Source organism: Salmonella sp. SAL4457 (assembly GCF_046548235.1).
Taxonomy (GTDB): domain Bacteria; phylum Pseudomonadota; class Gammaproteobacteria; order Enterobacterales; family Enterobacteriaceae; genus Salmonella; species Salmonella enterica.
This window is the reverse complement of the sequence record NZ_JBGDZO010000003.1, coordinates 459028-514563: the sequence shown is the minus strand read 5'-3', so window position 1 is coordinate 514563 and position 55536 is coordinate 459028. Positions and strand designations below refer to the sequence as shown.

Below are 55536 nucleotides of genomic sequence, written 5' to 3'. Positions count from 1 at the left end.
TCGCGCTGATGGTCTTGTTTACGGCGGGGAATTTGCTGGCATGGCAGGCACCGGGCTATATGACATTAATCGTCGCCCGTCTGCTGACGGGCCTGGCGCACGGCGTGTTCTTCTCGATTGGATCTACCATCGCGACAAGTCTGGTGCCAAAAGAGAAAGCGGCTTCTGCGATCGCTATTATGTTTGGTGGTTTAACGGTAGCGCTGGTCACGGGCGTTCCGCTGGGCACATTTATCGGTCAGCATTTTGGCTGGCGTGAGACCTTCCTTGCGGTATCACTGTTAGGCGTGATTGCGCTGATGAGCAGTCAACTGCTGATCCCTGCCAATATTCCCGGTCGGGCGGCCGCCAGCATTCGTGACCAGGTGAAAGTACTGACTCATCCTCGTCTGTTGCTGATTTACGCCGTTACGGCGCTGGGCTACGGCGGGGTATTCACGGCATTCACCTTCCTGGCGCCAATGATGCAGGATCTGGCGGGATTCTCCCCGGCAGCGGTAAGCTGGATCTTACTGGGGTATGGCGTATCAGTGGCTATCGGCAATATCTGGGGCGGTAAACTGGCAGATAAGCATGGTGCCGTGCCGGCGTTGAAATTCATTTTCGCCGTGCTGTTTGTTCTGCTGATGGTCTTCCAGGTGACGGCCTCCACGCAGTATGCCGCGCTGGCTACCATTCTGGTGATGGGGGTCTTTGCCTTCGGTAACGTACCGGGGTTGCAGGTCTACGTGGTACAGAAAGCGGAACAATTCACGCCTAATGCAGTAGATGTGGCGTCAGGTCTGAACATTGCGGCGTTTAACATTGGTATTGCGCTGGGTTCCGTGATTGGCGGACAAACGGTGGCGCATTACGGTTTGGCGCAGACGCCGTGGATTGGCGCCCTCATTGTTCTGGTGGCTTTCCTGCTGGTGGGCGTCAGCGGACGTCTTGATAAACCTGTACGCATTGCTCTGGAGTAAATTATTGATGTAAGCGCCTACTTACAAAACAAACTGCAATTGTTCGTTGAAAGTGAGTGCTAAAATCCCTATAACAGAAGAACCAGTCCGGTTGAGGACTGGTTGACGTTACAGAGGTTTGAAAGTCAAAAGTGCGAAAAAACACCTATGCGATGCGCTATGTTGCCGGACAGCCCGCCGAGCGGATTTTGCCGCCAGGGTCGTTTGCGAGCATTGGCCAGGCATTGCCCGCCGGGGAACCGCTAAGCAGTGAAGAGCGGATCCGTATCCTCGTGTGGAATATATTCAAGCAGCAGCGAGCCGAATGGTTATCGGTGCTGAAGAACTACGGCAAAGATGCGCATCTGGTCCTGTTGCAGGAGGCACAGACGACGCCTGAACTGGTACAGTTTGCCACCGCTAACTATCTTGCCGCCGACCAGGTTCCCGCTTTTGTATTACCTCAGCATCCGTCTGGCGTCATGACGCTTTCTGCCGCCCATCCTGTTTACTGCTGCCCTTTACGGGAAAGAGAACCAATTTTACGTTTGGCGAAATCAGCCCTGGTGACGGTATATCCCTTGCCGGATACCCGTTTATTAATGGTAGTAAATGTTCATGCGGTAAATTTTAGTCTGGGCGTGGACGTATACAGTAAGCAGTTACTTCCGATCGGCGACCAGATTGCGCACCATAGCGGCCCTGTCATTATGGCGGGTGATTTTAATGCCTGGAGCCGCCCACGTATGAATGCGTTGTACCGCTTTGCACGTGAGATGTCGCTGCGCCAGGTGCGTTTCACTGACGATCAGCGCCGTCGTGCGTTTGGACGACCGCTGGATTTTGTTTTTTATCGTGGTTTAAACGTGAATGAAGCCTCCGTACTGGTGACGCGCGCTTCCGATCACAATCCGCTACTCGTTGAATTCAGTCCCGGCAAACCTGAGCAATAAAGGTGCGTCAGGTCTGCCGTGGGGCAGGCCTCTTCGGGTGCTGCCCTTTACTTTTCTCATAACAGAAGGGCACTACCATGACAACGCATTCCCACCATGACAATGTTGAAAAGCAGTTTGGTTCACAGGCGAACGCCTATTTACATAGCGCCGTTCACGCATCGGGTCGTGACTTAGCGCGGCTGGCGCAAAGGCTGTCTGATTTTTCCCACGCGAACGTACTGGATATGGGATGTGGAGCTGGACACGCGAGTTTTGTCGCTGCGCAACATGCCTACTCGGTCGTGGCATACGATTTATCCGCCAGCATGCTTGAGGTTGTCGCTGGAGCGGCGGAAGAAAGACATTTAAGTAATATTACTCTCCGGCAAGGCTATGCCGAAAAACTGCCCTTTGAAGATGCATCGTTTGAGGTGGTGATTAGCCGCTATTCCGCGCATCACTGGCACGACGTTGGTCAGGCATTGCGTGAGGTTTATCGTGTATTAAAACCCGGCGGCGTGCTGATTATCATGGATGTCATGTCGCCTGGACATCCTGTACGCGATATCTGGCTGCAAACGGTGGAGGCGTTACGCGACACGTCGCATGTCCGTAATTATTCCAGTGGTGAATGGCTGGCGATGGTCAATAATGCGATGCTGGTAACGAATACCGTGATAACCGATCGTTTATCGCTGGAGTTTCGCTCATGGGTAACGCGGATGCGTACGCCAGCGCCGTTGGTTGAGGCGATTCGATTATATCAGGCGAGTGCCCCGGTAGAGGTGAAGCGTTATTTTGAGTTGCAGGATGACGGTTCGTTTAGCAGCGATACTATCATGCTGGAAGCGCATAAAGCGGTATAGCAATTTAAAAGGCGCCGGGGGAAGCGGCGCCTTTTGGCTTTTTCGTCGGACAATATCAGGAGTCTGGCGTGCTATTGTCCTTCACAAACAACGTAAGCTGATCGCCCGGTTGTAGATTATCCGTATCATGGTTCCAGCGCATCACATCTTTGATATTCACCCCGTGACGTCTGGCGATACTGGAAAGCGAATCGCCTTTACGGACACGATAGGTAATGCTATCGCTATTGTTTGCCAGTCGTTGCGCGCTGCTGCCAGCGCCCACGGTCAGGCTTTGCCCGATTTTCAGGCGTGAACCACGCAGGTTGTTCCACTGCTGCAAGTCCTTCGTGCTTACGCCAAGCTGCGAAGCAATACCGGAAAGCGTATCGCCAGAGCGCACCTTATAGCTACGGCTATTCAACGGCGTATTGTCGGCGATCAGTTGGGACTGAACGGCGTCAATCTCACCGGAAGCCAGCGACTCACGCAACTGCTCGGCATGCTTTTTGGGCACCATAACATATTGCGGACCGCTTACGCCTAAGGTAGACCCTTTTACACCGGCATTAAACGTCTTCAGCTTGCTGATAGACATGCCCGCCATATCCGCAACCTGGGCCATTTCAACTGGACTGTTTAAACGAACTCGTGCCAGCGCTCGGCTTTCATCTGTTGTTGGCAGACGTACGCCGTAGCGTTTGCTGTTTTTGAGAATTTCACTCAATGCCAGCATCTTAGGTACGTAGAGTTTTGTTTCTCTGGGCAAAGAAAGCGACCAGAAATCCGTCGGTTTTCCACGCGCTTTGTTTGCTTTAATTGCCCGCATAACACGGCCTTCGCCGCTGTTATACGCTGCAACGGTTAACAGCCAGTCGCCGTCAAACATTTTGTTCAGACGCTGCATCATGTCTAACGCGGCGGTCGTAGAGGCTACAACATCGCGACGCGCGTCATAATTACGGGTCTGCTTTAAACCATAATTGCGCCCTGTGCTCGGTATGATCTGCCAGATGCCTGCGGCATTGGCGCCAGACGTTGCGTGAGGATCAAAAGCGCTCTCCACTATGGGTAGTAGTACCAGCTCCATAGGCATGTTACGTTTCTTAACCTGCCCCGCTATCCAGTACATATACGGCTCTGCCCGTAAAGTTACATCGTGGAGATAGCTCTTATTGCGTAAATACTTCTGTTTCTGTTCGCGAATCCGGCTGTTTTCCGGAATTCCCATCTTTAGCTCGTCGCCAATGAAAGCCCACAAGTCCTGATCTGGCGCGATAGACGTTCCGTCGTCCATCCATCGTGCCTGACTCGTAAACTTTCCTGCTTCCCCTTGACCAGCTGCAGAAAGGCTCTGTGCGTGCTGTTGGACGTTGCCAGTGTTCTGAGACGTCTGGCACCCCACAAGCAGGACAGAGGCGAGTAATATCGCTTTTGCCTTCATGTGTGTGTCAATAGTTGCTTAAAAGACGACCGATCATAACGGCGAAGTTAGCGAATGACAAGTAAGAATTATCAGAACGTGTCTTTCTTTGACCTTAACCATGCAAAACGCGCTTCTGGTTGTTGCAATATTGTTTCTTTGTTTATTTCGTTAATTAAATCAATATCTTCAGTTCTTAAAAAAAGATTAATCTTACGTTCATTTTTAAGAATAACGGGTAATGTCATTTGTTTTTTTACACGTAACTCTTTAACTTTACGATAATATTCATTTATGAACGAATCGTGCGGAAGTATGCTCAATGCGAACTTAATGTTAGCTAAAGTGTATTCGTGAGCGCAGCAAATGAGCGTGTCGTCAGGCAGAGAATTAATTTTCATAAGTGACTGATACATCTGTGATGGCGTGCCTTCAAACAGTCGACCACAGCCGCCAGAAAACAGCGTGTCGCCGCAGAATAAGTAAGGGTGGCTAAAGTAACAGACGTGTCCTAACGTGTGACCCGGCGTGGCAAAAAGAGTAAATTTCTCGCCTAAAACGCGAATAGTATCGCCATCGCCAACAAGATGGGTTGCTCCCTTGTCTTGCGTTTCCGCCGGTCCATAAACCGTCATTTGCGGGAAGTGTTGCAACAGCTCTTTGACTCCGCCAACATGGTCGTGATGGTGATGCGTCAGAAAAATCGCCTCCGGCATCCACTTATGTTCAGCAATGGCCTTTAAGACGGGTGCCGCTTCGCCGGGATCAACAATCACACAGCGGCCTTCATCATTGGTCAGCACCCAGATGTAATTGTCCTGAAACGCGGGAATACTGTTAAGATTCATATATTACCTCTCAAATAATTAGCGGAAGGTTGCGATGAAACCGGCAAGGCTCTCTCAAACTGTCGTTGCGCCCGGATGTTGGGGTGAGTTGCCCTGGGGCAATTACTACCGTGAGGCGCTGGAACAGCAGCTAAATCCGTGGTTTGCAAAAATGTATGGTTTCCATTTGCTTAAAATCGGTAATTTAAGCGCAGAAATCAATTCCGAAGCGTGCGCGGTCTCCCATCAGGTGAATGTTTCGTCGCAGGGGTCGCCGATGCAGGTTCTGGCCGATCCGCTACACCTTCCTTTTGCAGATAAATCCGTCGATGTTTGTCTGCTGGCGCATACTTTGCCGTGGTGTACCGACCCGCACCGTTTATTGCGGGAAGCCGACCGCGTATTGATTGATGACGGTTGGCTGGTCATCAGTGGATTTAACCCGCTGAGTTTGATGGGGTTACGTAAACTGGTACCCGTTTTACGTAAAACACCGCCCTATAATAGTCGGATGTTTACCCTTATGCGGCAACTGGACTGGCTGTCTTTACTCAATTTTGAAGTGCTACATTATAGCCGTTTTCATGTCTTACCCTGGAAAAAGCAGGGGGGGCGGCTTTTAAATACGCATATCCCGGCGCTGGGCTGTTTACAGCTTATTGTGGCCCGTAAGCGGACCATCCCGCTTACGCTTAATCCGCTGCGACATAATAAAAGTAAAACCCCTATCCGCCAGACCGTTGGCGCCACCCGGCAATATCGCAAACCGGATGGCTAAGCCTCCGCCTGGTAGCCACTATCTTCCTGCGTGGGGTTCATTGCCGCGGCGCGCGCCAGTTCATCACAACGCTCGTTTTCGGGATGGCCTGCATGGCCTTTGACCCATACCCATTTGATCTGATGCTGACCTAACGCAGCATCGAGACGTTTCCAGAGATCGACATTTTTTACGGGTTTCTTTTCCGCAGTTTTCCAGCCGCGTTTCTTCCAGTTATGAATCCATTGGGTAATTCCTTGCCGCACATATTGGCTGTCGGTGCTCAATGTCACTTCGCAATGTTCTTTTAACGCTTCAAGCGCGACGATCGCCGCCATCAGTTCCATACGGTTATTGGTGGTCAGCGTGTAACCTTCACTAAACGTTTTTTCATGACCACGATAGCGTAAGATAGCGCCATAACCACCAGGCCCTGGATTCCCCAGGCAAGAGCCATCGGTGAAAATTTCTACCTGTTTAAGCATCTCTGGTAGACTTCCTGTAATTGAAATCGATAACAAAACGCAAGTCTGACATAAATGACCGATATGAGCACTGCAATTACACGACAGATTGTCCTCGATACCGAAACCACCGGTATGAACCAGATAGGCGCGCACTATGAAGGTCACAAGATTATTGAGATCGGTGCGGTTGAGGTGATAAACCGTCGTCTGACCGGCAACAATTTTCATGTTTACCTGAAGCCCGATCGCCTTGTCGATCCAGAGGCTTTTGGCGTACACGGTATTGCCGATGAGTTTCTGCTGGATAAGCCGGTTTTTGCTGATGTGGTCGATGAGTTTCTTGATTATATCCGCGGCGCGGAGCTGGTCATCCATAACGCATCGTTCGATATCGGCTTTATGGATTATGAGTTTGGTCTGCTTAAACGCGATATTCCTAAAACCAATACTTTCTGCAAAGTTACCGACAGCCTGGCGTTGGCGCGGAAAATGTTCCCCGGCAAGCGTAACAGCCTTGATGCACTGTGTTCGCGTTATGAGATAGATAATAGCAAACGTACTTTGCACGGCGCATTGCTCGATGCCCAGATCCTTGCTGAAGTGTATCTGGCGATGACGGGCGGACAAACGTCCATGACGTTTGCGATGGAAGGAGAGACGCAACGGCAGCAAGGTGAAGCGACCATTCAGCGAATCGTTCGCCAGGCCAGCCGGTTACGGGTCGTTTTTGCCTCTGAGGAAGAGCTGGCTGCGCATGAATCGCGGCTTGATCTGGTGCAGAAAAAGGGCGGAAGTTGCCTTTGGCGGGCGTAATTTATTCCTTTTTAGGCTATAAAAATCATCCTTCGGGCGATTTTTGCAGCAACTGATTCAAAAGGTGAGAAAAAGCGTTGACGGGCGACACCGCAAACCGTAATATTCGCCTCGTTCCCAGCGGGAACATCACGGAGCGGTAGTTCAGTTGGTTAGAATACCTGCCTGTCACGCAGGGGGTCGCGGGTTCGAGTCCCGTCCGTTCCGCCACTATTCGAGGCCATGCTATTGATTAGCATGGCCTTTTTCTTTTCCTGTTTTTTCTGGTGTGCCATTCAGTATGCCATCAGCGTCCGGCTTGCATCGGTGTAAATCAGCCTGTACCGGACATCAGCGTGTCGATTGAGCCTCATCCTGCCGCCACTCTCCCCGGGTAGTGTCTGGCGATGATGTCGTTCAGTTTATCCACCAGTTCCGGTCGTTTGAAAGTAATATGGGCAGTTCCCTTCTGAAAATATTTGATTTTAAACATCTCGTCCTCGTAACTGTTACTCCCTCTGTTATCGTGAATGTGATCGCCTAGGCGTCGGGTCACATCAGCACGGTTATCAGGAGCGGGTTTCCCATCCAGCAGCATAAGCATACGTTCCAGGTCAGCGAGCCGATCACGCTGCCAGCCCCAGTTCAGTCCAAATCCCCATCTGTCGCATTTTACCAGACCGTTCACGATAATTTTTTTCCCGAATTTACACGGCGAATTTGACTTAAAATCCCAGCTAAGGCTTTTGAACACATTAATCACACCGCGTTCAAACACCTCGTCTTTGCTCTGGTGCAGTTGCTCAAAGGTACTGAGTATATTCGCTTCACTGATGGCTGGAATATCATCACCTTCAAGGTTTCTGTACCACTGGTCACGGGCCTGAGCGTCCATCAGACTCAGCATTCCGGACTTCTTCATCAGGTCCCGCCATATGCTGCGATCGAGATTACGGGTAATAGCTTTCATTGCCGCTTCTGGTTTCTCCATCAGCCAGCAGCCGCAGCGAAAATCCTGCTTCATGCCCCAGTCCAGGGCGGCTTTACCGCCGATGCTTCTGGTCAGCGCCGATATTTCTGCAATCCGCTCAGTCACGGTTCTGATCTGTTCAAGTGCAGCGTTGCGTCCGGTGACGATACGTTCAATGCTGGTGGAGCAAATCATATCGGTATGGTCAGTTAAGACTTCGGGGTCGGCATTAGTGTGTTCTGACATTATTTTCTTTCCTTTATATAAGCACAAAACGCCGGTCTGTGAGGACCGGCGCTTATGCGAGTGTCAGTAAGGTGGTGTTACTGCGGAGAAAGTAAAAGCCGGAGGTAGTGTATCATCCGGACCTCGTTCAGGGCCTGTTCAACAGAGGGCAGGAGTGCTGCTGAACCGGTGAGAGTATCGTCGTTATCGAAGATGATCTCTGTACCACAGTCGATATTGTCCTGCAGCCAGCAGATCAGGATCTGCAGCCCTTCTTCAGTGGTTAATGGCATGTGTTTACCTCAGTGGGGAAGTGGGTTACCAGTCGAAGGTGGCAAAGCCTGGCAGGAGTTCGCCGAAAGCATCCAGGTGGAGAATACCAGCGGCGTAACGGCGTATCAGCGTCACCACTAACCGTCGACAGGCTTTCGACAGCCCCAGCCGTTTAAGCCGCAGAACCGGAAATGACCATGCCTCCAGGTGGAGTAAGGAGCCGGAGCCGGTATACAAAATCCACTCCGACTCGCCAAAGTCTTCATACTGGTGTGAAAGGGTAAACAGCAGAGCATTGTCTTTCTCCGTGATATGTGCGGTGCTGCACTGAATGCCGTTAACGCGGGCGACGGGCGGAAGCGGATCTTCAACAATCAGCTTTCCGGGCTCGTCAGCAACGCGAAGTGAATATCCGTTATCACAGACCACATCGATCAGGCTGGCGAGTTCAATACCGTCGATATCCACGACGATCCGGCCCCCATTAAGGGCCCGGACGTTGATTGTATCGGCTTCCACGGTCATGGACAGCTTCATCGTGCCACCCCGCTGTATCTGCCGGTGGTGATGTCGGTAACGGCCCGGTAGCCACGACGTTTCATCAGGCCACAGGCTTTTCTGGCGCGGAGAATATCGATACGGGTAATGAACGGAGACTGCACTGCAATACTGAATCCCGGGCAGTCGGTCCGGACCAGGTCATATTTTTCAACAATACCGTTCAGCGCATCGCACAGGGAGATGCCGGCGTTGATATGCTGCTCAATGACGCCGTCGTTAGCAAACGGGGTGTCGTTCAGCATCAGACCGTAGTGTTGTTGCAGCAGATGCGACAGCAGGGTCTGCCAGATGCCGACAGGCGTGGGGTGTGACGAAGTCGCCCCGGGCGGGAGTGAGGGTAAAATCTGCATAATGTGTTCTCTGTTGGTGGAAGGTAAGAAATGAACCGGAAGGGAGTGACGAAAAAGTTTAACCGAAGCGCTGGCCGGTTTCGGTGAAGGTGTAACCGCCGGCGATAAGCGCCTCATCCACGGCCTCCGGTGAGGTCAGCCAGTCGTATTGCGTTTCAAGTTGCTGATATAACCAGCGGGCCAGATCGCGTAACGCGTCACCCAGGACACCGTCTGCGTCATCGGTGGCTTCCTGACCGGTGGGGGAGTCCCGCTCAACAGTAATGTGCATACTGTATTCATGGTAATAGCGCCCCTGATGCTGAATATCAGCCTGAAGCTGCCAGAGGTTACGCTGCTGGATTGCCTGCAGCTCATCAGCAATACGGTGAAGCGCTTCGTCCTGAGGCGCATGCTTTCTGATGTGTTGTGCGGCACCGGGCTGATAGTGGTACAGCCCCTCAAAGCAGGCTCCGTCCCCCTGACAGCAGAAACCGGAAAACCAGATACAGGCTTTTTCGTAGGATCTGCCGCCGGTGGTGGTGAAGATACGTGTTTTGAGTCTCACGCCCAGGATGTTGCAAATCAGGGTGAAATCCTCATAAACAGCGTCGTACCACTCATACTCCAGCCCCCCTTCGCAGTACCAGGCGCGGGCCTTCTTGCGGGCTGACTCTGAGAGTTCATCAGACAGATACACCGTGGTGGAAATGACCCGGCTCATCGTGCCATACCTCCGGTTTCAGGCGGTTCTCCGGGGTAAATGGCGAGATAAATGTAGCCGCACGACCCGAGTGAGTCGGCCTCGCATACCAGTCCCTTTGCGTACAGGGTGACGCAGTGCTGATGGCGGGGATTAAGCTCACCGGAAAGTAACATCAGCTCCAGTTGTTTCAGCAGTACCGGAAAGGCCTGGTCCAGGTGACGTAAATCCGCGTCGCTGAACTGTCCGGTAATGCCGGCGCGGTCAGCCAGGTAATGCAGGCGGTTGCCCTCCTGAACCAGCCGTGCGCCAAAACATGGTGACACATTGCGGCGGAGTCCCCACCAGGGAGACGTGAGGTCATGTACGGTGGTTGTGGTCTTCGTCATTTAAGGGTTCCTCTGACAAGGGGGATTCATCAGATTTCGGGTAAATCATCAGGCTGACAGCGCCCTGTGGACCGGGTTCTGATTCACAGGTCAGCCCGTTGTGGTGAAAGACATGCGGCGTCTGTGCCTCCGGTGAGCCGGGGGACGCCATCGTGACCATCTGCTGTAATATCAGCGGGAAGGCCTGCTCCAGCCAGCGGGCCTCCTCCTCCGTGAATGCCGCCCTGATATCGTCCCTGCTGGTCTGTAAACGGAACAGACAGCCGTCCTGCAGCAGACGGCCCCGGATGCAGGGGACTGAATGATTATCCGGTTGTTTGCGGTCGGGGTTATCTGACATCGGTTTTCCTCCGTGGGTTAATTCAGGGTGACGCACATCAGGCGGGTGTACGGGCCGTGGCGGTCCCGGCGTCGTTCAGCGTACACGGCCAGTACGCCACTGATATCCTGTACGTCCCGGTCGTACCAGTGACAGACGCTGCCGGACCACGGATATTTCCCGGTACAGAAGCGAAACAGACGGGACTGCGGGTGCCGGCGGTATATCGCCATTGCCCGGCGTTTGCTGATAATTTTCATACGGCAGTCCCGCCTGAGCTGGTGTTTTTCAGCAGGGCATCAACAATATCATTCCAGCACCACTCCTCATCCTCCGGGACAGGTAGCGTTATCTGTCTGAACGGTATCTTCAGGAGCCCGGCGAGGCGTGCTGCAATATCCGTGAGAGGTTTGTCGCCCTGCGCGATATCAGCACACTCCAGGAAGAGACCGTGTACATAAACCGCTTCATCCCCGTTCTCCAGACGAAGAACGGTCACGCCACTGAAAATATCAGCGGGTATAACCTGCGTTTCATCGTTTCTCATGGTGTCATTACCTTTTTAAAGCCAGCCGCGTTCAGCGAACGAGACAATCTCCATGCCGCCAACCACCAGGTGATCCAGCAGACGGATATCCACCAGGTCCAGGGCCTGTCTGAGCCGCTCTGTTATCTGACGGTCCGCCAGGCTGGGATCGGCAAGCCCCGACGGATGACAATGCGCCACAATGACAGCGGCGGCGTTATGTTTCAGACCGGATTTCACCACTTCGCGGGGATGGACCTGAGTATGGTTGATAGTGCCGCTGAAGAGCGTTTCGTGAGCAATAAGGCGATGCTGGTTATCGAGGAAGAGCGCAACAAATTCTTCCCGCTCTGGCGCGGAGAGTTGCAGGCGTAGCCAGTCCCGGACAGCATGGCTGGAGGTAAATGCCGCCCCGGGTTCGCGTAACTGGCTCTCCAGCAGGGTTAAGGCTTCCCGGATGATTTGTTGTGCGGATGCCGGTAATGTGGCGGCAAACAGCGGTAACTGTTGTCTCATGTCGGTATCCTCAGTCGGTGATATGCATGATGGCGCTGCATTCAGGATGGTTAAGGGTATGATCCCGCAGGTGGAGGTAATGCGCGGTCATCAGGTCGCTGCCGGTACGGCAGGCATGGTGGCTGTACTCCAGCAGGCAGGCGGTGATCCCGACCGCCTCAGGGCTCATGTCCGCGCTGTTGCCGTTCATGGCGTTGAACAGTGACCAGGTGTCGTCCCCGTCATCCGCCTCCGGGGCCATAAATGCGCCACCGTTGCTCAGCGTGTAAAACTGCCAGATACCGCCGCTGTAGTCCGCGCACAGGCGGTCCGTCCAGGCGAAGATACGGGGCTCCAGTAATATCCACTGCGGAACGCCCCGGAAGTGGCGGGGCCAGAAGTCAGGGCGGTCCTCATCCGGTACGGGCGTGGCGGTGATGAGGGTTTCATCAGGCGCAGGGATAAGTTCAGGGTTAATTGCTGTGGTCATTATGGTTTCCTTAACAGACTGAAATATAACCGGTTCGGGGATATCCGGAACCGGCTGAACTGAAGGGGATCTACGGGGACGTCACCACCAGGCGTGGAAACACAGGCGGTGGGTGCTGAAATCAAACGACGCCAGCTGTTGCTGTACAAACTGTTTCAGGTTTTCCACGTCAGACCAGTAACTGTCGTCGTACTCCTGCGAGCCGAAGAAGAACCCTTCGGTGGTCGGGAACAGGTCGTGGCAGTTTTCCGGCGTGAGGCGGTCAAGAGTGGCCCGGAGTTTTTCCAGGTCCTGGCGGGTCAGGGGGACATCAGTACAGTTCTCCACCTCCCCGGCGTTGGCATCAATCCAGTTGAGCAGAGCGTTGAACTTGCGGTAATACCCGACGGCCTCGTCCTGCTCCCGGCGGGTGGTGTCTGCCGTGGTTTCGGCCGGACGTTTAATGAAATATAAATCGAGTCCCATGGGGAACCTCCTGATTACGCTGAGATAAATGAAAAGGCCATGCACGGGAAGAGCATGGCCCGGGGTGTCTGTCGGTGAATAAGCGGAGTGGGGTGACTTTCGGATGTTGTTACTGGCAATATCGGGGGGCAGGAGAACAAGCTTTTCGTCTTATTTGCCGGGGTGAGTATTCTGGTTCAGGTGGAATGCCGGGCAGGACTGTGCATAGCCGTCAGCGCCAGACCGTGCGGGCCAGGTACCATCAGTAATGAACAGCCGACACAGGCTGAGCTCACCGGGCCGGTAACAGAGGTGAGAACACCAGGCACAGAGGTCGTCGTCGGATATGGAACGGCAGCCTGGCTGGTTCGCCAGGGATACCGGATATATTCTGGCCTGACGGGCATCAGCAGGAACATGGCGCATCAACTCAGCGCCTGCTGCATCTGTTCCGCCATCACCCACAGGGCACGGTTTAGCCTGATGTCCCCGTCAATGCCGTTAACGGCTCGGGTATGGCTGCGTTTGCCCTTCGCAGTACGTCCCGGAAGCCCGCCTTTCAGCAGGTTCTCCTGGATACGCTGGTACGTTGTCCACAGGTCATCACTGCGGTCTTCATAACGTCGGGGTGTCAGTATCTGCGTTGCCGTCACCGGCTGATGCTCTTCACCAAAACGGTACGTCAGGGCAGCATTCGCCAGTGCATGCTGTGCCAGTGGCGGTAATAAAAGTGACTGCATGGCGTCGCGCTTCTCTTCCATCCGGTCAAAGACGCTGAGTACGTCGTAGGCTCCCTCAATGACCTTGTTAACGACATCGCCCCGGTGCGGAACTCTGATTTCGCCAAAGGACTGCCCGCAGACGAGCGAATTCGTGCATACGCTGCGGAAAATTCCCGGCAATAACTGAAAACTGGACTCACCACTGTGCGAATTCAGGATGATGATTTCCGGCACCTGCTGACCGTGTATCTGACCGGTGCGACGCAGGCGGAGCATGTGCTTCGTATATTCCCGACGAGCAGGGTCACGAACCCGTGACTGACAAGCGAAGAACGGCTGGAACCCTTCCCGTTGAAGGTTTTCCAGGATGGTGATGGTCGGTATGCAGGTGTAGCGTTCACTGCGGGACGCATGTTTGTCCTCACCAAAAACGCTGGGGACCACCTGTATTAATTCTTCACGGGTTAAGGGACGGTCGCGGCGTATCTGGTTAATCCGTCCAAAGCGGCTGGCTAAGCGCATTGTTAATTTCCTTCGTGGGTTGATTTAACTGCATAAACAAAAAGCCATGCTCCTGTGGGAACATGGCCTGTTGGCGTGGTTGCTGGTGGGGTGAGCAGCGGTGAGTCAGTGTCGGGGTATTCCGTGGCTGAGCAGATAGCGGTTCAGCCAGTACCAGGCACGGGCTTCAAAATTCCATGCCCACCAGAGCAACTGATTATAACTGTCGCGTATGACCAGCCGGAAATGTGTGCCCTGGTCATCTTCAATAAACACATTGCGGTAAGCTGTTGTGACGGCAATCGCCTGCGTGCGTGAGAAAGGGCCTTCGCCTTCAGGCAATAAAAGTGATGTACAGTCTGGCATATCTGTTACTTTATAGTAAAAAGCGCCTGTCATCATGGCAGGCGCTGTATTAATTACTAATATTAATAAATTAATAACACACAGATCAGGCGCATGATTTATTCCTTAGATTTTAATTTGGTCAAGTCCGACAACTTCGTGAATTGTGTTGTCGTAAAGTTTAACGCCCAGTTTACCGTTTTTCAGCGTAACGAAACTGGCTTTGATATCGCCTTCACAACTTTGATTGTCGTTGTATTTGATGGTCTGAGCTTTGCCGGTGTAAAAGTTAATCACGCCGTAGAAACCATCCCAACACGCCGTACCGCCCATAGCGTGTACCAGACCGTATTGCATGTCTTTGGATGTACCCAGGTATTTACATCTTCCATCAGTGGTATCGGTCCCCTGACACCAGAACTCCGTACCGTCAGTGACGTCAGTAAGGTTGTGCGGTAAAGGTACAGCCGTGTTTGCAGATACATTACCGGTAAAGAAACTGATAACTGCAACCATTAAAATGGTGATAATATTTTTCATGATAAATACTCCAGTGTTTCTGATGTTAAATAAAAATATAAGCCCCCTGTTTCCGCAACACTTATAACTCCCCCCCGAGAGGCCGAAATTAAAGTCCGGCCTGTTTATTAAACACATGCCCGAAGTATGCACTTCAACGGGGGAATATTTTATATTGTGACTTTGACTGTCCTCTGAATCAAATAAGACACAGCTGCTCCAAGGCGATTTACATCATTTACTTGTTAATTACACTAATGACCTGATTATTTAGTAAACTCTGTGATAAAGAATATCAGGCAGTTAATAACACCAGTATTAACATAACCAACCAGACCCAGAAATAAGCCGGTTTCTGACCGAGGGCTTTAGCCCTGCGCCACAGATAAAACGGAACCAGCCAGGCCAGCCAGCCAAAGGCAGCGGTATCAACGCCGGATTTACGGAGCCGTCGTTCATCCAGATACCCCAGCGCAATATTCAGTATCAGTGTGATAAACCAGTATTGCCCCTCCGTCACGGCGGCATACGCCTCTTCAAATTCCATTCCGCTCAGCCCGGCCGTCCACATCTCCAGGGCATACCCAATCAGGGGCGCAAAGGCCAGCGTCCAGACCACGCTTCCGGGGATACGATTGCCGGGCAGCGCGGGGGGAACCGCACATTGTTTCAGGACATCTGCCAGCGGCGTGGCTGACAGCGGCTGCCATTCCGTCATGCCCTGTTGCCATACCAGCGTTGAGGCATTCAGCTCCCCGCGCTGAATACGTTCGGTTATGTCGGCTTCGGTCACATTGTCGTGACGCACGCCATTTTTCTCATAATGCCTGTTCATTCTTTTCCTTTATTTTTAATGTGTTAAATGAATATGGGAGGCTTCTCCCTGAGGCAGGGAGTTCACTCTTCAATGTATTCGAAAGAACCGACTGGCTTGCCGTTGTAGTACATCACGACGTCGGCCAGTGATTTCCTGTTCTGTGGGTTGACAAAACCTGCACTGAATGCCTTGCTGCAGTACTGCTCCAGGGACATTTTCGCCGTCGGAATCAACTCCATGGCGTCACCATTAGAACGGTCAACCACCCCCCAGATACCGTTGGGGCATTTCCAGTCGGTGGGGACCATTCTGACAATGGCAACGCGCCCGTTTTCCGATTGCGAAACCACTTCACACATCTTTCTCTCCAGTTTGTACTGGTTACACCAGAAGGGTTTGTTATGCTGCATATCGCGGGTGTAGGCTGGAATGCCGCCTTTGATGGCACCCTGAAAACCGCCATCAGCATGGGCCGGTGTCAGCAAATACAGACTCAGGACTGCAGCAGAGATAACACCTTTCAGCTTCTTCATGGATGGTTCTCCTGGTTATCCGGCAGATAGAGTTTCCCCATTTCCTTGCCATCGTGCGAATACACCACCGATTTTTCACCCGTATAGCTGTCAGTCTCGATCCGGAAGCTCAGAGTAATATTGCCCGCGAGACACAGGGCGGCTATCAGCGGCTGCACCGTTTTCTGCTGCATATCAGCAATGTAGTAATAATTACCGGACTCACAGCCTTCCGGCGACTGGCGGGTTTTCATTACCGTGTATAGCGGTGTGCCGAAGGCATCCTTTTTTACCCATTCCTGCACGACATCGGATTTGTGAGACACCACGTCGCTGAACGGCGGCGGAGTCAGGTCCTTAAACCGGGCAATCGCCTTCACGCCAGCATCTTCCTTGCTGTCGCAGCCGGATGCCAGCAGAGTGCCGATAACCACCAGAAAGGTCGTCAGACGCGTATTGAATATATTCATGGTAAAACTCCCTGTTATGGTTGTTTTTCAGCGGGTTCAGCAGTTGCCTGTACGACGACATAATTCTGCCAGGCTCTGCTGCGCCACCCATTGCTGCAGTTTCCTGTCGGCTTCAGAGCTTCTGGCCGCCAGGGCCGCCTGTTGTTTTTTGTTGACGCAATTTTCCGGGAAGGCGGCCAGCACCTGATTGCTGTGAGGTTCTTCGGCCAGCTCCAGTTGATATTGCGTATCGATAATGGTGAAATAACAGCCTTTCCCCTGGTCTTCGCCCTGGTACACCGAAGTCAGGTCAGAGGTGTAGCCGCTGGCCGGTTTCAGATTTAGCCTGCGTACCGTGTGCGTTTTCTTGTCGGCAAGGTAATAGGCACCGCCGCCACGAATACGCAGCAGAAACTGTTTCGTCCAGGGATAATTGCCTATTACATCAGCCTGATAAAGGGCGTTATGCAGTGTGTTGTTATCCGTACCGTCGGCCGATTTCCAGCCGTCGGCCTGCATGTACTGCCAGGACCTGACGGAGCCCATGATGTCATCTGCGAGGACCGGAGGCACAGAGGTAATGCAGAGGCTGGCGGCCAGCGCCGCCGTGGTGAATAATTTCATACCTGTTCCTTATGGGTAAGTTGCCCGTAACTGTCGTCAGCGAGCAGTGAATGTAAAATATGAAAATGAGGTAACGCCTGTAAAAAGTCCGGGCGGGACAGAATGCGGGTGAAATGTCCGTCTGGTGTGAAGGTTTCCGGGTGAAACGTCACGGAGTGAACGGTGTGCAGCGCAAAAACGGTTATCCGGCCGAGATGTTCTCCCGCCAGAAACCACTCACCGGTGCTGAAAATCAGCCGATATGGGGCAAGGCTGTCACAACGACTCCCGTCAGTAAGCAGGGTTACCTTCTGGTGTTCTGATACCGCCCTGACCAGTCGTGTGAAGATGCCCGGTCGGGAAAGTGGTATGGTTGCCCCCTGATGCCAGATAAGGCATGGCGAGGAATCCTGGCTACTCAGCAACGAACTGACCAGATGGTGGTCCATATCAGGAAACAATGTGCCAGTGCCTGACTGACGGGCGAACTGCATTGCTGCCTCCTCCCGAATCTCCTGACGGCCCCCGGTCAGCAGACGGCAGCAGCCATCCTGATACTCGATGTCGAGGTAAATCAGACGCTCGCGGAAATCACGATGCAGGGTGCGAACCGACACGCCAAACTCAGCGGCCAGTTTGCGCATATTCAGCGTTTCACCCGCGAGCAGACGGCTGATAATCAGCGATAGCCGGACAGACAAGCGGTCATAACGACGCTCAGCCTGAGACATGCATTATCTCCGTGTTTAATAACTGGTTAATTAAGATGGTATTACTGTAAAGGATGGGACTGACGGGTTGTGTCCGTCATACGTAGCGAAACGCCTGGTGCAAGAAGACTGTGTGGATGCAACGTCGGCAGTGGTGACGCGCTTACGACTGGTGGTATCTTTTGCTGGTCAGGACAGGTTATGTCTGCCTGGAAATAATCATCTACCAGGCGGTGAATAAACAGAGTCATTCACTACAGTCCTGATGACCTTTTACTCATTCAGAAGAAAATCCAGTCCCATACCGCGCGGGCCACGGACACCACCGCATCACGCACGGTACGTATCACAGTCTTCAGCGGCGCAGGCAGAAACGACGATGATTCTGCCGTATCGAACACCCGCCCCACGGCCTCACCGAAGCTATCACGGGCCTGTGACCTGACCGGCCCGGTGCAGAGCCTCCCGTGCAGTTGTGTCGCCACCGGGCTGGTGGCATGGTCCGGCAGACAGCGCATCATGGTTGCCACCATCGCTTCCACGCCCCAACCGGTCAACGCTGACACCATGCAGACCGGATGACGGGGAGTGAATATCGTGGTAATGGCGGCCTGTTTCGCCTTCAGGTTAGTCTGCTGCTGTGGCGAGGGGGTACTGGTGCGGATATCCCATTCGTGGCAGGGTTCGATTTTGTCAGCCTGGTTCAGCACAAACAGCACCTGCTGCTGGTAAGGTTGCATCACCCCATGCCAGAACTGCTCGTCTACTGACAGCGCCCGGTCGTCGGCTTTAATGACCCACAGCACCAGGTCCAGCTCCGGCAGCATACGCCGGTACAGGGCACGGTATTCCTGGTCCCGCAGCCCGTTTTCTCCCACACCCGGTAAATCAACAATCATCAGACTGTGACGACCGCTGCGCAACCGGAAGCGCAGCACGTCACGGGTACAGGCGTTCACATCACTGATGGGGGAGACCTCACCCCGGAAGAGTTCATTACAGAGCGAAGACTTACCCGCACCGCTCTTGCCCATGATGCCAATCACCGGCTCGTAGTGGGTGAGGTTCTGAATACGTTCAAGAATAAGCTGACGAAGCGTATCGGGAAGCGCCGACAGCGGTTGTTCCAGGGCCTGAAGGCCGTGAGGTTTAGTCATACAGGGTTCTCAGCGTGAAAAAATAAAAATCCCCGCACTCCGGTTAAAGAGGCGGGGGATTCACTTTGATGATATCTATCTGAAATTATTTGGGATTGTCTGATGATACTGATCGAGGGAATCGAGCTGCAAACATGCTGGTAATAACCTGTACTTTCCTGTTTTAGGATCGCTGAAGTCGTTGATTAGTGTTAATATTACCGCCAATTTTTCAGCGTTCTGATTCCGACAAAAAAATCAATATTTGAAGAATTTCTTGCGAAGACCCGATCACTTGTATGTGGGACTTGTGTGGGTCTAGGACGCTCACAATTTGGTGTAGCAAAAAATCGCTATGATTGGGTGATAGTCGACGAAGCTGCTCGTGCGACACCTGGCGAATTGGCTATAGCAATTCAGTCGGGTCGCAGGGTGTTACTGGTCGGCGATCATCGTCAATTGCCACCTTTGTATCCTGAACCAGTGGTGCGAAAAATATCGATAGAACTAAATTACTCTGATCGCGCGGTACTAACACGTAGTGATTTTGAACGTGCTTTCGAATCAGATTATGGTAAACAAGTCGGAGCAACATTACGTACTCAATATAGAATGGCCCACCAATAGGTGAAATGGTTTCAGCTTGTTTTTATCCCAAACCGTTAGAACCTGGACGTGGAAATCCAGAACCTTGGTTTAATCAATTACCTAAAAGATTAAGTTCTATTATTACTTGGGTTGATACTTCCGATGCTGGGGGAGAATCTTATGAAAGAGCAAAACATCCTGGATTTGACAATCCTTATGAAGCTAGAGAAATTATTGATACGCTGCGTTCAATATGTACAGCAGAATCATTCATCAAATATTTAATTGATGAAACTTCAGATGAGGAAAAACCAATTGGTGTAATTTGCATGTATGCAAATCAAGAACGCCTATTGCAACGTTTACTTAGCGAACAAGATTGGGCTACTGGTTATAGACATCTTATTAAAATTGATACAGTTGATAGTTATCAAGGTAAGGAAAATCGGATCATTATCGTTGCAACGACGCGCAATAATAATCAGTGTATTCAAGGGTTCCTTAGCAGCTCGGAGCGAATAAATGTGGCGATTTCGCGTGCAATGGATAGATTAGTAATCATTGGGGCTGCTCGTATGTGGCGTGAGAGGCATCAAACTTCAGCGTTAGGCCGTGTATTAAACCACATTGAAACACATCGTGATGGGAATAACTTCAATTTGGTTCAGGCATTAGCCATTGAGGAGGGACAGAAATGATTACATTGGAAGAAAAAAACTAAGAGAAATATTAGCTGTTGATGAAATTACTTTTGCAATTCCTGCACAAAGTTTCGCTATCGAATGCTCAATAAGTGCTGAGGAGGCATTGCCCGTTGTTACTGAGTTCGCGCTTCGCATCGCTTATGTTTGTGGTACATTGAGTCCTGTACAAATTCAGGATTTTTTTGGATTCACAAAAAAAGAAACTGATGCAATAATTCAGACATTACTTAACGAACGCCTCATTAAATGGAATGAAGATGAGCTGTTAGAGCTAACTTCTTATGCATTAACTCGTTTTCAAGATAGCTCAGATCATCTACCTCGGTTCTTTAAAATCCAAGAATGGAGTTCTGAAGTTATTTTTGATCTAATAAGTTTTAGTCCAGCAGGACGCCCCAACAGATTGAAACGTGTAAATTCATTAGTGGAGTTAGCAGCACGAAATATTGAGAGGCAATCTAAAACAATTCAATATGCAGAGCAAGCCTTTCAAGAGCACTTTCATAGTATTTGTAAGAAGAATAAAGCAGAGATCTATAAGATTAGTGCGGTAGATGCTGGCGAGCATTTTAGCATTCCACTGCCGTGTATGTTTTATCTGGATTTGGATGGCCAAGTTAATATTCGACGTGATATAGATAATGAAGCTTTTAATAATAGACTTGAAATATCAGAGGCTATTACTGATGCACTTTCAAAACAAGAACGTCCGCAAAACAATAGTTTTATGGATTTTATTCATTATTTTGATTATTCGTTATTTGAACGTTATGTTTCGAATGATGCTTTTGATTTGCGTCGATATGTTCAAGATGTTCATTTAACACGTATTGTTTGTTATGATAATAGACGTGTCACCCCATTACTTGGAGCATTTTATCTACAACATAACGCCGATTTAATTATCACTAGGCTTGGAGATGAGATACTAAAACAGGAGGAAATGTTAGTTAATAAGGAGGTTAGTTTAAAATCTGGTGAGGATGGTGAAAAAATAGATACCCTCCCTGTTTCAGAAAAAACTATCGTTCAAAGCGGGTTGTGGCTTGCCCCCCAACTATCCCTTTGGGCTAGAACTCGCGGGGCAAGAGAGTTTGTTCAGAAGATTGACCGTCTGTTGGATTCTAGGAATAAAAAAAAGAGCAATCCTGTTGGTACTTATGTAATGATCTCTGGTCGGAATAATGCAGCTAAAGATCGTGCATTTAAATATAGAGATCAGTTTCAATATTTATTTAATCTAGATATATGTCTTATGGATGGGAAATTAGAGTTGTTACTTATACCTGGTTTAATTGTATGTGTTCTTTTTCATTTCCATTTGGAACATCAGCCGGTTAGCATCCCAATAGGGTTTATCTCGTCTGAGGTGGAACATTTGAAAATAGCAAGTTCATTGATATCTGAATCAACGAGATCAAAACAAATATTTACATCTATGTATGATAGTGAAAACGTTCCTGTTGCCTATCAAGGATTACAAAATTTGCTTGGCATAATATCTACGGAATAACTGTATTATTGGGTTAGCAATTATTTGGATTCATATTAGTTATATTTGGTTCTTATTAGAGATTGATGTCTGAGTTTACAGGGCCTATTCTTAATGGATAAGCCCTTTTTAATAAAAAGACATACATCCAGGCCAAGTATCGTCTCTGCTAGACGTTACCTATTACCAGTTAGTGCGATTATTGAGCACCTCGATCACCCATAAGCCTTGATTCACCTGCTTTTTCTGATCAGTAAAATGTTACTTTCAATGTAAGCCCCCGGCTACAGTGGCTACACGTAGCCACTGTAGCCGGGGGGATATGTAAAAATATGCAATTATTTTCCACCCCCCTGTGTTTTCCCAGTCTGTATTTTTCTTTCTTCCTCCAGAATCGTCAGGGCTCCATATATCAAATCCCACAATTTTTTATCAACTGAAAGAATCATATTCCTTATTTCCTCCCCAGGGCAGCGAAGATATTTTATCAGACTCTCGATGTCCCGTACGCACGCCAAAAGAGGACAGTTAACCAGTATGCCTATAAGGCTATCATTCAGTTCACCTCGGGTCAGAATTTTATTATTTTTCAGGATGCAGGATAAATCTTGACTGGAAGTAATTTTTTCAGAAAAGATAATGTTGAGTATCTTACCCAGGATAGTGTCAACTTTATCCAGAAGCCCGTAAACAGACTCAGGATAAATGCCTTCCAGCTCAAGGTCATTCCAGTCACTTATTCTCCTGACCATGTTATTATACATCCTTACCGAACGGATGATGGTCAGATTGTTGGCATCTGATAAAATGGATTCAGAAAGGAGAGTACTTTTTATAACAGAGTCGTCACTGTGGGTTTCTGTATAAGCCTGACTGACGGGGATATAGTCAGTGTAAATCCCCTGATTTTCCAGGATGGATGTTACAGATAATGAGAAAACACCATTTTTAACGTTTTTCCTCTCAAATTTTATACGTAATGCAATATGGATAACTAAAAAAGCGGATGCCAGATATCCTGCAGGTAAATCGTCCAGAGAAATAGTTTTGACTTTCTCAAATGCTTCCTCTGTTTCGCCTTTACTGATTAAATCTATAACCTTCCAGAGTTCAATATACGGTTGAATAAACTGTTTATGGGGTTCTTTTTTTAATTTTACAGCGATGTCAGTTAACTGTACTTCGGAGATAATGGTTTTATCATTGAAGTTGAAAATGATGTTTTTTAATGCGCTGATACTCTGTAAACATTCCTCGTTTATATTCAGGGAGAACGGTTTTATTACTCTCTCATGATAATAATCCGCAATTGAGTTAATCATGGTATCATGATGGATAAAATCATGGGGTTCTGGCTCATACAGTAGTCTGCATAACATTGCTGATATATTCCCGGGTTTTATTCCATTGTCTACATAGTTTCTGTAGTACCGTGATATGATGTTAATGACAGGGAGTTTTCGTTCGACATTAAGGAGTACGGTCAGGGAGTAATGGGCTTTTTTTATATTATCAAGACTGACTCTGACGCTGTTAAGCGTATCATCGTCAACAATACCAGAATACGCCTTAATGCAGTCTATAATTGATGCTTCCAGCGTGCTTTTTTTCTGTGTATTACCTGGGCGGATATTTTCAATTACTTTGAAAAGAGGCGCCAGGTTTTCTGAATCTGTATGAGAGAACTTTTGTTTTCTTGCTAAACTTTTCAGATACTTCTGGACAGCAGATAAACCCCCTTTCTTTTTATCCTGCCAGCATGGGCAATAATCTTTCAGCAAGAACTGGTGTATATGGTGATAAAAACAGTTTTTGTTTTCGTCTTTGTACGTTTTATATATGTCAAGTGCGATTAATCTGGGGATTATATGCAGAGCATATCGCTTTTTTATTTGTTCCCGGCTCAGTTCAGTAAAGACGGGGCGAGCCATCAGGGCATTATAAAGTTGCTCGTATTTGTAAAAAATCTCCCTTCGTTGAGTTGTGCTGAACACCTGTTCTGCATCAAGAACCCCGATGATTTCATCATAGTGTTTCTGTTCCTGATGTCTTTCATCCTCACGATTACCGAAAAAGCGCTGATGGCTGGAAAAGGTCGCAGCCCCCCGTATAGCAGCCCGCCTGTTCCCTTTACTGAATAAGCCAAAAGACCGATAAACATCGTACATCAGACTGGCAAAAGTGTGCATTGTCACTCCCTGCGGTTGGTTTTGTTTTTTTTACGGGGACAGTATTTCAGCTCCTGTGGAAAATTGCGACCACAGCCAGAGACATCCAACAGGAGAATCGAAAATGTCATCTGTTTACACCAGACAATCAGAGCCACAACAGCGCATTCTGCGCATGAGAGAACTGACGAAGATAGTCGGTCTGTCCCGGTCAACTATCTATGAAAAGCTAAATCCCGAATCCAGGTATTACGACGAAACGTTTCCAAAAACCGTGAGACTTGGTGCTGCTTCCGTTGGATGGCGTTCCACTTCCGTTGATGAGTGGATCGCCTCCAGAAGCGTTTAATTTTTTCTCAAAAGAGACTATGCAATGAAGCTTACCCATAAAAAAACTCAAAATCATCATGTTAATCTGAACACCAGAGCAATTTTGACGTTTTTTCAACAAATCATATCTTTCATATATGGCAAAACCAGCGCGGCGGTTGAGCTTATCTTTGCAACCCTCCAGGGGAGCATGGCTCTGGCCTGCCAGGATATGTATGATGTTGAAATTGATGATGATATTATCGTTCCTGTATCGCATTTTCACATAATACTGGCAAGGTCCGGAAGCAAAAAAACGACAGTATACAGGCTCATTATGGCGCAAATTCATCAGACTGAACGTGAGCTGGCAGAGGTGTTTTCAGTCAGACTGAAGGAGTATGAACGGCAACACGTGCTATGGGATGAAGAATGTAAGAGCCTTAAGAAATCGTTTCAGAAAGCTGTACGCCAGAAAGAGGGAGTGGAGACAGCCAGAAATGAACTGGATGAATGTCTCAGAAATGAACCGGTTAAGCCTGTAAGGGTGCATCTGACGGTAACGGATCCCACGCCGGAAGCCCTTCTGAAAGAGCTGGGGCAATACTCCAGTCTGGGTATCACCTCTGACGAGGGAAGTGCTCTGTATGAAAGCATCATGCGCCGTAAGATCGCAATTCATAATACGCTATGGTGTGGTGATGATTATCGGATCAGTCGTGCGTCAACGGGTATCACAGATATTAAAGATCCCCGGCTTGGTATGCTGTTGATGACACAGCCGGAGCCACATGACTGCACACTGAAATCACTGGGTAACGCAATACGAGCTACGGGAATTTATGCGCGTACGTTAACCATGGATCTTACGTTACTCACCAGACAGATTGATATTGATGAGCTGGTTTCTGGCGATGAGTCCGATCTGGAAAAGTTTTATGCCATTCAGAAAAAACATTTACTTGCCGGGATTGAACGCAGAAAAAAAAATCAACCCCGAATCTGTATGACTTTTGCTCCTGACGCAAAGAAGCGGTTGCGTTATGTTGGCAGGGACGTAAAGCGTCTGATGCAGCAGGGGGGAAAGCTGTACCATTATAACGACTGGGCTGCGCGGTACTGCGAACATACCGCTAGGAGTGCTGCTGTGATGCAGTTGTTTATCACCCCTGACTCAACCGTTATTACGCTGGAAACACTGGAAGCTGCGTTGTTAATATCGGAATGGCACCTTAATCATTTTATTGTAAAAATGGATGTGGTCAGGGGACCTTCCCATTCTGAAAGAGTACTCAGTTGGCTTGAAAACCATCTTGTTAAAAATGGGTCTTATGATTTTTTAAGGCGTGAAATGATGCAAGAGATACATCGTTCACTCAGAAAAAAAGCTGATCTTGAGCCTGTTCTGGAACAGCTTGCTGAGGAGGGTAAAATCCAGTTGTGGGAGGACGAAAGTGGGACGCATTACATCAAATACCTGGCTTCCGAAATGGCACCTTCAGAACTGGATACAGAACACAAGGCTTTGAAAGGTATACCAGAATATCATGGGGGAGGTAGTGCTATCAGTAGCGTCCCGCTGAAAGGATAACTTCAGCGTGATTTTCATTCAATATCAGATGGTTATATTCCACGCATTCCCTGGCGTGTAGCGGGTTTCGCTGTTGTGAGTGGAATTATTATCCGTATTGATTAGTCGGTATATGTACTATATTTATCGTGGGTAGGTACTATATTTATCGTGGGTAGGTACTCTTACACTAATACGATAAGTATCGGTATGTATGCGCTAACGTAATAATAAAATCTGTATGTCTGCAGAGGTAACACATTCCTGCAGGGGAACCTGTATGCCTAATTGCATGGGTAGCTGCTTGCTACCCATTATCTAATGAATTTCGATAAAAGAGATTATTATGAAGTCACCTTATGATTTAGCTGAGAGAGAGTTTAAATTTCTGCTGCAGGAAGCTGAAGATAAATATGATTCGAGAATATCACGCCATATGCTTCGTCGATCGCTTGCTGTAATATCTAATTATCTGGAAAACTATAACCGGATATTCGCTCTGCGCGCTGACCTGAGGTTTGCTCAGTCCCATGTGCCAGGAGAGCCGGACTTGCCGATATGCTTTCAGAAGGATGATGAGAAAGCCATTACTCGGGCTATGGAATCCCTTAAAAGCCAGTTAAGGGAAGAACACAAGCGTTCTGGCAGGCCTGGTGAGCCTGTGCCACTCGGCTATATCTGGGCCAGGGAACGGGTTACCGGGGAACATCCTCACTACCATCTGGTTCTGCTGTTTGACAGAGAGGCCTATGCCTATCTGGGAGATTATACAAAGCCTGACGCTGATAATATGGGGACCCGGATACAGAAAGCCTGGTGCAGCGCCATTGGTCTTGATTATCCTGAATATGCTTATCTCCCGCATTTTCCGAAGAATCACAGCGCGTGGTTCACTCGGGATGATGCGTTAACGTTAAGTGCTGATTATTATGACTTTCTGCTACGGGTATCGGGCATTGATTCCATCGCCAGCCAGTGCATTTCACCTTCACCGGTCGTGTCCAGCGTATCCAGAATGGCATCAATACCGGGCGCGCCTGCCACCATATCCTGTAACGTGTCGGTGTCGCCCTTTTTATCGTATAACGACGTCAAATCCTGGGTGACAGCGTCTTCATTTCGGGGAAACGGTTTAGCACGGAGGGGCTTTTCCTGCCCGGAGGGCCGCAATGCCTGCTGATATTCCTGGTAAAGCTGGTGTAGCGTGCTATCCGCTTCATGGCCAGTGTAAGAGGATGCGGTTTCCCGGACGGGAATAATATCGAACGGGTTCTGCGGATTGAGCTGTTGTTGTTTAAACCAGTCCAGATCCAGGTACTCAGCAACAGATTCAGATGACTGAACCAACTGAGGAAACGAAACATCGGGACGGGACTCATCATTGGTGCGGGCAAGGCACCAGGATGACAGACCCCATTCAATCGTATCTCCATCATTCAGCCGCATACGGTGATGAGGTTCCATCACCTGCTCATTGACGGCACAGCACAGTTCATCCGAGTGATTAACAATCCACCACGCCTCTTCGTGGCGAACAAGACTGAGCGCGATATCGTCTTTCCCATGTTGCTCAAAAAGCGGAACGTAGGGGGCGGCGGCAGTAAATACGATGTATGTCCCTGCGGGATACTGTGCGTTATCCGTTATACCCTGCGACTGTATTTTCCGTAATTCCCACATGTCTTGTTTCATTATGTCCCTTAAATGTATTTATTTTTCTGGAGGAAACGTTTAGGGAGTTTTAATTCATAAATAATTTTAACTAAATTCATAGGGAGTCATTATTGATGACACCCTTTTTATTATTTTCGTCGTGAATGCATTGTTGTATGCATAGATGTCTTTTTTGAAATATTATTTCTTTTAATTCTGCAATTGCGATTTTTATCTTGCTGTTCATTGATTATTTAATATTAACGGCTTGGTTGCTAATTAGTCCCTGATCTGTATCATTGTTTTGTTTCGATATTTTTTCGAGGCTATCAATAAAGAATTGTTTATATATTTATGTGCATTGATGCATTATTTTTATGAATTTTTATGTCACAAGGCATAACACATGGAAACTCCTGTTTCACGCAGTGCGTTGTATGGAAAACTGGCCGGCCCACTATTCCGGTCGCTGGAATCGGCAACGGCATTTTGCAAACTACGCTCTAATCCCTGGGTTGAGCTGACTCACTGGCTGCACCAGTTAACACAGCAGCCCGATAACGATATTCTCCACGTTCTTCGGCATTACCAGATCCCTCTTTCTGATGTGGAGAAAGCGTTACTCCGGCAACTGGATATGCTGCCCGCCGGGGCCAGCGCCATTAGTGATTTTTCTCACCATATCGATCTCAGCGTTGAAAAGGCATGGATGCTGGCGAGCGTCCGTTACGGCGATAACAAAATTCGCAGCGGCTGGTTGCTGCTGGCCTTGTTGACCACGCCAGAACTGCGTCGGGTACTGAGCAGTATCTGCGCGCCGCTGGCCACGCTTCCGGTTGATGAACTGACGGAAATACTGCCCTCGTTGATCGAAACATCGCCGGAAGCGCAGGAGCGCCCTTACGACGGCTCCGGTCTGGCATCAGCCATTCCCGGTGAAAGCAGCCAGGCGATTCCCAACGGCGTGCAGGACGGTAAATCCGCGCTGGCAAAATACTGTCAGGACATGACGGCACAGGCGCGCGACGGCAAAATCGACCCGGTGACGGGGCGTGAGCATGAAATCCGCACCATGACGGATATTCTGCTGCGCCGTCGCCAGAATAATCCACTACTGACTGGTGAGGCGGGCGTCGGAAAGACGGCGGTCGTCGAAGGTTTTGCCCTCGCGATTGCGCAGGGGGAAGTGCCGCCCGCGCTGCGGGAAGTACGGCTGCTGGCGCTGGACGTTGGCGCTCTGTTGGCCGGAGCCAGCATGAAAGGCGAGTTTGAATCGCGTCTGAAAGGGTTACTGGAAGAGGCCGGGCGCTCGCCGCAGCCGGTTATTCTGTTTGTCGATGAAGTTCACACTCTGGTGGGCGCGGGCGGCGCATCCGGCACGGGCGATGCCGCTAACCTGCTGAAACCGGCGCTGGCGCGCGGCACCCTGCGGACTATCGGCGCCACCACCTGGAGCGAATACAAGCGCCATATTGAGAAAGATCCGGCGCTGACCCGTCGTTTTCAGGTGTTGCAGATTGCCGAACCGGAAGAGATCCCCGCAATGGAAATGGTGCGTGGTCTGGTGGATACGCTGGAAAAACACCATAACGTACTGATTCTGGATGAGGCGGTACGTGCGGCGGTACAGCTTTCTCACCGCTACATTCCCGCCCGGCAATTGCCGGGTAAGGCCATCAGCCTGCTGGATACCGCCGCGGCCCGCGTGGCGCTGACGCTGCACACGCCGCCTGCCAGCGTACAGTTCCTGCGCCAGCAGCTAAAAGCGGCGGAAATGGAACGGTCGCTGTTGCAGAAGCAGGAAAAAATGGGGATTCAGTCAGATGAGCGGCGCGATGCGCTGACGGCACGAATTTTCTCGCTCAACAATGAACTGACTGCATCCGAATCCCGCTGGCAGCGGGAGCTGGAACTGGTACATACGTTGCAGGAACTGCGTCTCGCAGAGTCTGATGCTGATGACAAAACCACGCTGCAACAGGCCGAAACGGCGCTAAGGGAGTGGCAGGGTGACGCGCCGGTGGTGTTCCCGGAAGTCAGCGCGGCGGTTGTCGCGGCGATTGTCGCCGACTGGACCGGTATTCCTGCCGGGCGCATGGTGAAAGATGAGGCCAGCCAGGTGCTGGAACTGCCTGCCCGACTGGCGCAACGCGTTACCGGGCAAGACGGCGCGCTGGCGCAGATTGGTGAACGTATTCAGACCGCCAGGGCGGGACTGGGCGATCCACGCAAACCGGTGCCGGGCTGTGGTCGTGACCGTTACGGTTATAACGAGTGGGGCGAGCTGACCACGCGGCGCGACCAGCAACTGGAGTGGAACGCGCAGGGGCAGCTGACGCGGGTCATCAGCGGCAACACGGAGACGCACCACGGCTACGATGCGCTGGGGAGGCGAACCCGCAAGGCGACGTACGGGCGGCACACGGGGCATACGGCGCGGAGCCGGACGGACTTTGTGTGGGAGGGGTTCAGGCTGTTGCAGGAGAACGTGCAGCAGCAGGGCTGGCGGACATATCTGTACGATGCGGAACAGCCGTACACGCCGGTGGCGAGCGTGACGGGAAAGGGAGAAAGCAGGCAGGTGTGGTATTACCACACGGATGTGACGGGCACGCCGCAGGAGGTGACGGCGGCGGACGGAACGCTGGTATGGGCGGGGTATATCAGGGGGTTTGGAGAAAATGCGGCGGACATCAGCAACAGCGGAGCGTACTTTCACCAGCCGCTGCGGCTGCCGGGGCAGTATTTTGACGACGAGACAGGGCTGCATTACAATCTGTTCAGATATTATGCACCGGAGTGTGGCAGGTTCGTCAGTCAGGATCCGATTGGGCTGAGGGGCGGGTTAAACCTTTATCAGTATGCGCCTAATTCACTGACCTGGATCGATCCACTTGGCCTTGACGTTATTCGTTTACGGCATTACACAAGTAATCAAGGTTTTGCGGCAATAAAAGAAAGTATGAAGATACTTGCAGGTGACCAAAATGCTGTATTTGCTGTTAGAGCAAAAGGGAAACCATTAAGTATGGCTGATGCGGCAGATAAATTTAAAATAAAACAAAATCACGCCAGAAATTATATTGACTTTGATATGGATACCAATCGAGTGGAGTTTAGGAAAAATGACTTAGGTGTTGAGGAATATAAGATAAAAGGTGACATTGAACTAGATGAGAAAACAACTGAATTTAATAAGAGATGCTAAAGCTATGAGAGAATATAACTCAGAAAATACAGACAATCTAAAAGATGTTTTGATATCTTTAGAAGAGATTGTTACTGTAATAGATAAGATTGGCTCTGGGTTTGATAAAAGTGGCAAAATGGCATTAGCGTTGTTGCTATTCTTTAATCAATGCAGTGTATTAGATAAACTATCCAGAACAAGAAAATACTTATATCAAGAGTTAGAAGCCAGATTAACTCCTGAAGAATATGATGAGTGGATAGAGAAAAATTTTCCTTTATGGAAACCGCCATATGATAAAACAGAAGAGGAAATGTTGGAAATGCTAAATTCTGCGATGCGAAAATAAATATTTTTGATATAGTATCAAATAGCTGATTAAAACCCGAAAGATCTCCCCCGGTTAAGCTGCACTGAGTCAGTCAGTCTCTTGACCGATATAGCTTACTGTGTCCCGTACCCAGTTCGCGCCGATATGAGGGATGTACCTGTATATCAATTGGACTATATTTAAATTACCCTTTGATTTATAGTACTTTTGTGCAGATGAAAATTATCACGTTATGGTGGTAGTGCATGAATTACGATGTAAAACCTTTGACTCATTACGACCTAAATTAGGCAGTACGATCCATAAACTGGACGCTTTGTGTAACTTGAGCCGATAGGGCTGGCGGGGGGCTAAATCTCTACAGTTATGCACCGAATCCATTAAGCTGGATCGATCCTCTTGGTTTAACCTGCAAGTTAACAAACCAGTAGTTTAAGAATAAGCTTAAATGAATTAGAAATCAGACCGCCGCAGGTGGTAATCGGGGAATTACTGGCGTTGTATCACAGAATGATGCTTTCAGATTAGGGGAAGCATTTGTAGGTCCTAATTATAGGTTATGTCCAGTGGTAAGGGACTTGTGCCAGAAGATGGTTTGAGAACATTCAGATTCCCTGCTGATAAAAGGGGATTTGATCGTGTTAACGGTCGTCCATGGTCGAAGACTGGAAAGCAAGTGAATTTTGAAACCAAAAATGGGGATGGTGATGTTATTGCCAATGTTCATTTAGACGTGGAGAATTTTCGGCCATGAAAAAAATAAACCACAACTTATTTTATACGATATGTCTTCAACAATGTTCGATCCACTTAGTGAGTGGGAGCCTGCTTCTCTTGAAGATACATATGTGGCTGTTGATTTATGTCTTGGGATGAATGATGGTGAAAAAGGAAGCAACTATTTCTATGTGAAAGTTGCCACTCCAGAAGCCTTGAGAAAGCGATCAAAGAATTTTCTCATATCTGATAACAGAGTTATTGTAATTGATTATTATATACTTAGGAAAGTAATCGAAAATATTCTAAAAAAATGTACAAGAGAAAATTGGGAAGAATCTTGTCTTGTATTACAACGCTATTTTTCATGGGAATATGAAGATTATCATTACGAAAAATAGATAGTTAATTTTGTGAGAGATTAGTAGTAATATAAAGCCGGGAAAGAAATTAACTCTTCCCGGTTTTTTTATTAACCCCCGTTCAGTCCACTAAACCAGCACATCCTTCACCCCCCTTAACCACCCGTTTAGCCTGATAAAGCTGTTCGCGCAGCTCCTGCACCTCGTTACCGTCCGCCATTAGCACAATACACCCGTCCGAAATCTTCACCGTCACGCCGCTCCCCGGTCTCAAATCCCGCTTCTTCCTGGCAGTCGCCGCTGGGGATTTGTGAGTAACAGGTGGTCATGCAGGTTTCGCTGTTGATGTGGCGTACGCTGGCGCCGGAGGTATTCATATTTGCTGACTAAATAAATTCTTAATTCTCCGCCGGATGCTGGCTGATTGTGGAGCTCAGGGTGAGTGAGTATGGGCGCGACATCTTGGCACCGGCCCCCCCTCTCCCCGGCCAGTGATGAGCAACCGGCTACCGGGGCCGTATTTTGACGATGAAACGGGCCTGCATTAAAATCTGTTCAGATATTATGCACCGGAGTGTGGCAGGTTCGTCAGTCAGGCCCGACAGGGCTGAAAGGGGGATTAAATCCTTACCACTATCCGTTGAATCCCGTCATAGATATAGATTCGCTGGGATTGTTTACATGTGAAATATGTAGTCGCATGATAGATGAGACTAATAATAGTCTGGATAGTCTTCCATTTAATCCGGCAAAAATGTTAACGGCTGGTTTAAATATAGCTAATTCTGCAAGATTGCACACAAGTGGGGTAGCCAAACTCGGGATAGGTATTGCTGCTGATGGATTTATTACATTGTCTCCAGTGGGCAATGTTTCTCTGGCAGGGGGGAATATCACATTAGCAACTGCTTCATATAACAGGGCAAATTTATGATTATCAGAATCACTTAATGAAACCGACAAGGATAGGTGCTGCAAAAATTTATTAGGTGTATTGCCTTATAGTGAACAGTTTGACGATCCAGATGAGCCATCAATTAGCGATATGTATAAAGAGAAATTCCATAACATGATGGATTCTCCAATGAATTTAATCAAAGAGATAGGGACATTGATGTTTGATGAATATGATTAATAAAATATCCATGTTGATCTTTATTATTGGAAGTATAATCGCGATAATATGGATATTATATGCCACTTTATCGAAAAGAGGGATGTTTAGAGATAATCTTAAAAAAATAATCAAGATAATATGTGATTTATTTTGGGGGATAGGCTGATAACTCTGAGTAAAGAATATCAGAGACTGTACATGAAATTATTAATCCTTCGTTGAATAAAAGCCGGGAAATCATTATGGGCGGATAACCGCATCACGGAAGATATGCAGTAACTGTACCGGTATGACCGTTACGGGAGGCTGACGCCAGAGCAGATGGCGGGGCAACTGGAGCCGGAGTACACACCCCAAAGGAAAGAGAGGTTTGTGTGTATTATTCATTGTGTGATCATAGCGGTATAGGTACTTCTGCTGGTTTGTTATTCACAATATCAGCCCCTGATGCTGATTTATCACCAGGAATATCAGAGTCTGGAGGGGATTCTTATGGGGCACTTCTTGCGGGAATGGCTTATACAGATGCTCGTAATAAAAATGATAGTTATAAATATACAAAAGGTGTGAGTATGGGACCCGGATTTGGAGACTGGGGGGAACTCACATGCTCCCGGCATTCGAGGTGTCTATCGGAGATTTTCGATCTGATGGATAAGGAATATGATTGGTTATCAGGTGAATTCAAGTGAAAAGAAATAGATTTTTTCTATCGTTACTATTTATGGTGTTGATTGTGTTGTTCGTTATTCTATTTTTTACATGGTTAGGTAGAGAGAATATTAAAAATGATAGCGCTATTCGAGACGTTGCGAAAGAAGGAGTTGATAAGCTTTTTTCTCTTTATAATAAAGGGGAGTATGCTGAGATATATGATTTGTCATGTGACTCTTTCAAAAATGCCACTGCGAGAAAAGATTTTTTAACAGTTATGGAAACTAAAATGAAAATACTCGGTGAAATTAAAGGGCGAAAACTTCAATATAGTAATGTCATTAATTCAAAATCCGTGGAGTTATATTATAGAGTGGACTATATTAACTATTCTTTAATTGAAGAATTTAATTATATTAAAAATGATGGACAAAAAATATGCTTGCAAGCAATGTTTACGGATGATGCGGGGAAACATGGGGAGGTAATTAAATTACATTAACGTGTGATAACTCCAGTTAGAACCTATCCCAATGCGATGAAGAATTGGGGCTGTATTATAACTAGCACCGTTCTATAATCCGGGACTGGGAAGGTATATTACGTAGATCCAATAGGGCTGAAAGGGGGATGGAACCGATATTATTATCCGCTGAATCCTATTGATCTTCTTGGTCTTATTACTTGTGGTACTGATAGAGGTGATTCTGGCAAGTTATTAAGATGAAAAATGGTTTAAAATAATTGCATTAGTGAATGCTCATTTATGCCTTTACCTACAAAAAGTAACGGATTTGCTTGCTGGAATTGTGTTAACGAATGCAAATAAAATCAATGCTGTTGATGTTTTTACTACAGGAATAAGTATGGTTAACGATAAGGATACAGCTATATTAATTAGTGATTTAATGTTGAGATTCGGTAAGGAACTTGATGAATCTGTTGCTGTTGTTCAGTCCCGTTGTGATGAGGATGAATTTAAGGTATATCGAGAAGCGGTTGGTTTGATCATGGGTGAAATGCTTATTAAAATAATGAATCCATTATATGAAAAACATCCCGAAATAAAACCAAAAGGATTGAAATAAAACATCTGGAGCCGGAGGAATAATGTGTAAAAGCCGGAGGGGTTATCTTTTTCCGGCTTTTTATTATCAATTACTCATTAACTCCTGTTCCGTTCTTTTACGTTTAATCACCGGAATATCCCCGGTATCGTTCAGCGCCTCCGGAAAGGTTTTTAGCCACGCTTTCACCTTCTTTTGATTAATAAAAGTCACGCCCATCCCTTCAATACAGCCAAAGAGTCCGTGGGTATGCTGCGGCGTAATCACGATGCAATCCCTCATTACCCGCACCTTGACGGGCATCCCGTTAATAAACCCCGCCTGCGGCATCCATTCACCGTACAAACGAACTGAAAGTCTCTCAACGCGTGAATATGTAAGTATCCCGCATAATCGAGCCATTCACATTTAGAGATCATCCGACATAATCAATCTGCCAACGCAGGAGATCGCTGTGCGTAAAGCCCGTTTTACTGCGCACCAGATCATCGCTGTGATTAGATCAGTCGAATCCGGACGGACTGTTAAAGATGTCTACCGGGAGGCCGGTATTTCTGAAGCCACCAGGGACAACTGGAAGTCTGGATACGGCGGCAGGGATACGCGTGGAATCACAAAAGGCTCCACCGTATTTACTGTCTGCTCAAGCTGAATTTTCGCCGTAAGGGTAAACAACGGCTGCCGGTACGCAATCCCTCGCCACTGGTCACGCCGGAAGCGCTGAACCAGAGCTGGTCTGTGGGCGTCGTTTTCGCACGTTCAATGTTGTTGATGACTGTAATCGTGAAGCGTTGTCGATTGAAATCGATCTGAATCTGCCAGCTCTGCGAGTGGTCCGTGTACTCGACAGGATTACAGCAACCGCGGTTATCCGGCCATGCTGCGTATGGATAAGGGACCGGAATTTATCTCGCTGGCACTGGCTGAATGAGCAAAGAAACATGCAGTAAAGCTGGCGTTTATCCAGCCGGGTAAGCCGAAGAAAAACGTTTTCATCGAGCGTTTTAACCGGACATACCGTACAGAAATACTCAATTCTTATCTGTTCAGAACGCTGAATGAGGTGCGGGAAATTACGGATAAAGGGTTATCAGAATATAACTGCGAACGTCCACATGAATCGCGGAACAATATGATACCCAAGGAATACCGCCAATAACGTTATCTGGCCGGAATCTTAAAAATGCATGGAACTAAAACGGGTCTATTTACGGGGGCACCTGCGATGAATTTCGCTGCACTGAAAAGCGATACCGGATGAGAGCTGCTTCAAATTAATGTGCCATGTTCACGGGGAGGTGGTGCGACGTTTGCATAATCCAGCAAGAACTGAAAGGAAGGGGAGAGCTTTTTCATGCCTGTATAATCAGTCTGGCCTGTGTCAGTCAGCTCTTAGTGTTGAGACTCTCATTGGAGCGCTATAATTGCTTTTCCGTTTCGGAAAACAAGATTTTCCATTAAAGATCTTCCCTGCGAGGAAAAGTTAACTAATAATCTTACCGTCGAGTTAGGAGACGTATGTTTAAATATAAACAATGTTGCAACGATGCCTGATAATTATCCTCTCTTCGAAGATAAGTTTCCCACACCCAGTGTGGTGGGTGTCATTGTAATGTTATCACTTGAATGTAAATGGAAGGTATAATTGCTTTTTGACTAGTATTCTATTCCACCCTGACAACACGATGTTAACATCAACACTGTTTATATTGGCAATAACGCAATTTTTTTCAGATTAAGAGGTGCTCTGATATATAGATTTTTATAACATTACTTATTTGAATTGGTAACAAATACCAATAAGTACAAGCTGTTATTACCAGCCACGGATTTTTCCATACGGTAAGATTTGGTATGGCGTTATGTATTCTGGATGTGCTGGATTATTTTAATTTGGTTTAAAAAAGGTGGTTATTCAAATGAAAAGCATGAAAAAATTGATTATCGCAAGTGCGTTGAGCATGATGGCTGCTAGTTGTTATGCTTCAGTTGTGCCGAACACAGAGCAACAGAAATCAGTGAATGTTAGCTTTGCCGCTCCCGAACATTTAACCATATCGCTTGACCAGATGCCAGGCTTAATGGCTGGGAAGAATGATAATGATATGGATATTGCGAAGCTTACAGTTGATTCTACTTCTATTAAAGAATTCGGGGTCAGGGGGATTTCTGGCTCGCTAATGAACAATGCTGGCAGTACATGGAAAATAACTGGTAAAAATGGTGGCAACCCAATCGTTGTGGGCTTTTCAAGTAATGATGTAGCCAAATCTCATGTCCCGCTAATGTGGAATGGGAGAGAATGGACCACCTTTGATACCAATGTCCCAGTTGATATTGTTGTAATAGCGGGTCAGGATATCTCACCTGATACGTACCCACTGACTGTAGACGTAGTGGGATATCAGCCTTAATAGTAAATAACTATTAGTGTATTGCGCCTTGTTTAAGGCGTAATACACATCAAATTTTTCATTTTTCTTTTACAATTTTTGATATGAAAACAATTAATTTTGTTTTAATGGCGGTAGCTTTGTTCGCCTCTAATTCTATGGTTTCAGTATATGCCGCCAGGCAGCAATTAAATTCAGCCACTAAATCATTCAGCGTGAAGCTGGGAGCTACACGTGTGATTTATCACGCTGGTACACCCGGCGCGACGCTCTCGGTGAGCAACCCGCAGGATTACCCTATTTTGGTTCAGTCTTCAGTCAAAGCAGAAGACAAAAATTCGCCAGCCCCCTTTATGGTGATGCCGCCTCTATTTCGTTTAGAAGCGAACCAGCAGAGTCAACTGCGTATTATCCGTACTGGTGGTGACATGCCAACGGATCGTGAGACTTTACAGTGGGTCTGTATAAAGGCGGTACCACCAGAAAATGAACCGTCGGATACACAGGCTAAGGGCGCGACCCTTGACCTCAATTTGTCCATCAGCACCTGTGACAAGCTGATTTTCCGCCCGGATGCCGTGAAGGGGACGCCGGAAGATGTTGCAGGAAATTTAAGATGGGTGGAGACGGGCAACAAACTTAAGGTAGAGAACCCCACCCCGTTTTACATGAATTTAGCCTCTGTCACAGTAGGGGGAAAGCCCATTACAGGGCTTGAGTATGTCCCCCCCTTTGCTGACAAAACACTAAATATGCCAGGGGGCACTCGTGGTGATGTCGAATGGAAAATTATTACAGACTTAGGTGGTGAAAGTCATCCGTTCCACTACGTTTTTAAATAAATTCAAGGATTTAGCGGCAGAAAATGAAGTTCAAACAACCTGCCTTGCTACTGTTCATCGCGGGAGTGGTTCATTGCGCAAATGCGCACGCTTACACATTCGATGCATCAATGTTGGGCGATGCAGCGAAAGGGGTTGATATGTCGCTCTTTAACCAGGGGGTACAACAGCCAGGGACTTATCGAGTGGACGTGATGGTGAATGGTAAACGTGTCGACACCCGTGATGTGGTGTTCAAATTGGAAAAGGATGGGCAAGGAACGCCTTTTCTGGCTCCTTGTTTGACGGTCAGTCAGCTTTCACGCTACGGCGTAAAAACGGAAGATTACCCTCAGTTGTGGAAAGCAGCAAAGACCCCAGATGAGTGTGCGGATCTGACCGCCATTCCACAGGCTAAAGCGGTACTGGATATCAATAATCAGCAACTGCAACTGAGTATTCCTCAGGTGGCGTTGCGTCCGGAATTTAAGGGGATCGCTCCTGAAGATCTCTGGGATGATGGTATTCCGGCGTTTCTGATGAACTACAGTGCGAGGACAACGCAGACGGATTACAAAATGGATATGGAGAGGCGTGACAACTCTTCCTGGGTACAACTGCAACCGGGAATCAATATAGGTGCGTGGCGTGTCCGCAATGCGACCAGCTGGCAGCGGAGTGGTCAACTGTCGGGGAAGTGGCAGGCAGCATATACCTATGCTGAGCGTGGACTGTACTCACTAAAAAGTCGTCTGACTCTGGGGCAAAAGACTTCGCAGGGGGAGATATTTGATAGTGTGCCATTTACCGGTGTGATGTTGGCATCGGATGACAACATGGTGCCCTACAGTGAGCGGCAGTTTGCTCCGGTAGTGCGTGGGATTGCCCGCACGCAGGCTCGGGTGGAGGTCAAACAGAATGGTTACACCATTTACAACACCACCGTGGCGCCCGGACCGTTTGCACTGCGGGATCTGTCGGTAACAGACAGTAGTGGTGATCTGCATGTCACCGTGTGGGAGGCCGATGGCAGTACACAAATGTTTGTGGTGCCGTATCAGACCCCGGCGATAGCACTGCACCAGGGATATTTGAAGTACAGCCTGTTGGCGGGCCGATACCGATCGTCAGACTCTGCAACGGATAAGGCGCAGATCGCGCAGGCTACGTTGATGTATGGTCTGCCGTGGAATCTCACTGCATACGGCGGTATACAGAGTGCAACGCACTATCAAGCTGCATTGCTTGGTTTGGGGGGATCTCTCGGGCGGTGGGGGAGTTTATCTGTCGATGGAAGCGACACACACAGTCAGCGTCAGGGGGAGGCGGTACAGCAAGGAGCCTCCTGGCGACTGCGTTACAGCAACCAGCTGACTGCGACGGGGACAAATTTTTTTCTGACGAGATGGCAGTATGCCTCGCAGGGCTATAACACCCTATCCGATGTGCTCGACAGTTATCGACATGATGGCAACCGTCTATGGTCGTGGCGGGAAAATTTGCAGCCGAGCTCGCGTACTACCCTGATGTTGAGTCAGTCATGGGGGAGGCATTTGGGCAATCTGAGTTTAACCGGTTCCCGTACCGACTGGCGTAATCGCCCCGGTCATGATGACAGCTACGGACTGAGTTGGGGAACCTCTATCGGAGGGGGCTCGCTGTCATTGAACTGGAATCAAAACAGAACGCTGTGGCGCAATGGCGCGCACCGTAAAGAGAACATAACCAGCCTGTGGTTCAGTATGCCATTAAGCCGCTGGACGGGGAATAATGTAAGTGCTAGTTGGCAGATGACTTCACCATCACACGGTGGTCAGACGCAACAAGTGGGGGTCAACGGAGAGGCATTCAGTCAGCAACTGGATTGGGAGGTGCGTCAGAGTTACCGTGCCGATGCCCCGCCAGGTGGTGGTAATAACAGCGCATTGCACTTGGCATGGAATGGGGATTACGGCCTGTTAGGTGGTGACTATAGCTACAGCCGGGCGATGCGCCAGATGGGAGTCAATATCGCGGGAGGTATAGTTATCCACCATCATGGTGTGACGCTGGGGCAACCTTTGCAAGGCTCAGTGGCGCTGGTTGAAGCGCCAGGGGCCTCGGGGGTGCCAGTTGGCGGCTGGCCTGGCGTTAAGACGGATTTTCGTGGCGACACCACAGTGGGCAACCTGAACGTCTATCAGGAGAATACAGTCAGCCTCGATCCGTCGCGACTACCGGATGACGCAGAGGTCACACAAACCGATGTGCGCGTGGTGCCAACCGAAGGGGCGGTGGTGGAAGCGAAGTTTCACACTCGCATCGGGGCCAGGGCACTGATGACGCTGAAACGGGAAGATGGTAGCGCCATTCCTTTCGGGGCGCAGGTTACAGTCAATGGGCAGGATGGCAGTGCTGCTCTGGTGGATACTGATAGCCAGGTTTATCTCACTGGTCTGGCGGATAAGGGCGAACTGACGGTGAAATGGGGAGCACAGCAATGTCGGGTTAACTACCAGCTACCTGCCCACAAGGGAATCGCGGGCTTGTATCAAATGAGCGGTCTCTGCAGATAGCCGATTCTGAAGGAGAGAATAATGTGGATGAAAATACAGCGAGTGAAAACGGTTATCTATAGCGTAACCTTACTGGTCGCTGCCAGTAGCTTGATGCCGATAGCGAACGCCGCAGAAAAACTTCAGACAACGCTACGTGTAGGGACTTACTTTCGGGCTGGGCACGTGCCAGATGGGATGGTGCTTGCGCAAGGCTGGGTGACTTATCACGGCAGTCACAGCGGGTTTCGGGTATGGAGCGATGAGCAAAAGGCGGGTAACACGCCTACCGTATTGCTGCTGAGCGGGCAACAGGATCCTCGCCATCACATTCAGGTTCGCCTGGAGGGTGAGGGGTGGCAACCAGATACGGTGAGTGGTCGTGGCGCCATTTTAAGAACCGCTGCAGATAACGCCAGTTTCAGTGTGGTCGTTGATGGCAATCAGGAAGTGCCTGCGGATACCTGGACGCTGGATTTTAAGGCCTGTGCATTGACACACGAGGAGGCGTAGACATCCGTTCCACTCATACTTCCTGTATCAGTGAATAAGGCGAATACTGTATATCAGGCTCGAGGATGTATTGAAAATTTACTCAAGGCAAATATGGTTAGCAATCTTCATTGCAGAAAAATCAATTGCTGATTGATTTTAAAATCTGAAATTCATCTTTTTTTGTAGGGAGAGGAATATTATGTTTCGTAAAATAATTTAACGGACACTGATGCCTTTATTATTTTCTGTTTTATGGGTTTGTTTGATTCACTCTTTTGTGAGCGGGGCTTTATAAGCCCCTGGTATAAGGTTTGTTTATCTGTCAGGTATTCATATGTGATATTTAAGATTTTATGTTTAGGGGGCTTTTTCTTGTCCCCTCAGGCGTAAAAATAATTTATTTTTTACATAAAGGAATAAAGCATATGTCTTATGCACGACATTTACCGGTATTAATGTATCACCATGTCAGTGATAAACCCGGACAGATAACCTTATCTCCCTGTACGTTCCGGGCGCAGATGAAATGGCTGGCTGAATCTGGCTGGAAAACCGTTACCGCTGCAGAGGTGGAAGCTTTTTATCATGGTGCAAGATTGCCTCGTAAAAGCGTCATGCTGACCTTTGATGGCGGCTGGCTGGATAACTGGTTGCAGGTTTTTCCGGTGCTGCAGGAGTTTAATCTGCATGCGCATCTCTTTCTTGTGACCAGTTTGATCAGTGACGGACCGGTCCGTATTCCTGCAGGCGAACCGGTGTACTCTCATGATGAGTGTCAGATGCTGGTTAAACAAGGCCGGGCTGATGAGGTCATGCTGCGCTGGTCAGAGGTCCGGGAGATGCACCTCAGTGGCCTTGTTGAGTTTCACTCGCACACGCACACCCACCGACGCTGGGACCAGAAACCTGTGTCCCGTAATCCGTCGGATTTGCTTCGTGTCGATATTCTTCTTAGTCGTAAGCGGATGAGGGAGATGCTGGGTTACTGCAGTCAGCATCTGTGCTGGCCTGAGGGCTGGTATTGTTCTGACTATATTCATGTGGCTGAAGAGCTGGGGTTCACATACCTGTATACCACAGAAAGGCGTATGAACAATCCAGTCATCGGTTCACAGCGTATTGGTCGTATCAACACAAAGGAGCGAAAGAATGTGGGCTGGCTGAAACGTCGTCTGTTTTATCACACCACGCCCGGATTTTCTTCGCTGCTGGCCCGGCATAAGGGGCCACGTCGGATAGCTGACTGAGCCGGAGACCAGGATGAAAGTGCTGCATACCGAATCCTCCCCCATCATCGGCGGGCAGGGGTTGTAGGCTATATCCCAAATGATGGTGCTGATTTTGAGCAGAAATAAGATAACACCGGAGGCCGTGATAGACCCGGTTGCGCAGAATCTGGAGGCAGCAGGTCACTGGCGCAGGGCTTCTACCCGCTGGCTTTTGGTCATGGGCGATTTTGAATGTACAGAGGCCCAGCGGGAGTGGTTGTTGTTGCGCCGGAATTATTGCCTTGCGCAGATATCTTCCCCTGGCGCCAGTAAAGCTGGATATCAGCGACGTGACGAAATGAGAGGAGCCTGCACATAGGTTTGTGTTTTGAGTAAGTGTCTTATTTAAACCGTCTGTTCTGTTTCCTCCGCTTTCACAAATAATATCGAGCCGGGTGGGGGGTACGCAAGTAAGAATAATCTGGCGATGTTTTGCTTGTTTCCACGGGATACTTTGTTAGGTGAACGATGCAATTAATGTGCTCCAGACTGCGTCACAGAAAAGGAGAATGCCTTTGCAGAACGGGTGCATGACAATGAACCACTTTATTATTGAGATCTGGTTCGGCGACAACCTTGACGATCGCTTCTGAGATAGGGTATTTACACTGAGTGGTAAACAGGTTCAATTAGTAACCGGAGATGGATGCAAAATCATGATCGATTCAGATGCTATTTTGCAGCCAATAGATTTTTTATTAAGATGATATCAAGGACATTGAGGCACACAATGACGTATCAGTAAGTCGTTGATAGCTCATTTGATATAAGAATTTCTTTTATCAACGGAAGATAATGATGGAACTGATCAATAATCGTGGTATGCGAGACTGGATGATATTTATTAAAGTGGCGGAAGTAGGGAATCTTTCCCGGGCTGCACGGGAATTAGATATTAGCATTTCTGCTGTCAGTAAATCGCTTAGTCGCCTTGAGAATTCTATTGAGGTTACTTTACTTCGGCGCGATTCACATCACTTAGAACTGACTGGAGCTGGTCAGACAGCCTATGCAAGCATGAAAAGGATAACATCTTCCTTTCAGTCCTTGCTGGATGAATTGCGAAATCCGGATAAAATTATCAGAGGGAGTATAAAATTTTCGGCTCCGGCTATTGTCTGTGAGTTTCTTGCCAATAAGTGGATATGGGAATTTACAGCTAGCTATCCGGATACAAAAATCTACCTGGATTCACGAGAGCGTAGCGATTTTTTTAGTAAATCCCTGGAGTTTGATGAGCTGGTTTTTAAAAGTGGCATAATCGAAAGTGAGGATCTCGTGTATCGAAAGATAAGCCCTTTAAAGTTGGTTCTTTGTGCGAGTCCGAAATATATCAGAAAATATGGCAGGATCTCACACCCTGGCGATTTGGAAAATCACATTATTGTGGGTCTTCACAATCATGGTCTTTCCGGACCTCTTACTCTTTTCCGTCAAGATGAATCATACACTATTAGTGGCGCTGTTAATGTTCATTTATCTTCCAATAATCTTTTGAGTGTTCTTAATTTGGTTTTAGAAGGAAAGGGTATCAACCTCATGACTCCGGCCTGGCTTGCCACCAAATACTTAAAAAATAATGAACTTGAAATTATACTTCCTGAATGGAGGGTTCCAGATCTCCCCATTTATCTTGTATGGCGTCATCGTCAGTATTATTCTCCTTTATTTCAACGCTTTCTGTCTTTTATTGAAGATAAATGGAATAATCGCCCACAAATTGATTTTCTGAATGATGATTAACCCGTTTGGAATGGTTTTGACACGTTCCTGACTTAAACCCACATGATGATGACTGAATTGAGGCATCGAGATATGCGACTGGTCAGCCAGTCGTCTTTTGACGATGCCCAATACAAAACATGATGCCGACTGACGGAAATGATAATACCCGGAAACAGGACGGGGCTGTTTTTGGGCAGCCGGAAGTTAAGCCCATACCAGAAACGTTGCAGTGTACTGAAAAATGGCGCCAGGTTGCACTGTAAGTATCCCGCATAATCGAGCCATTCGCATTTAGAGATCATCCGACATAATCAATCTGCCGACGCAGGAGATCGCTGTGCGTAAAGCCCGTATTACTGCGCACCAGATCATCGCTGTGATTAGATCAGTCGAATCCGGACGGACTGTTAAAGATGTCTACCGGGAGGCCGGTATTTCGGAAGCCACCAGGGACAACTGGAAGTCTGGATGCGGCGGCATGGAAGCTTCTGATATTAAATCTTGAGGATGTCAACGCCAGGATTTATGGTCGTTTTTCGCTATTTTTAATATCCGCTGTTTGATCACTTCTGCTGTCCGCTTTCCGCCATTTCATCTTCACTGATTGGCGTTGCGCTTTTGGTCAGCGCCCCGACTTTGCGTTTTTCCTTCAGTTGGTAACTTTCTCCTTTGATATTCAGTGTGGTTGAGTGATGCAGTAGCCGATCCAGGATCGCTGTTGCCAGCACGTTATCACCGAACATCTCTCCCCAGTCTGCGAAGCCTTTGTTTGACGTCAGGATAATGCTCGCTTTTTCATACCGTCGGTTCAGCAGTCGGAAGAACAGACTGGCTTCCTCACTGGTCATTGGCAGGTAACCTATTTCGTCCAGGATCAGCCCCCGCACATAGCTCAGTTGTTGTAGCTGGCGCTCCAGGCGGTTTTCCAGCTTCGCTTTCATCAGCGTCTACCAACCTGTCCTGCGGCATGAACAACACCCGATGGCCCACATCTGCCGCTTTCACACCGGGGGCAGCGGCCAGGTGGGTTTTCTCCACTCCGGGGGCCCCAGCAGGATCACATTCTCGCAGCGCTCCACGAACGCCAGACCGGCCAACTCCCGGACGACCTTACGATCGATGCCTGGCTGGAAGCTGAAGTCGAACTGCTCCAGCGTTTTGACTCATGGCAGACGAGCCTGTTTCAGCCGGGATTCCATTCCGCGCTGATGTCTGCCGTTCTATTCCTGCTGCAGCGCCATGCACAGGAATGTCGACTTATTTTGGGCTGACAGAGGCATTGGTCGTTAAGACTTGTATATTCATGTTGCTTACTCGCACAAAAGGGGGAAAGGAACCGTAAACAACATTGACAGGTAAGGGACTGGCATCAATTTGAATGGTGTTTTTTTATAACATTATGTTTTAAAAGGTAAATTGTATTTTCATGGTGAATTGTTCTGTTTTATATTGTTATTTATGGAATATTTAACCAATATTTCATATAAAAATAGTGTATTATATTGATTACACTTTGCTGGAGAGGTGTAAACATCAAGCGTAACCATATGATGTATATAAGTTTTTGTTTGCTGATATCATATTTTTAACAGATATTGAGCAAGTAAATCTGATCTAACTGTAACTTTAGTTTTCTAAATTAATTACTTTGCTTACTTTTTTTTTACCTGGTTTTGTAAAACCTCATGATGATCAGTCTATTTGTGGCTTTGTTTAAGGTTTATTTGGTTTTGTAGTCTGAATTGTATCTCCCTCCTGGAGGGCTTTCTTTAGATTCTCTGTCTCCTACGTTGTTATGTTACGTATTTGTTGCTTTGAAGGGGGGGGATACAGTTCCATTTATCTGAGTAAGTCAGGTACACAGTAACAACTTTCTTATGAAGAATTTCCAAAATTTTTACTGCTGCGTTATTAATTGTTCAGCGATTCTTACAGATCTGTCGTTCGCTTTTGGTGAATGAAATCCGTGGACTTTTATTTACTAATTTTTTCTTTCCTGAAAAAAACAGAGGTATTGAGCGAAAAATTTTATTCCGTATGATGCCCTCCACACAAAATGTATTAACACTGAATCGTAATTTGCTTCTTTATGCTGATAACTTTCTGTCTATGCTAATACTAAAATTTAGATGACTTTTATACGGTAAAATCTGGTATGAATTTTAAAGATACTCTTCCCGGGGTGTTTCTCTGTGTCGCTATGTTTGCATGTGGTCATGCCAGGGCGAATATGCTCGTTTATCCCATGGCGGCAGAAATTAATAGTAGCCGCGAAGAGGCCACCTCGCTGTTCGTCTATTCTAAATCAGATCATGTGCAATATATTCGAACAAGAATCATGCGTATTGAACACCCTGGTATGCCACAGGAGAAGGAGGTACCAGCAGGGAATGATATAGAGACAGGACTTGTTGTCTCCCCGGAGAAATTTGCTCTTTCCCCGGGAACAAAAAAAACAATACGTGTTATCAGTACTCAGGCACCGGAAAGAGAGGAAGCCTGGCGGGTATACTTCGAGGCTGTTCCTGAACTGGAAGATGATCCACAGGCAGGCGGAAAGCAAAATTCATCCGTAAGTGTGAATCTTGTCTGGGGGGTGTTGCTGCGTGTTTCTCCGTCAGACCCCAGGCCTGCGCTGGTAACGGACGGTCACCACCTGCTGAATACGGGAAACACACGGCTTTCTCTTATTCGGGCTGGCAACTGCGACACCACATGCCACTGGCAGAATATAGGCAAAAGTATTTATCCCGGCGGGAGTGCTGATATTCCGGCCGGAATAAAAAGTAATGCATTTCGTGTGGAATATCGTACGGGTGCAAATTCACCGGTAATCTCTGCTGATTTAACAGCAGCCGGAAAGTAAAAACACACGGAGCGTACGCTATACCCTACATTTATTCTCAGGGGGAGCGGATGTATACCGAGTGTACATATATCACTGTAATAAACAACAAAGCAAGGTTATTTTTTATGAACATGAAAACATCTTTTATTGCCGCAGCTGTGGCATTGGCCACCGTTTATTCTTTTTCTGTTTCTGCGGTTCAGAAGGATATTACCGTCACTGCCAATATTGACAGTACACTTGAACTGCTGCAGGCCGATGGTTCATCCCTCCCGTCGACTATGAAGCTGGATTTCATGCCGGGTAAGGGCCTGGTCCATAAATCACTCCAGACCCGCCTTTACAGCAACGATCAGACCAAGTCGGTTAATGTAAAACTGTTGAATGCTCCACAACTTATCAACGTCCTGGATCCCACCAAAACCATTGATATGGAAGTGACTCTGGGAGGACGGTCACTGACCACCACCAATTCTGTACTGGAAGCTAAAACCCTGTTCCCGGACGGAAAAACTGGCGATGCTTCAGCTCTGCTGAACCTGGATATTGGTCAGAAGGCTGGAGCAGCCTTACAAAACCTGCCTGCCGGTGAATACAGCGGATTGGTCAGTCTGGTGATTTCACAGGCTGTCACTGCCGGCTAATAACCGGTTATTAGCTCTTCATCTGATCCGGTTTTGGGGTGTCACCGTTCGTACCTGAACCGGATCCGGTATTGATCTTATTATTCATTGCAATTCAGGTCTCTTTACGTGAGTCGTTATTTCTGGATGTATTATTTACTGGGATTGTGCAGTTTTACCAGCCAGGCAACTCTTATTCCCCCTCCTGGATTTGAATCTCTGCTGGAAGGACAGACTGAGCAAATTGAAGTGTTGCTACCAGGGCATTCACTGGGATTATTTCCGGTGGTGGTTAAACCGGACACCGTGCAGTTCATGTCCCCATTGATGGTACTTGAAAGCAGTGGGCTTGCCGCGTTGCCGGCCGCAGAACGGCAAAAAGCGCTGGCTGCACTCAGCCGTCCGTTGCTACGTAACAGCAATCTGGTCTGTGGTGTCTCAGAAGCAAAAGACAGCAGCGAGTGTGGTTACGTGGCAACAGATAAAGAGGATGTTGCGGTTATTTTTGATGAGAACAACGGTCAGTTATCTTTGTTTCTTAACCGGGACTGGTTGCCGGATGAAGAACGACGTGATAAACGCTGGCTGACTCCGACCCCGGAGGGTGTCAGCGCATTTATTCACCGCCAGACGCTGTATCTGAGTGATGATCTCCACAGTCGTAATATGACACTGAATGGTAGCGGTGCCCTGGGGCTTGGTAACGGTCGTTATCTGGGAGGCAACTGGGCGGCTATCTGGAATCAGTCAGAACATTACAATAACAGTCAGACCTGGTTTGACAATCTGTTTGTCCGTCAGGATCTCGGCAATCAGTATTATCTCCAGGCTGGTCAGATGGATCAGCGGAATCTGTCCAGCGCCACGGGGGGGGATTTTGGGTTCAGTCTGCTTCCCCTGAGCCGGTTTGATGGATTACGAACCGGGACCACCCAAGCTTATGTTAACCATGAGGTGGACCAGAATGCCACTCCGGTTATGGTTCAGGTTACCCGAAATGCCCGTATTGATATTTATCGTGGCAGCGAGTTGCTGGGGAGTCAGTTCCTGACCCCGGGAATGCATACCCTGGATACTCACTCTCTTCCACCGGGAAGCTATCCTCTGGCGTTGCGGGTGTATGAGGATGGGATTCTGCGGCGAACGGAGACCCAGCCCTTCAGTAAGGGGGGCAATAGCTTCAGTGCACAGACCCAGTGGTTTATTCAGGGCGGGCTGGAAGATACCGGGGATAAAGCCAGCCATTATGACGGTGAGACTGTCATGGCTGCCGGATTCCAAACTGGGCTGCGGAAAAATATCAGTCTGACCGAAGGTATCTCTCTGGCACATGAGGCCTGGTACAGTGAAACCCGACTGAATTCACAGCATGCAGTGCTGGATGGCACGCTGGACCTTTCTGCCGGGATACTGCATGGGACAGACAGCACGAGCGGTAACACTGAGCAGGTGACATACAACGACGGATTTTCCGCGAGTCTGTGGCGTAACCATACGGAAAGTGATGCCTGTAGTGGTCGTCATCCACAGTCAGTGCATGCCAGTATGACCTGCCAGACTTCGATGAACGCCTCCCTGTCGGTTCCGGTGGGGAACTGGTATGCCCTACTGGGATACAGTACCAGCAGGACAGAAGGTCGGCCGGTTTACCGGGGATATGATGATAACAGTGACAAAGAAAATGTGTTCTGGCGACAGGCATACATCCCTGCCTCTCACCGCGAATCTGCTCAGGCTAGTGCAACGTACAGCCTTAATATGGCTGGCATGAATATTAATACCCATGGGGGAGTATGGCGAACCCGAAATGACGGAGTGAATGATGATGGCTTGTTTATGAGTGTCAGTGTGTCATATGCCTCTCAACCACCGACAATGACTGGCAGTAATGGGTATACCTCAGCCGGGACCGATATTCACAGTAGCCGGAATCAAAAAACACAGACGTCCTGGAATGTGAACCATGTGAGATCCTGGCAGCAGGATCTGTATCGTGAACTGTCGGTGGGTTTCTCCGGTTATAACGACGACAGCTGGAGCGGGAGTCTCGGCGGACGCATGAGCGGCCGTATGGGTGAACTGAGCGCCACTATCAGTAACTCCCATCAACGTAATGCGGGCAGCGCCAGTTCACTCACCGCTGGCTACAGCTCGTCTCTGGCGTTATCCCGTAATGGACTGTTCTGGGGAGGTGGTCAGGACGGTGAACCGGCCTCTGGCATGGCGGTGAACGTGGAGTCAGAGGGGGACGAGGGCAGTAGCGGGAAAGTAGTCAGCGTTCGTGGCAGCAGCCAGCCGTTCAGTCTCGGTTTTGGTCAGCAGTCGCTGTTGCTGATGGAAGGCTATAACGCCACGGAGGTGACCATTGAGGATGCAGGGGTTAGTTCACAGGGTATGGCAGGCGTAAAAGCGGGAGGGGGAAGAAGGTGTTACTTCCTGACACCCGGGCATCTGCTGGTTCACAACATCAGCGCCAGTATGAGCCGACTGTACGTTGGCCGCGTACTGGACAAGGATGGCAGACCGCTGCTGGACGCACAGCCACTGAACCATCCATTTTTGTCGTTGGGACCTTCCGGGCGATTTAGCCTGCAGAGCGAGCATAAAGAATCCAGCCTGTGGCTGCTGTCAAAAAACAGGATCCTGCGTTGTCCGATGTCAGTACATAAACGTCGGGATGTTATGCAGGTAGTGGGTGATGTGCGGTGTGAATTAAGTGACGTGGATGCCCTGCCACAGGCGTTGCAAATATCGCCGCGGGTCATCCGTTTGCTGAACGTGGCAGGTTTGCTGCGCCATTCCGTTCAGGAAGCCTGACGTAGAGATAAAGGCGTTAACTATGAGTAATAAAATGAAGTGGACGAGTATGACAGCCCATTGGTCAGCAATTATTAATTTCATCCGAAAATACGTTCGCTCTGCAAGGATGGTTGCAATTCATCTTCTGGTACTGTGGTTACCTGTTTCAGCTCAGGCTGAAAGGGAGAGCGACTATTCATGGAACCTGCCAGTCTCTGGGAATATAGACCTGAATGCACTCCCTGAACAACAGGATATATGGTCTATTAAGGTAGTCCAAAGGGATTTCGGTCTAGGGTACTTTTCATTAATGTGCCTGTCTGAAAACGATGATGTTTTCGGAAAATGCCGGACAAGGGTTCCAGACGGTGTGTATGTTCAACCTTTCCAAAACGTGCCATTACGGTTTACGCGGCAGGGTAGTGGTGAGACGATTACCCTGACCGTGGCAGGTAGGTTTGCTAATCATGATGAGGGATTTGCAGGATCGGTTACCTACAGAGCAATGGAGGATCACGTCATTATAAAAACATGGATTCTGCGTGAGGAGTTGAAAAAAATCCCGACTACCGGCATCTGGACTGCGCATCTGCAGATGCGATCTTTGCGATGGTGGAATATTCCAATCGGTAGTTTAGTGTCGGATATCACGCTGAATGTAACAGACCACTTTGCTGAAAATGCGGCTATTTACTTTCCGCAATTTGGTACAGCAACGCCCCGGGTGGACCTGAATCTTCACCGGATGAATGCCTCACAAATGTCGGGCAGGGCTAATCTGGATATGTGTCTGTATGACGGAGGTGTGAAAGCCCGTTCATTACAGATGAAGATAGAAGGAAGCAATAAGTCAGGTACGGGATTTCAGGTTATGAAGAGCGATTCTGCTGATACGATTGATTATGCGGTCAGTATGAATTATGGGGGACGAAATATTCCTGTCACCCGTGGCGTGGAGTTCAGTCTGGATAACGTGGATAAAGCAGCAACGCGTCCGGTGGTACTTCCCGGGCAACGGCAGGCGGTACGTTGTGTGCCAGTGCCCCTTACCCTGACAACACAACCCTTTAACATCAGAGAGAAGCGTTCTGGTGAGTATCAGGGAACGCTGACAGTGACAATGCTGATGGGAACACAAACCCCCTGACAGTAATTATTTATTTTATTGATATCTTTCTTATATGGTTTTTTAAATCAGAGTTCTCTTTATATACTTGTTTTATTTAATAAAGAGAATCTATTTACTTATGAAAATCAATGCGTGAGGTTCTGCTTTCCTATGACTGTGTATTTAGATGATAAAGATAAAGAATTATTGAAAGAAATCCAAAAAGATTGTGCACAAACTTTATGGCAACTTGCATATAAAGTGGGACTTACGCCCACACCATGTTTCAAACGTTTAAAAAAACTTAAAGACAGGGGGGTTATCATTGGTCAGTTCGCTTTATTGGATAAAGAAAAACTAGGTCTTTCACTTAATGTCTTTATTATGATTAACATATCTGAGGAGCAATACGCTAGTATTTCTGAGAAAATAAAGTCAATGCCTGAGGTTATTGCCTTTTATCGAATTTCTGGATCATTTAATTATTTAATGCATACAGTATTTACAGATATGAACGATTACTATAGTTTTTATGAGAAAATAATATTAACTAATTCTTCAATTAGTGGATCTGCATCGAGCTTTGTTCTTGAGCAAATAAAGGAAACAAACGAACTGCCAGTGTGAAAGTGTGATGTGTACTTACTGATTTAATACATTATTATCCTTCTTACGGAACAACAACGGCAGATTGCGGCTGTTGAACAAGGATTTTAATCAGCAGTGGTGAAATTAAGCGGCACAGAATAACACAGCGGAATATCACATGGTTAAATATCACCCCGTGCATGTAACAAAAAACCGCATTAAAACAGATGATGTTACTGATATTTATTTCGTTGAACCCTTCTGGAAAGAAGGCGAAAACCACATAATTGAGTCATTGATGTTTTTTGAAGAGTTACAAAAGTCATTTAATTTATTCAACCATAAATATGGGTTAAATAAATATATACTCAGGATCCCCTGGGAATTTGTGCTCATACATATGGAAAGGATCAGTAAATTAAATAGCGTCGGGTTATTTGCTGTTTCTGTTGACTTTAATAACAACCACAAATTTCTGAGCGAGTACATCAGGAGTCGCAGAGATTATGGTATGGAAGTTTGGTTTGATTTTTGTGGTAAACATTCTTATTCCAGTGAAATTAAAAACCTTGGGTTCTTTTTTCAGGCTTGCGTAGTGCCTCGTGATCCTAATTTTATTAGTAGTGTTTATCATTATCATAAGTTCCAAAAGATTCTTGTCGGGGATATAAATGATGTAGAACAGAGGGCCGTGTACCAGAACGAAGTTGATTACATGTATGGAATGCAATGGCCATCGTCATATGACGGTTTTTTCTTTCGGGATCATAAAAAAAATGAAACTTGGTGTATATAACAGAAGGAGTGAAAATTTGAATCAAAAATATCTTATTTATTTTTTGTTTAATTATTGTTTTGTTTTTTATTACGATTAAATATAAAGAACATCATTGTTCGTGCGGTGGGGAGGCTGGAAGTTTAGGGGATGACCGTTTATCAACAATTTTATTACAGCCACCATACGAATGGTTTATATATGCACTAGATGTATTATTTTAGTTTAATATATCGATGGTTGCTATTTGCATTGATGATGTTCCGTTACATTAAGGAATATACATCTGTATCTCGTTATACGCACACTCACATTACTAATCATTATTAATATGAGTGTGGTTCTTGTTTTACGCATGCATGGTTGCATGTGACGTTAAATTTAAATGAGCTGACTGTATGAATTCTAAATACTTTAGAGAGGTGTTTTTTGTCTCGGTAGTTGTTATATTATTATTTTATTTGGTGTTATTTGCAGCCAGTGCTCATGCTGAAGGCGGTTTCAGCTCTGGAGGCATTGGGTTATTTATGACGGGAACAAGAGAGATGCTACTGTAGAGATAATAAATTCTGCTAAAGATTCCCCAATTCTTGTGCATTGACATCCTCCACGTCCTGAAGGGCGTGGGTTCCTGCTCCAACGGGCTGCCTGACTGCACGCTCCTTCCACAGGCAAGCACGGCGTGTCCCGCTCTAAAATGTTACGCGCGCCGTTTACATCGGCGTTCGCAGTATATCTTCATACCAGACACTTGTAAGTATCTCGCATAATCGTGCCATTCACATTTAGAGATCATACAACAGGACGGGACTGTTTTTGGGCAGCCGGAAGTTAAGCCCATACCAGAAACGTTGCAGTGTACTGAAAAATGGCGCCAGGTTGCACCTGTTCAAAGATTTTCTGAAGGCGCAGGAGTATTCATTACTGATATCCTCCATTGCGCCTTCGGGAACCCACAGGACCAGCTATTTTACCGATAGTGTTTAAAAGGCGTAAGTAATGCCGAGCATGAAGTCATTGGAGGCAGCCTTTGTGTCTGCATCATAAGCGGTATGTTCATCACCAGCATAGTGATTTTTTGAAATGCTTACTTTGCCAGCATTAATGTATTTATAACTGGCGTCAATCATAATATTATCTGTTACAGCATATTTTGCACCGATACCTGCGCCCCAGGCAAAGTTATTTTTTGAAGCAGACAGAGTTTCATTAATACCAAAACCAACAGGAATGGTGTTATTACTTAGCTTCACATGAGCGAGGCCAACGCCTGCGCTGATATAGGGAGTAAATGCCGTACTATTGTGAAAATCATAATAGCCATTAACCATGTAAGTGGTCATTCGGACCTGATTTTTTACATTTATGTGTACTGGATCACCAAATGCAATAATATCCTGCCCGCCTTTAGCATCCGTCTCACCTCTGAAAGTGGTATCCAGTTCTAAACGTACTGGAAGCTGGAATGGATCATAAAAGTCATAACCGATAGCAACCCCGCCGCCAAAAACGCCTTTGGTACGGTCAGGTAACGTTGCATGACCATTAACTATCTCATCCTGGCTGAAGGTTGAGTTGATTCCATAGACATTGACTACGGATGTCCCCGCTTTCCCGGTGATATAGATCCCTTCTTGTGCTGATGCAGTAGCGGACCAGGCTACCACAAGGGGAATGATGCAGACTGCGAAAAAGTTTTTCATTTCAGAACCTGCCTTAATATTGGGCTAAAAGACAAGTTTCACGGTATAGGGTGTGATATAACGATTACATAAACGAAGCCAAAAAACGGTCTATTGTAACGCTGGGTTTTCTGTAAGCGGGTAAAAAATGAGATGAAAATATTAAATAACAATACGATAATCGTCGGTATGGAAATCCATCTCCTCGCCAAATTGCCCAACGTATGCCAGCCCCACGTACGGTTTCACTTCTACGTTATGTAACGGGTAGTGTGAGATAGAGCGATGCTGTAAGAAAAAGATGAAGATGAATTTGTACCCGACCTGGATAAAGCCCGTTATCCAGGAATAACGGGCAAAAATATTTACTCAAGAGCCTGGGCGAGATCTTGTTGTACCTGTTGACGCTGTTCTGGTGTTAAGACTTTGCTTAAATCAAAATAATATTTAACCCGATAATAGCGAGCCTGTTGTTCTATGTTACTGAAGGCTGCAAGCTGCTGTTTTACGGCGGCGTCATCCCATTTACCGGATTTAATCACCTCTATCAGCGCACCGTCTTTAATTCCCTTCATAGAAATCTGACTGACGTCGGTTTCCAGTTGTTGGTGAAGTTTTTTGATCCGGGTAATCTGATCGTTTGTCAGCTTCAGATGCTGGACAATAGGATCCTGGGCGGGCAGGGGAGGATTGGGGACAGCGGTGGCGAAAGCGCCAAAAGAAACGCCCGCCAGAGTCGCTGCCAGTAAAGTTGTGCGTACAAAGTTTTTCATGAAGATATCCTGATAAGGGAGTGATTAACCGTTTTTATTACCCACGAATGGCGAGCAATTATCTTAGAGCCTATCCCATTAGGGCTATTTTACTTGCCATTTTGGACCTGGGCAGTGCTCGCCAAAACGCGTTAGCGTTTTGAACGCCGCTAGCGGC

Annotated in this window: 61 protein-coding genes, 1 tRNA gene and 9 pseudogenes (1 of these 71 only partly in view); 39 read left to right on the top strand and 32 right to left on the bottom strand. The window is 47.8% G+C overall.

Annotated features, from left to right (window positions below):
* The 3 genes from ACLJNW_RS13680 to ACLJNW_RS13670 form a co-directional block, all read left to right on the top strand.
* Positions 1-962 carry the 3' portion of an MFS transporter gene (locus tag ACLJNW_RS13680; RefSeq protein ID WP_001127540.1) on the top strand. The gene continues 214 nt to the left of window position 1, outside the view, so 962 of the gene's 1176 nt are visible here — the last part of the coding sequence; the start codon falls outside the window, past its left edge; the stop codon is at positions 960-962.
* A gap of 131 nt (positions 963-1093) precedes the next feature.
* Positions 1094-1894, top strand: a complete 801-nt coding sequence (locus ACLJNW_RS13675; RefSeq protein WP_001230970.1) for an endonuclease/exonuclease/phosphatase family protein — start codon at positions 1094-1096, stop codon at positions 1892-1894.
* Between the two features lie 77 nt (positions 1895-1971).
* Positions 1972-2742 (top strand): class I SAM-dependent methyltransferase, encoded by a 771-nt coding sequence (locus ACLJNW_RS13670; RefSeq protein ID WP_000207240.1) that lies wholly within the window; start codon positions 1972-1974, stop codon positions 2740-2742.
* Between the two features lie 55 nt (positions 2743-2797).
* On the opposite strand, the gene mltD is transcribed toward ACLJNW_RS13670, so the two are convergent.
* A complete protein-coding gene (gene mltD / locus ACLJNW_RS13665; protein ID WP_000644703.1) occupies positions 2798-4165 on the bottom strand; it encodes a murein transglycosylase D in 1368 nt (455 codons plus the stop codon).
* Between the two features lie 71 nt (positions 4166-4236).
* Complete coding sequence (gene gloB / locus ACLJNW_RS13660) at positions 4237-4992, bottom strand: hydroxyacylglutathione hydrolase (RefSeq protein WP_001052773.1); 756 nt, start codon at positions 4990-4992, stop codon at positions 4237-4239.
* 34 nt (positions 4993-5026) lie between these two features.
* On the opposite strand from gloB, the gene ACLJNW_RS13655 reads away from it, so the two are divergent.
* Positions 5027-5749: a class I SAM-dependent methyltransferase gene (locus tag ACLJNW_RS13655; RefSeq protein ID WP_000801238.1), complete on the top strand. Its 723-nt coding sequence runs from the start codon at positions 5027-5029 to the stop codon at positions 5747-5749.
* On the opposite strand, the gene rnhA is transcribed toward ACLJNW_RS13655, so the two are convergent.
* Complete coding sequence (gene rnhA / locus ACLJNW_RS13650) at positions 5746-6213, bottom strand: ribonuclease HI (RefSeq protein WP_000917872.1); 468 nt, start codon at positions 6211-6213, stop codon at positions 5746-5748. The two genes, ACLJNW_RS13655 and rnhA, sit on opposite strands and share 4 nt — an antisense overlap.
* A gap of 63 nt (positions 6214-6276) precedes the next feature.
* Between rnhA and dnaQ the strand changes: the two genes are divergently transcribed.
* On the top strand, positions 6277-7008 hold the full coding sequence (gene dnaQ / locus ACLJNW_RS13645) for a DNA polymerase III subunit epsilon (RefSeq protein WP_001670675.1): 732 nt from the start codon (positions 6277-6279) through the stop codon (positions 7006-7008).
* Positions 7009-7141: 133 nt separating this feature from the next.
* Positions 7142-7218, top strand: a tRNA-Asp gene (locus tag ACLJNW_RS13640).
* A gap of 139 nt (positions 7219-7357) precedes the next feature.
* Here the strand turns inward: ACLJNW_RS13640 and ACLJNW_RS13635 are convergent.
* From ACLJNW_RS13635 to ACLJNW_RS13535, 21 genes are all read right to left on the bottom strand, one after another.
* Positions 7358-8203: a DUF4942 domain-containing protein gene (locus ACLJNW_RS13635; RefSeq protein WP_001289297.1), complete on the bottom strand. Its 846-nt coding sequence runs from the start codon at positions 8201-8203 to the stop codon at positions 7358-7360.
* A 77-nt stretch (positions 8204-8280) separates the two neighbouring features.
* Positions 8281-8475, bottom strand: a complete 195-nt coding sequence (locus ACLJNW_RS13630; RefSeq protein ID WP_001537473.1) for a DUF957 domain-containing protein — start codon at positions 8473-8475, stop codon at positions 8281-8283.
* Positions 8476-8500: 25 nt separating this feature from the next.
* A complete protein-coding gene (locus ACLJNW_RS13625) occupies positions 8501-8992 on the bottom strand; it encodes a DUF5983 family protein (RefSeq protein WP_000777707.1) in 492 nt (163 codons plus the stop codon).
* Positions 8989-9366, bottom strand: a complete 378-nt coding sequence (locus tag ACLJNW_RS13620; RefSeq protein ID WP_024154655.1) for a TA system toxin CbtA family protein — start codon at positions 9364-9366, stop codon at positions 8989-8991. The genes ACLJNW_RS13625 and ACLJNW_RS13620 overlap by 4 nt, the downstream gene beginning before the upstream one ends.
* 58 nt (positions 9367-9424) lie before the next feature.
* Entirely contained in the window at positions 9425-10069 is a 645-nt protein-coding gene (locus ACLJNW_RS13615; RefSeq protein ID WP_000091992.1) for a hypothetical protein, read from the bottom strand.
* Complete coding sequence (locus ACLJNW_RS13610; RefSeq protein WP_000169463.1) at positions 10066-10437, bottom strand: type IV toxin-antitoxin system YeeU family antitoxin; 372 nt, start codon at positions 10435-10437, stop codon at positions 10066-10068. Before ACLJNW_RS13610 ends, ACLJNW_RS13615 begins: the two co-directional genes overlap by 4 nt.
* A complete protein-coding gene (locus tag ACLJNW_RS13605; protein ID WP_001282841.1) occupies positions 10409-10777 on the bottom strand; it encodes a type IV toxin-antitoxin system YeeU family antitoxin in 369 nt (122 codons plus the stop codon). The genes ACLJNW_RS13610 and ACLJNW_RS13605 overlap by 29 nt, the downstream gene beginning before the upstream one ends.
* A 17-nt stretch (positions 10778-10794) precedes the next feature.
* Entirely contained in the window at positions 10795-11016 is a 222-nt protein-coding gene (locus ACLJNW_RS13600; protein ID WP_000691989.1) for a DUF987 family protein, read from the bottom strand.
* Positions 11013-11303: a hypothetical protein gene (locus ACLJNW_RS13595; RefSeq protein WP_001243218.1), complete on the bottom strand. Its 291-nt coding sequence runs from the start codon at positions 11301-11303 to the stop codon at positions 11013-11015. Before ACLJNW_RS13595 ends, ACLJNW_RS13600 begins: the two co-directional genes overlap by 4 nt.
* A gap of 15 nt (positions 11304-11318) precedes the next feature.
* Positions 11319-11798: a RadC family protein gene (radC, locus tag ACLJNW_RS13590; protein ID WP_001249724.1), complete on the bottom strand. Its 480-nt coding sequence runs from the start codon at positions 11796-11798 to the stop codon at positions 11319-11321.
* A gap of 10 nt (positions 11799-11808) precedes the next feature.
* A complete protein-coding gene (locus ACLJNW_RS13585) occupies positions 11809-12267 on the bottom strand; it encodes an antirestriction protein (protein ID WP_000205294.1) in 459 nt (152 codons plus the stop codon).
* 81 nt (positions 12268-12348) lie between these two features.
* Positions 12349-12732, bottom strand: a complete 384-nt coding sequence (locus ACLJNW_RS13580; protein ID WP_000522007.1) for a hypothetical protein — start codon at positions 12730-12732, stop codon at positions 12349-12351.
* A 404-nt stretch (positions 12733-13136) separates the two neighbouring features.
* The gene (locus ACLJNW_RS13575; RefSeq protein ID WP_001234415.1) at positions 13137-13955 is read right to left on the bottom strand and encodes a DUF932 domain-containing protein; all 819 of its coding nucleotides are present in this window, start codon (positions 13953-13955) and stop codon (positions 13137-13139) included.
* Positions 13956-14060: 105 nt separating this feature from the next.
* Entirely contained in the window at positions 14061-14300 is a 240-nt protein-coding gene (locus ACLJNW_RS13570; protein ID WP_001112363.1) for a DUF905 family protein, read from the bottom strand.
* Positions 14301-14405: 105 nt separating this feature from the next.
* Positions 14406-14819, bottom strand: a complete 414-nt coding sequence (locus ACLJNW_RS13565) for a hypothetical protein (protein WP_000789537.1) — start codon at positions 14817-14819, stop codon at positions 14406-14408.
* Between the two features lie 274 nt (positions 14820-15093).
* Positions 15094-15633 carry a DUF4339 domain-containing protein gene (locus ACLJNW_RS13560; protein ID WP_001079432.1) on the bottom strand — a complete coding sequence of 180 codons (540 nt, stop codon included), beginning with the start codon at positions 15631-15633 and terminating at the stop codon, positions 15094-15096.
* A 62-nt stretch (positions 15634-15695) separates the two neighbouring features.
* Positions 15696-16148 (bottom strand): hypothetical protein, encoded by a 453-nt coding sequence (locus ACLJNW_RS13555; protein ID WP_024154654.1) that lies wholly within the window; start codon positions 16146-16148, stop codon positions 15696-15698.
* Complete coding sequence (locus ACLJNW_RS13550) at positions 16145-16597, bottom strand: YfjS/YafY family lipoprotein (RefSeq protein ID WP_001020194.1); 453 nt, start codon at positions 16595-16597, stop codon at positions 16145-16147. The genes ACLJNW_RS13555 and ACLJNW_RS13550 overlap by 4 nt, the downstream gene beginning before the upstream one ends.
* A 36-nt stretch (positions 16598-16633) precedes the next feature.
* On the bottom strand, positions 16634-17200 hold the full coding sequence (locus ACLJNW_RS13545; protein WP_000765650.1) for a hypothetical protein: 567 nt from the start codon (positions 17198-17200) through the stop codon (positions 16634-16636).
* Positions 17197-17910, bottom strand: a complete 714-nt coding sequence (locus tag ACLJNW_RS13540) for a WYL domain-containing protein (protein ID WP_000075762.1) — start codon at positions 17908-17910, stop codon at positions 17197-17199. The genes ACLJNW_RS13545 and ACLJNW_RS13540 overlap by 4 nt, the downstream gene beginning before the upstream one ends.
* A gap of 260 nt (positions 17911-18170) precedes the next feature.
* Positions 18171-19046, bottom strand: coding sequence for a GTPase family protein (locus tag ACLJNW_RS13535; protein WP_000165430.1), 876 nt, complete (start codon positions 19044-19046; stop codon positions 18171-18173).
* A gap of 219 nt (positions 19047-19265) precedes the next feature.
* Between ACLJNW_RS13535 and ACLJNW_RS13530 the strand changes: the two genes are divergently transcribed.
* Genes ACLJNW_RS13530 through ACLJNW_RS13520 form a run of 3 tightly spaced genes read left to right on the top strand, consistent with a single transcriptional unit; the run spans position 19266 to position 21830 of the window.
* Positions 19266-19652 (top strand): AAA domain-containing protein, encoded by a 387-nt coding sequence (locus tag ACLJNW_RS13530; protein WP_077906470.1) that lies wholly within the window; start codon positions 19266-19268, stop codon positions 19650-19652.
* Positions 19649-20311, top strand: a complete 663-nt coding sequence (locus tag ACLJNW_RS13525; protein ID WP_277752259.1) for a C-terminal helicase domain-containing protein — start codon at positions 19649-19651, stop codon at positions 20309-20311. The genes ACLJNW_RS13530 and ACLJNW_RS13525 overlap by 4 nt, the downstream gene beginning before the upstream one ends.
* On the top strand, positions 20292-21830 hold the full coding sequence (locus tag ACLJNW_RS13520; protein ID WP_001250528.1) for a hypothetical protein: 1539 nt from the start codon (positions 20292-20294) through the stop codon (positions 21828-21830). The genes ACLJNW_RS13525 and ACLJNW_RS13520 overlap by 20 nt, the downstream gene beginning before the upstream one ends.
* Before the next feature lie 317 nt (positions 21831-22147).
* On the opposite strand, the gene ACLJNW_RS13515 is transcribed toward ACLJNW_RS13520, so the two are convergent.
* Positions 22148-23998: a hypothetical protein gene (locus ACLJNW_RS13515; protein ID WP_000556732.1), complete on the bottom strand. Its 1851-nt coding sequence runs from the start codon at positions 23996-23998 to the stop codon at positions 22148-22150.
* Between the two features lie 103 nt (positions 23999-24101).
* Between ACLJNW_RS13515 and ACLJNW_RS13510 the strand changes: the two genes are divergently transcribed.
* The 3 genes and pseudogenes from ACLJNW_RS13510 to ACLJNW_RS13500 all read left to right on the top strand — a co-directional run.
* Positions 24102-24326 (top strand): helix-turn-helix transcriptional regulator, encoded by a 225-nt coding sequence (locus tag ACLJNW_RS13510; protein ID WP_001673759.1) that lies wholly within the window; start codon positions 24102-24104, stop codon positions 24324-24326.
* A gap of 24 nt (positions 24327-24350) precedes the next feature.
* Positions 24351-25877, top strand: coding sequence for a YfjI family protein (locus tag ACLJNW_RS13505; protein WP_000778658.1), 1527 nt, complete (start codon positions 24351-24353; stop codon positions 25875-25877).
* A 325-nt stretch (positions 25878-26202) separates the two neighbouring features.
* A pseudogene (locus tag ACLJNW_RS13500) lies at positions 26203-26748 on the top strand (inovirus Gp2 family protein); the annotation flags it as partial.
* A gap of 35 nt (positions 26749-26783) precedes the next feature.
* Here ACLJNW_RS13500 and tagK read toward each other — a convergent pair.
* Positions 26784-27548: a type VI secretion system-associated protein TagK gene (gene tagK / locus ACLJNW_RS13495; protein ID WP_000806693.1), complete on the bottom strand. Its 765-nt coding sequence runs from the start codon at positions 27546-27548 to the stop codon at positions 26784-26786.
* Between the two features lie 367 nt (positions 27549-27915).
* Between tagK and ACLJNW_RS13490 the strand changes: the two genes are divergently transcribed.
* The 3 genes from ACLJNW_RS13490 to ACLJNW_RS13480 all read left to right on the top strand — a co-directional run bounded on the left by ACLJNW_RS13490 (position 27916) and on the right by ACLJNW_RS13480 (position 32148).
* On the top strand, positions 27916-30717 hold the full coding sequence (locus ACLJNW_RS13490; RefSeq protein WP_000449788.1) for an RHS repeat-associated core domain-containing protein: 2802 nt from the start codon (positions 27916-27918) through the stop codon (positions 30715-30717).
* Positions 30683-31048: a hypothetical protein gene (locus tag ACLJNW_RS13485; RefSeq protein WP_001231281.1), complete on the top strand. Its 366-nt coding sequence runs from the start codon at positions 30683-30685 to the stop codon at positions 31046-31048. The genes ACLJNW_RS13490 and ACLJNW_RS13485 overlap by 35 nt, the downstream gene beginning before the upstream one ends.
* A gap of 779 nt (positions 31049-31827) precedes the next feature.
* Positions 31828-32148, top strand: coding sequence for an Imm8 family immunity protein (locus ACLJNW_RS13480; protein ID WP_223201872.1), 321 nt, complete (start codon positions 31828-31830; stop codon positions 32146-32148).
* Between the two features lie 82 nt (positions 32149-32230).
* On the opposite strand, the gene ACLJNW_RS13475 is transcribed toward ACLJNW_RS13480, so the two are convergent.
* Complete coding sequence (locus tag ACLJNW_RS13475; RefSeq protein ID WP_001675090.1) at positions 32231-32365, bottom strand: hypothetical protein; 135 nt, start codon at positions 32363-32365, stop codon at positions 32231-32233.
* Positions 32366-32612: 247 nt separating this feature from the next.
* Here ACLJNW_RS13475 and ACLJNW_RS13470 point away from each other — a divergent pair.
* The 6 genes and pseudogenes from ACLJNW_RS13470 to ACLJNW_RS13445 form a co-directional block, all read left to right on the top strand.
* Positions 32613-32785 (top strand): annotated as a pseudogene (locus tag ACLJNW_RS13470) (RHS repeat-associated core domain-containing protein); the annotation flags it as partial.
* Between the two features lie 24 nt (positions 32786-32809).
* Positions 32810-33043 (top strand): hypothetical protein, encoded by a 234-nt coding sequence (locus ACLJNW_RS13465; protein ID WP_125541564.1) that lies wholly within the window; start codon positions 32810-32812, stop codon positions 33041-33043.
* A gap of 557 nt (positions 33044-33600) precedes the next feature.
* Positions 33601-33918, top strand: a complete 318-nt coding sequence (locus ACLJNW_RS13460; RefSeq protein WP_153274541.1) for a hypothetical protein — start codon at positions 33601-33603, stop codon at positions 33916-33918.
* Positions 33915-34382, top strand: a complete 468-nt coding sequence (locus ACLJNW_RS13455; RefSeq protein WP_001674144.1) for a hypothetical protein — start codon at positions 33915-33917, stop codon at positions 34380-34382. Before ACLJNW_RS13460 ends, ACLJNW_RS13455 begins: the two co-directional genes overlap by 4 nt.
* Before the next feature lie 29 nt (positions 34383-34411).
* Positions 34412-34565, top strand: a pseudogene (locus ACLJNW_RS13450) (RHS repeat-associated core domain-containing protein); the annotation flags it as partial.
* Between the two features lie 124 nt (positions 34566-34689).
* Positions 34690-34968, top strand: coding sequence for a hypothetical protein (locus ACLJNW_RS13445; RefSeq protein WP_012543321.1), 279 nt, complete (start codon positions 34690-34692; stop codon positions 34966-34968).
* 66 nt (positions 34969-35034) lie between these two features.
* Here the strand turns inward: ACLJNW_RS13445 and ACLJNW_RS13440 are convergent, their stop codons facing one another.
* On the bottom strand, positions 35035-35349 hold the full coding sequence (locus tag ACLJNW_RS13440; RefSeq protein ID WP_011233128.1) for a SymE family type I addiction module toxin: 315 nt from the start codon (positions 35347-35349) through the stop codon (positions 35035-35037).
* A gap of 52 nt (positions 35350-35401) precedes the next feature.
* On the opposite strand from ACLJNW_RS13440, the gene ACLJNW_RS13435 reads away from it, so the two are divergent.
* From ACLJNW_RS13435 to ACLJNW_RS13385, 11 genes and pseudogenes are all read left to right on the top strand, one after another.
* Entirely contained in the window at positions 35402-35599 is a 198-nt protein-coding gene (locus tag ACLJNW_RS13435) for a transposase (protein ID WP_001224041.1), read from the top strand.
* Positions 35533-36106 (top strand): annotated as a pseudogene (locus ACLJNW_RS13430) (integrase core domain-containing protein); the annotation flags it as partial. The gene ACLJNW_RS13435 and the pseudogene ACLJNW_RS13430, both read left to right, overlap by 67 nt.
* Positions 36107-36866: 760 nt before the next feature.
* On the top strand, positions 36867-37361 hold the full coding sequence (locus tag ACLJNW_RS13425; protein WP_000839695.1) for a Saf-pilin pilus formation protein SafA: 495 nt from the start codon (positions 36867-36869) through the stop codon (positions 37359-37361).
* Between the two features lie 83 nt (positions 37362-37444).
* Positions 37445-38182 (top strand): pili assembly chaperone SafB, encoded by a 738-nt coding sequence (safB, locus tag ACLJNW_RS13420; RefSeq protein WP_024135809.1) that lies wholly within the window; start codon positions 37445-37447, stop codon positions 38180-38182.
* A 23-nt stretch (positions 38183-38205) separates the two neighbouring features.
* Positions 38206-40716: a fimbrial biogenesis outer membrane usher protein gene (locus ACLJNW_RS13415; RefSeq protein ID WP_000669625.1), complete on the top strand. Its 2511-nt coding sequence runs from the start codon at positions 38206-38208 to the stop codon at positions 40714-40716.
* Between the two features lie 21 nt (positions 40717-40737).
* A complete protein-coding gene (gene afaD / locus ACLJNW_RS13410) occupies positions 40738-41208 on the top strand; it encodes an AfaD family invasin (protein WP_000266949.1) in 471 nt (156 codons plus the stop codon).
* Between the two features lie 407 nt (positions 41209-41615).
* Positions 41616-42437: a polysaccharide deacetylase family protein gene (locus ACLJNW_RS13405; protein WP_000119375.1), complete on the top strand. Its 822-nt coding sequence runs from the start codon at positions 41616-41618 to the stop codon at positions 42435-42437.
* Positions 42438-42519: 82 nt separating this feature from the next.
* Positions 42520-42757: pseudogene (locus ACLJNW_RS13400) on the top strand (PerC family transcriptional regulator); the annotation flags it as partial.
* Positions 42758-43253: 496 nt separating this feature from the next.
* A complete protein-coding gene (locus tag ACLJNW_RS13395; protein WP_000970302.1) occupies positions 43254-44201 on the top strand; it encodes a LysR family transcriptional regulator in 948 nt (315 codons plus the stop codon).
* A gap of 119 nt (positions 44202-44320) precedes the next feature.
* Positions 44321-44440, top strand: a pseudogene (locus ACLJNW_RS13390) (hypothetical protein); the annotation flags it as partial.
* 80 nt (positions 44441-44520) lie between these two features.
* Positions 44521-44682, top strand: a pseudogene (locus ACLJNW_RS13385) (transposase); the annotation flags it as partial.
* 64 nt (positions 44683-44746) lie between these two features.
* On the opposite strand, the pseudogene ACLJNW_RS13380 reads toward ACLJNW_RS13385, so the two are convergent.
* Positions 44747-45304 (bottom strand): annotated as a pseudogene (locus tag ACLJNW_RS13380) (ATP-binding protein).
* 1034 nt (positions 45305-46338) lie between these two features.
* On the opposite strand from ACLJNW_RS13380, the gene tcfA reads away from it, so the two are divergent.
* The 6 genes from tcfA to tioA all read left to right on the top strand — a co-directional run bounded on the left by tcfA (position 46339) and on the right by tioA (position 52945).
* Positions 46339-47049 carry a fimbrial chaperone TcfA gene (gene tcfA, locus ACLJNW_RS13375; RefSeq protein WP_001009503.1) on the top strand — a complete coding sequence of 237 codons (711 nt, stop codon included), beginning with the start codon at positions 46339-46341 and terminating at the stop codon, positions 47047-47049.
* A 50-nt stretch (positions 47050-47099) separates the two neighbouring features.
* On the top strand, positions 47100-47675 hold the full coding sequence (tcfB, locus tag ACLJNW_RS13370; protein WP_000287810.1) for a fimbrial protein TcfB: 576 nt from the start codon (positions 47100-47102) through the stop codon (positions 47673-47675).
* 108 nt (positions 47676-47783) lie between these two features.
* On the top strand, positions 47784-50471 hold the full coding sequence (gene tcfC / locus ACLJNW_RS13365) for a fimbrial outer membrane usher protein TcfC (protein ID WP_000092515.1): 2688 nt from the start codon (positions 47784-47786) through the stop codon (positions 50469-50471).
* Between the two features lie 22 nt (positions 50472-50493).
* The gene (locus ACLJNW_RS13360) at positions 50494-51600 is read left to right on the top strand and encodes a CfaE/CblD family pilus tip adhesin (protein ID WP_000066475.1); all 1107 of its coding nucleotides are present in this window, start codon (positions 50494-50496) and stop codon (positions 51598-51600) included.
* 132 nt (positions 51601-51732) lie between these two features.
* Entirely contained in the window at positions 51733-52188 is a 456-nt protein-coding gene (gene tinR / locus ACLJNW_RS13355; protein WP_000219490.1) for an Lrp/AsnC family transcriptional regulator TinR, read from the top strand.
* Positions 52189-52327: 139 nt separating this feature from the next.
* Entirely contained in the window at positions 52328-52945 is a 618-nt protein-coding gene (gene tioA / locus ACLJNW_RS13350) for a protein TioA (protein WP_000241747.1), read from the top strand.
* Positions 52946-53546: 601 nt separating this feature from the next.
* On the opposite strand, the pseudogene ACLJNW_RS13345 reads toward tioA, so the two are convergent.
* Positions 53547-53659 (bottom strand): annotated as a pseudogene (locus tag ACLJNW_RS13345) (hypothetical protein); the annotation flags it as partial.
* Positions 53660-53715: 56 nt separating this feature from the next.
* Here ACLJNW_RS13345 and ACLJNW_RS13340 point away from each other — a divergent pair.
* Positions 53716-53904 carry a hypothetical protein gene (locus ACLJNW_RS13340; protein WP_031607265.1) on the top strand — a complete coding sequence of 63 codons (189 nt, stop codon included), beginning with the start codon at positions 53716-53718 and terminating at the stop codon, positions 53902-53904.
* A 3-nt stretch (positions 53905-53907) separates the two neighbouring features.
* Here the strand turns inward: ACLJNW_RS13340 and pagN are convergent, their stop codons facing one another.
* Both pagN and ACLJNW_RS13330 read right to left on the bottom strand, forming a co-directional pair.
* A complete protein-coding gene (pagN, locus tag ACLJNW_RS13335) occupies positions 53908-54627 on the bottom strand; it encodes an adhesin/invasin protein PagN (protein WP_000787610.1) in 720 nt (239 codons plus the stop codon).
* A 344-nt stretch (positions 54628-54971) separates the two neighbouring features.
* Positions 54972-55379, bottom strand: coding sequence for a Spy/CpxP family protein refolding chaperone (locus tag ACLJNW_RS13330; protein WP_000788200.1), 408 nt, complete (start codon positions 55377-55379; stop codon positions 54972-54974).
* Between the last annotated feature and the right edge of the window lie 157 nt (positions 55380-55536).

Coding starts and splice junctions, on each gene's coding strand:
- ACLJNW_RS13670 (WP_000207240.1), top strand. CDS start 1,972: ATGACAACGCATTCCCACCATGACAATGTTGAAAAGCAGTTTGGTTCA.
- mltD (WP_000644703.1), bottom strand. CDS start 4,165: ATGAAGGCAAAAGCGATATTACTCGCCTCTGTCCTGCTTGTGGGGTGC.
- gloB (WP_001052773.1), bottom strand. CDS start 4,992: ATGAATCTTAACAGTATTCCCGCGTTTCAGGACAATTACATCTGGGTG.
- ACLJNW_RS13655 (WP_000801238.1), top strand. CDS start 5,027: ATGAAACCGGCAAGGCTCTCTCAAACTGTCGTTGCGCCCGGATGTTGG.
- rnhA (WP_000917872.1), bottom strand. CDS start 6,213: ATGCTTAAACAGGTAGAAATTTTCACCGATGGCTCTTGCCTGGGGAAT.
- dnaQ (WP_001670675.1), top strand. CDS start 6,277: ATGAGCACTGCAATTACACGACAGATTGTCCTCGATACCGAAACCACC.
- ACLJNW_RS13635 (WP_001289297.1), bottom strand. CDS start 8,203: ATGTCAGAACACACTAATGCCGACCCCGAAGTCTTAACTGACCATACC.
- ACLJNW_RS13630 (WP_001537473.1), bottom strand. CDS start 8,475: ATGCCATTAACCACTGAAGAAGGGCTGCAGATCCTGATCTGCTGGCTG.
- ACLJNW_RS13625 (WP_000777707.1), bottom strand. CDS start 8,992: ATGAAGCTGTCCATGACCGTGGAAGCCGATACAATCAACGTCCGGGCC.
- ACLJNW_RS13620 (WP_024154655.1), bottom strand. CDS start 9,366: ATGCAGATTTTACCCTCACTCCCGCCCGGGGCGACTTCGTCACACCCC.
- ACLJNW_RS13615 (WP_000091992.1), bottom strand. CDS start 10,069: ATGAGCCGGGTCATTTCCACCACGGTGTATCTGTCTGATGAACTCTCA.
- ACLJNW_RS13610 (WP_000169463.1), bottom strand. CDS start 10,437: ATGACGAAGACCACAACCACCGTACATGACCTCACGTCTCCCTGGTGG.
- ACLJNW_RS13605 (WP_001282841.1), bottom strand. CDS start 10,777: ATGTCAGATAACCCCGACCGCAAACAACCGGATAATCATTCAGTCCCC.
- ACLJNW_RS13600 (WP_000691989.1), bottom strand. CDS start 11,016: ATGAAAATTATCAGCAAACGCCGGGCAATGGCGATATACCGCCGGCAC.
- ACLJNW_RS13595 (WP_001243218.1), bottom strand. CDS start 11,303: ATGAGAAACGATGAAACGCAGGTTATACCCGCTGATATTTTCAGTGGC.
- radC (WP_001249724.1), bottom strand. CDS start 11,798: ATGAGACAACAGTTACCGCTGTTTGCCGCCACATTACCGGCATCCGCA.
- ACLJNW_RS13585 (WP_000205294.1), bottom strand. CDS start 12,267: ATGACCACAGCAATTAACCCTGAACTTATCCCTGCGCCTGATGAAACC.
- ACLJNW_RS13580 (WP_000522007.1), bottom strand. CDS start 12,732: ATGGGACTCGATTTATATTTCATTAAACGTCCGGCCGAAACCACGGCA.
- ACLJNW_RS13575 (WP_001234415.1), bottom strand. CDS start 13,955: ATGCGCTTAGCCAGCCGCTTTGGACGGATTAACCAGATACGCCGCGAC.
- ACLJNW_RS13570 (WP_001112363.1), bottom strand. CDS start 14,300: ATGCCAGACTGTACATCACTTTTATTGCCTGAAGGCGAAGGCCCTTTC.
- ACLJNW_RS13565 (WP_000789537.1), bottom strand. CDS start 14,819: ATGAAAAATATTATCACCATTTTAATGGTTGCAGTTATCAGTTTCTTT.
- ACLJNW_RS13560 (WP_001079432.1), bottom strand. CDS start 15,633: ATGAACAGGCATTATGAGAAAAATGGCGTGCGTCACGACAATGTGACC.
- ACLJNW_RS13555 (WP_024154654.1), bottom strand. CDS start 16,148: ATGAAGAAGCTGAAAGGTGTTATCTCTGCTGCAGTCCTGAGTCTGTAT.
- ACLJNW_RS13550 (WP_001020194.1), bottom strand. CDS start 16,597: ATGAATATATTCAATACGCGTCTGACGACCTTTCTGGTGGTTATCGGC.
- ACLJNW_RS13545 (WP_000765650.1), bottom strand. CDS start 17,200: ATGAAATTATTCACCACGGCGGCGCTGGCCGCCAGCCTCTGCATTACC.
- ACLJNW_RS13540 (WP_000075762.1), bottom strand. CDS start 17,910: ATGTCTCAGGCTGAGCGTCGTTATGACCGCTTGTCTGTCCGGCTATCG.
- ACLJNW_RS13535 (WP_000165430.1), bottom strand. CDS start 19,046: ATGACTAAACCTCACGGCCTTCAGGCCCTGGAACAACCGCTGTCGGCG.
- ACLJNW_RS13515 (WP_000556732.1), bottom strand. CDS start 23,998: ATGCACACTTTTGCCAGTCTGATGTACGATGTTTATCGGTCTTTTGGC.
- ACLJNW_RS13510 (WP_001673759.1), top strand. CDS start 24,102: ATGTCATCTGTTTACACCAGACAATCAGAGCCACAACAGCGCATTCTG.
- ACLJNW_RS13505 (WP_000778658.1), top strand. CDS start 24,351: ATGAAGCTTACCCATAAAAAAACTCAAAATCATCATGTTAATCTGAAC.
- tagK (WP_000806693.1), bottom strand. CDS start 27,548: ATGAAACAAGACATGTGGGAATTACGGAAAATACAGTCGCAGGGTATA.
- ACLJNW_RS13490 (WP_000449788.1), top strand. CDS start 27,916: ATGGAAACTCCTGTTTCACGCAGTGCGTTGTATGGAAAACTGGCCGGC.
- ACLJNW_RS13485 (WP_001231281.1), top strand. CDS start 30,683: ATGAGAAAACAACTGAATTTAATAAGAGATGCTAAAGCTATGAGAGAA.
- ACLJNW_RS13480 (WP_223201872.1), top strand. CDS start 31,828: ATGTTCGATCCACTTAGTGAGTGGGAGCCTGCTTCTCTTGAAGATACA.
- ACLJNW_RS13465 (WP_125541564.1), top strand. CDS start 32,810: ATGATAGATGAGACTAATAATAGTCTGGATAGTCTTCCATTTAATCCG.
- ACLJNW_RS13440 (WP_011233128.1), bottom strand. CDS start 35,349: ATGGCTCGATTATGCGGGATACTTACATATTCACGCGTTGAGAGACTT.
- ACLJNW_RS13425 (WP_000839695.1), top strand. CDS start 36,867: ATGAAAAGCATGAAAAAATTGATTATCGCAAGTGCGTTGAGCATGATG.
- safB (WP_024135809.1), top strand. CDS start 37,445: ATGAAAACAATTAATTTTGTTTTAATGGCGGTAGCTTTGTTCGCCTCT.
- ACLJNW_RS13415 (WP_000669625.1), top strand. CDS start 38,206: ATGAAGTTCAAACAACCTGCCTTGCTACTGTTCATCGCGGGAGTGGTT.
- afaD (WP_000266949.1), top strand. CDS start 40,738: ATGTGGATGAAAATACAGCGAGTGAAAACGGTTATCTATAGCGTAACC.
- ACLJNW_RS13405 (WP_000119375.1), top strand. CDS start 41,616: ATGTCTTATGCACGACATTTACCGGTATTAATGTATCACCATGTCAGT.
- ACLJNW_RS13395 (WP_000970302.1), top strand. CDS start 43,254: ATGATGGAACTGATCAATAATCGTGGTATGCGAGACTGGATGATATTT.
- tcfA (WP_001009503.1), top strand. CDS start 46,339: ATGAATTTTAAAGATACTCTTCCCGGGGTGTTTCTCTGTGTCGCTATG.
- tcfB (WP_000287810.1), top strand. CDS start 47,100: ATGTATACCGAGTGTACATATATCACTGTAATAAACAACAAAGCAAGG.
- ACLJNW_RS13360 (WP_000066475.1), top strand. CDS start 50,494: ATGAGTAATAAAATGAAGTGGACGAGTATGACAGCCCATTGGTCAGCA.
- tinR (WP_000219490.1), top strand. CDS start 51,733: ATGACTGTGTATTTAGATGATAAAGATAAAGAATTATTGAAAGAAATC.
- tioA (WP_000241747.1), top strand. CDS start 52,328: ATGGTTAAATATCACCCCGTGCATGTAACAAAAAACCGCATTAAAACA.
- pagN (WP_000787610.1), bottom strand. CDS start 54,627: ATGAAAAACTTTTTCGCAGTCTGCATCATTCCCCTTGTGGTAGCCTGG.
- ACLJNW_RS13330 (WP_000788200.1), bottom strand. CDS start 55,379: ATGAAAAACTTTGTACGCACAACTTTACTGGCAGCGACTCTGGCGGGC.